We start from the raw sequence: 56311 nt of genomic DNA, 5'->3' as shown, positions 1-56311 counted from the left end.
CCGCAGGCAGATGCAGGACACAAACACATTGGTACAGGTGGCACCGGGGGCGGCTCCGGTAGCCGATCAGAAGGACGACGCCCCCCGCGTCGTTCCCCGCGTCCTCAGCAATCGACAGAAGGCCGCAGTCGTTGTGCGGCTTTTGCTGAATGAAGGCGCTGACATTCCACTCGAAGAGCTTCCCGATGATCTGCAGGAAAAACTGACTCATCAACTGGGGCAGATGGGCCTTGTCGATCGCATTACGCTGGACGCCGTGGCACAGGAATTTGCCGAGGCGCTGGACAGCGTCGGCCTGTCCTTCCCACATGGATTGGCGGGCGCTCTGGACGCGGTGGATGGCAAGATTGGTTCGGCCACAGCGGCGCGGCTGCGCAAGGTCGCCGGGGTCCGCCAGATCGGTGACCCCTGGCAGCGTCTGCGTGAAATCCCGACCGAGGATCTCGCCACGATGGCTCAGGCGGAAAGCACCGAGATTGCCGCAGTGATGCTGTCCAAGCTGGAAACCGCGAAGGCTGCGCAACTGCTGGGCCACCTGCCCGGCCCAGTTGCGCGGCGGATCACCTATGCAATCTCGAAAACCGCCAATGTCACCCCCGAGGCGGTCGAGCGGATCGGCTGGTCGCTGGCGGCGCAATTGGATCAGCGCCCGTCTCAGGCCTTTGCCGATGGCCCCGGAGCGCGGGTTGGTGCAATCCTGAACCAATCTGCAGCATCCACCCGCGACGGGCTGCTGACCGCGCTGGACGAAGAGGATTCGGATTTCGCCGGCGTCGTGCGCCGCTCGATCTTTACCTTCGCGCATATCCCGACGCGCATTTTGCCTCGCGACGTTCCCGCTATTCTGCGCGGTGTGGACCAGGCTGATCTGGTCACGGCGTTGGCGGGCGCTGCAACCGAAGACGACAAAACTGCCGCCGAATTCATGTTGTCAAATATGTCCACGCGGATGGCAGACAACCTGAGGGAAGAGGTCGGAGAGCGGGGAAAGGTCAAACAATCTGACGCCGAAGAGGCGATGACTCAGATCGTGGGCGCCATCCGTATCCTTGTGGATGAAGGGGCGATAACGCTGATCGAAGAAGAAAGTGAAGACTAGCCATATGGCCCAATCCATTGGAACGCTTGTGGTCGGGGAATGTGCCTTGTATGTCTGGCCGGCAAATCGCAACAGCCGGTGAGACCAGATTATGCCCGTCGAAAAGTCGGAACTAAGCCGCGGGGCGCTTCGAAAATACTATATCACCGGCCTGTTGATGAAGGGCGTGATCGGCGCGATGCGACTGCTGCCGTATGAGAGGCGCATTGCAGCTATGGGGGCTATCGTGCGGGGCCTAGCCCCTCTGGTCGGGTTTACCGAGCGGGTGCGCCGGAACCTGAAACTGACCTGCCCCGATCTGCCGGATACCGAGGTGAAGCGTATCTGTCGGGCTGTCCCCGACAATGCGGGCCGCGCGATCATGGAGCATTTCTCTCCCGAAGGATTCACCGATCGCCAAAGCTCGGCCCAGATTTCCGGCCCCGGCATTGCAGCCTTTGACAGCGCCGTGGCCGAAGGGCGCCCGGTGATGATGATCACTGCGCATTTCGGCCACTATCTGGCCGCACGGATTGCTCTTCAGGCCCGCAGTGGACAGCCAATCGGTTGCCTGTATCGCCGCATGGCAAACCCGTATTTCAACGACGCCTACGTGGAAGCGTTCTACAAAACCGGCGCACCCATGTTCGAACAGGGTCGCCGCGGTATGGTAGAAATGGTGCGCTCGCTCAAGAAGGGTGGCATCATTGCTATCGTCTCGGACCTTCACGCCCATGGCGGAGAAGAGCTGACTTTCTTCGGCAAACCGGCGGTCACGTCGGTTCTGAACGCCGAACTGGCAATTAAATACAAGGCCGAGCTGATCCCCTGCTATGCCATTCGCCAGCCAAACGGCATTGATTTTGAGATCGTGCTGCACGATCCGGTACCCCATACCGATCCCAATACCATGACCCAGTTCACCAATGATGATCTTGAGGCCGTGGTCCGGCAGCATATGGGTCAATGGTTCTGGATTCACCGGCGCTGGAAGGCCTGGAACGGGCTGGGTGTGCAGCCCGAGGACATGCCCTGATCACTTGATCCTGTCGGCGGCAACGATCGGGCCGTGCCCGGCCCTCTGTACCAGAACAACCGCCGGCAGGTCTGAGGTCAGCCTGGTAGAAAACCGTTGCGGCGCGACCCCGTCCCACTGTCCGGCCAACTGCCAGGATTCGACAACATTCGCATAATCCAATTCATGCCCCGCCAGCTCTCCCCTCCGGATCGAGGCGTGGCGCATCGGTGAGTACTGCACTACGCGCACATCAAAGGTCTGCCCCTCTGGCAATTCGATCGGGGTCACATCGACAGTCACGTCATTACCCGACCGGGTTGCCACAACTTCAGCCTCGGGCGCGGCTGTCAGATGCGCGTTGATCAGGCGCTCCAACTCGCGCGATTGCGCGCCAACAACGTCATGCTGACCGTTTATCACCATCTGAGGTGTGTAGATCATCGACCGCCCGCCCTGACGTGCATAGGCGCGCTGCCGTAGGGTATGGTCCGGATTGGCGTATTCGTCTTCCCATCCGATGTAGTCCCAATAATCCACATGCAGGGCCAGACCGATCACATCATCGCGCTTGGCCAGATTATGCATCAGCCGGTCGGCCGGCGGACAGGACGAACAGCCCTGCGACGTAAACAACTCGACCACCACAGGATCGTTTTCAGCCGCTGCCGGCGCGGCAAGAGCAAGAGAAAGCGCAGTGGCAATGACGGCGGTTCTGAGCATGTTTGACCTCGGGCTGATAACTTTTCTGTCTGTGACCGATAGGATACCTGAATGGTTTAAACCCTTTGGACCTCACCCTCCAATCAAGGTTTCTTGAAACCGGCATGCGCCCGAGACATTGCGAAACGACTGAACCAGATCGCCTTTGCGTCTCTTGGTCCTTGAACCCCGACGAAACGTGATAAAGATTGCTGTTAGCAAACCCCGTTTTCCAAGCCATTTGAGAGGGAGCCAACACATGCCCATTAAAGTCGGACAGGATACCGCCAAGACACGCCGCAGCCTGAACGTGAATGGCAAATCCATTTCCTACTATTCGATTCCCGCCGCGCAAGAGGCCGGTCTGGGCGATTTTTCGAAACTCCCTGCCGCATTGAAAGTGGTGTTGGAAAACATGCTGCGGTTCGAGGATGACGGCTTTTCCGTCTCGGTCGATGACATCAAGGCGTTTGGGGAATGGGCTGCCAATGGCGGCAAGAACCCGCGCGAGATCGCCTACCGTCCAGCCCGTGTGCTGATGCAGGACTTTACCGGCGTGCCCGCCGTGGTGGATCTGGCCGCAATGCGGGACGGGATCAAGGGGCTGGGCGGTGACGCGCAAAAGATCAACCCGCTGAACCCGGTGGATCTGGTCATCGACCACTCGGTCATGATCGACGAATTCGGCAACCCGCGCGCGTTCCAGATGAACGTAGACCGCGAATATGAACGCAACATGGAGCGCTACCAGTTCCTGAAATGGGGTCAGTCGGCCTTTAACAATTTCCGCGTTGTGCCCCCCGGCACCGGCATCTGCCATCAGGTGAACCTGGAATACCTGGCGCAGACCGTCTGGACCGACACCGACCAGAATGGGGATGAGGTTGCCTATCCCGACACGCTGGTCGGCACCGACAGCCACACCACCATGGTCAACGGCATGGCCGTTCTGGGCTGGGGCGTCGGCGGGATCGAGGCCGAGGCGGCAATGCTGGGTCAGCCGATCTCGATGCTGATCCCCGAGGTCGTGGGTTTTGAACTCACCGGCGCAATGGTCGAAGGCACCACCGGCACGGACCTTGTGCTGAAAGTCGTCGAGATGCTGCGCGAAAAGGGCGTGGTTGGCAAATTTGTCGAATTCTACGGCGAAGGTCTCGACCGCCTGCCGCTGGCTGACCGTGCGACCATCGCCAACATGGCGCCGGAATACGGCGCGACCTGTGGCTTCTTCCCCATCGACGGCGAGACCCTGCGGTATATGCGCAATACCGGACGCGACGAGGACCGTCTAGCACTGGTCGAAGCCTATGCCAAGGAGAACGGTTTCTGGCGCGACGAGAATTACGCGCCGATCTACACCGACACTTTGACGCTGGACATGGGCACAATCGTTCCCGCGATCTCGGGCCCGAAACGCCCACAGGATTATGTGGCGCTGACCGATGCCAAGGCGGCTTTCCTGAATGAGATGGAGAAGACGTTCAAACGCCCAATGGGCAAAGAAGTCTTGGTCAAAGGTGAAAACTACGCGATGGAGTCGGGCAAGGTCGTGATCGCCTCGATCACTTCCTGCACCAATACGTCGAACCCTTACGTGATGATCGGCGCCGGTCTGGTGGCGAAAAAGGCGCATGAGCTGGGGTTGGACCGCCAGCCATGGGTCAAGACCTCGCTGGCCCCCGGATCGCAGGTTGTGTCGGAATATCTTGAGGCCGCTGGTCTGCAGCAGCATCTGGATGCCATCGGCTTCAACCTTGTGGGCTATGGCTGCACCACCTGCATCGGTAACTCGGGCCCGCTTCAGAAGGAAATCAGCGAAGCGATTGCCGAGGGCGATCTGGTTGCGACCTCGGTCCTGTCGGGCAACCGCAACTTTGAGGGCCGGATTTCGCCCGACGTGCGCGCCAATTACCTGGCCTCACCGCCGCTGGTGGTCGTTTATGCGCTGGCGGGCACCATGGATATCGACCTGACATCGGAACCGATCGGGCAGGACAAGGATGGCAACGATGTCTTCATGAAGGATATCTGGCCGACCCAAAGCGAAATCGCCGATCTGGTCCAGCAGACCGTTACCCGCGACGCCTTCCAGTCGAAATATGCCGACGTGTTCAAAGGCGACGAGAAATGGCAAGCGGTCGAGACCACCGACGCCGAGACCTATGACTGGCCGCCGAACTCGACCTATATCCAGAACCCGCCCTATTTTCAGGGCATGGGGCCGCAGCCGGGTACGATCACGAATATCGAAGGCGCCAAGGTTCTGGCCATTCTGGGCGACATGGTCACCACCGACCACATCTCGCCCGCCGGGTCCTTCGCGACCACCACGCCTGCGGGCAAGTACCTGATGGACCGTCAGGTTCAGCCGCGTGAGTTCAACTCGTACGGCTCGCGCCGGGGCAATCACGAGGTCATGATGCGCGGCACCTTCGCCAATATCCGCATCAGGAACGAGATGCTGGATGGTGTCGAAGGCGGCTATACCAAGGGGCCGGATGGCGAGCAGACCTCGATATACGATGCGTCGATGGCCTATCAGGCGCAGGGCACTCCGCTGGTGGTGTTTGGTGGCGAGCAATACGGTGCAGGCTCGTCCCGTGACTGGGCGGCCAAGGGCACCGCGCTGCTGGGTGTCAAGGCCGTGATCGCCGAGAGCTTTGAGCGTATCCACCGTTCGAACCTTGTTGGCATGGGCGTGATCCCGTTCGAATTCACCGGCAACGACAACCGCAAGACGCTGGGGCTGAACGGCGATGAGACCGTCTCGATCCACGGGCTGGACTCGATTGAGCCACTGCAAGAGGTGCCCTGTACGATCACCTATGCCGACGGTGCCGAGAGAACCATCCTCCTCAAGTGCCGCATCGATACCGCGCCCGAGATCGAATACATCGAAAATGGCGGCGTGTTGCAATATGTGCTGCGGAATCTGGCCAAGACCAACTGATAAAATAAGCACCCACCAGTCGAGTCGAAGCAAACCCTGTCAATAGCGGGGTTTGCTACTTTACGATGCTCATCCTATGGGCGATACATGCCAAATAAAACAATTATATAGGGTATGTGAAATGACACTTTCCACAGAGCAGCAGATGTTGGTTGAGCAACGCCTGACCAACGAAAAGAAATCGACTGCGGTCGCTTATTTGCTGTGGTTCTTTCTTGGCGGATTTGGCGCGCACCGGTTTTACCTCGGGCGCACGGGCACTGCGATTACGATGTTGATCCTTTTCATTGTCGGCTGGGCGACAGCCGCGTTTTTGGTTGGAATTGCATTGCTGATTCCGTTGGCAATCTGGATGATTGTCGATGCGTTCCTGATCCCGGGAATGATCGCTCAAGACGCCAGCAGCAAACGCACAGCCATTGCCAACGAAGTATCCGTGATGTCGGGCGGCAACTAATCCATCAGGGCGGCGGGGTCAGTTCCCTGCCGCTTTTTCCAGTGCGGGCCGGATGGTGCTTTCGATCACACGTTCGGTGATCGGCCCGGCAAACCGCAGGATGATCGTGCCCTCGCCATCGATCACATAGGTTTCGGGCACACCATACAGACCCCAGTCCAGCGCCATGCGTCCTTGTTCATCCCGTCCGATGGCTTTGTACGGATCACCCAGATCAGTCAGGAACGCTTCGGCGTTGTCCAGCTTGTCTTTATAGTTGATGCCGTAAACCGGGATGCCCTCCTCGGACAGCGTCTCGAGGTTCGGATGTTCGGCACGGCAGGGCGCGCACCAGCTGGCCCAGTAGTTGACCAGCTTGACTTCGCCGTCGCGCAGGGTCGCATCGTCAAACATCGTCTTGCCCGGAAACTCGGTCAGAACAACCGGCGGTGCGGGCTGGCCCTGACGGGCCGACGGCAGCGTGTCGTCCGAGCCATCCTGCAATTGCACCAAGGCCGCGACGGCGAACGCGCCAAAGATCAGCGGCGGCGCAAGCATCAGGGGCGAGATCTTAGCCATTACGCGTCATCCTTTGTTCGACCTTTTCCATCTCGGCCCGGACCTTGCGCCCGCGCGCGATACTGAACACAACCAGCACCACCAGCAGCGCAATCGAGGCCGCATAGGACCACAGCACCGTATCGGCATATTTTCCAAGATCAGGGATCATCCGTTTACCCTTTCCCGTGCCTGCAGCGCCTTGATCCGCCGCGCCCGGATTTCCGTGCCGGTGCGATACAGAACCAACGCGATGAACAGCAGCACAAACCCGATGATGCACAGCAGCAGCGGATAGAAGTAGATGTTGCTGACTTTCTCTTCGGTATCCGCCCCGGTTACGGCCGCCGCACGCATCACCGATGCGCCCTGATGCAGGCCCTGGTTCCAGAAGTTCACCGCATAGCGGCTGAGCAGCGCAAAGACCGAGCCCACAAGGCATAGGACCGAGGTCAGATCAGCCGCCGTATCCGGGTCTTCGATCGCTTCCCAAAGGGCGACGTAGCCCAGGTAGAACAAAAACAGGATCAGGAACGAGGTCAGGCGCGGGTCCCAGGCCCACCAGGTACCCCACATCGGCTGCCCCCAGATCGCCCCGGTCGCCAGCGCGATCAGCGTCATCACGATGCCAATCGGTGCCGCTGCACGGGCGGCCAGTGCGCTGACATGGTGACGCCGCACCAGCCAGACCAGCGAGGTCGCCAGCATCATCAGCCAGCAATTGATCGCCATCAGCGCCGCGGGCACATGGAGGTAGATGATCTTGACAGTAGACCCCTGCTTGTAATCGTCCGGCGTGAAGAAGAACCCCCAGACCAGTCCGACGACGATACACGCAAGCGAGGTCACCCAGAAAAACGGCATCACCCGTTCGCTGGTGGCAAGGAACTTGCGCGGGTTGGCGTATTCCCAGAGGGCGTTGGCTTTGGCTGCGATAGACATGGGCCTTATCTAGTCCGAGTCGGGTGCGTTCTCAATTGACATTGGTCAAAGTTTGAACGCGTCACCGAAGGTTGATGCGCAGAACGGCTGCGCTGGCAAAGGGCAGCAGCGCAATCGTGGCCGCCGTGATCCCCGCCAGCATCAGCAGCGGCGTTTGTGTTTCCATCCCCGTAGCGCCACGACGCGCAACTTCGGCGCCGAAGATCAGGGTCGGCACGTAAAGCGGTAGGACCAGCAGCGACAGCAGCAAGCCGCCGCGCTTCAAACCCACCGTCAGGGCCGCTCCGAAAGTGCCGATGACGCTCATGGCCGGGGTGCCGATCAGCAGCGAAATCACCAGCCAGAAGAACCCCGGCACCGGCAGGTTCAGCAACACCCCCAGAAACGGCGCGGCCAGCACCAGCGGCAGACCGGTGGTCAGCCAATGCGCCAGCGCCTTGATCGAGACCACCGATTCCAGCGGCAGCGGCGCAGTGGCCAGCAGGTCCAGCGAGCCGTCTTCCCAATCCAGCGCCAGCAGGCGATCCAGCGACAGCAAACAGGCCAGCAGTGCGCCAAGCCAAAGAACACCCGGAGCGATGGTCGACAGCAGCGACGATTGCGGACCCACGGAAAACGGTACCAGAACGGTCACGATCAGAAAGAATGCCAGACCAAGGCCAAAGCCCCCTCCGGCGCGGAAGGCCAGTTTCAGGTCACGCAGCAACAGGGCGATCACAGGAAGCCTCCGTCGAAATCGTCGATGGGTTTGGGTTTTGCCTTGTTGGGGCCGACGTCCAGAACCTCACCATCCAGACCAAGGTCGATATGGGTGGCGATCAGGGCCGAGCCGCCCTGCCCCAGATGCGCCCGCACGGCGTCAGCGAACATCTGCACCGCGTTTTTGTCCAAGGACACGGTGGGTTCATCCAGCATCCAGATCGGCCGCCCGGTGACCAGCATCCGCGCCAGGCCCAGCCGCCGTTTCTGCCCCGCGGACAGGTTGCCCGCGTGGCGATCCGACAGCTCATTGAGCGCAAAGGCGTCCAGTGCGGACTGAATGCCATTCGTCCCGAAAACAGACGCCCAAAAGGTCAGGTTCTCGACCACCGTCAGCGTCGGCTTCAACCCGTCGGAATGCGAGGCATAGGCGATCTGGTCCTCGGCCCCTTCGATCTGTCCGGTCAGAGGTGGCTGCAATCCCGCCAAAGTACGCAACAGCGTCGTCTTGCCGATGCCGTTCGGCCCGCGCAGGATCAGCGCCTTGCCCGGATGCAGCGCAAAACTCAGCCCCTCAAGGACGGGAACGCCACCACGGGCGATGGCCAGATCGGTCACAGTCAGTGTCATGAGTTCCGCTTATCTGATTGCTGACAGAGGCAAAAGGCAAGATTTGCCGCAGGCCCTGCGACCGGGTCAGACCGGCAATAACGCCAGCGCAACGCGACGGCCTTCGGACAACAGCACATTGTAAGTGCGGCACGCCGCAGGGGAGTTCATGATCTCTACCCCCAACCCCGCATCCTCTAGCGCGGTACGCAGATCGGATGGGATATGCGTCAGCGCCTCTCCAGTGCCGATGAACAGAACGTCCACCGCCTCGGACAGCGCCAACAGCGATGCGTAATCGGCGTAGCCGCCCCAGTCTGCGGTGCCGGCGGGACCTGTCAAAACAGCCCCGTGGTAAACCTGCCCGCCAATCCGAAAGAAGCCAGGGCCGTAGCCATCGATCGGAACTGCGTTGTTATAGGTGATCTCATTCAGGCGCATGGGCACCTTCTAGCCCCAAAGCGGCAGCCCCGACAAGGCCGCAACCGCAATCGCCAAATAGGCAGCGGCGCGGTAAAGCCGTTCGAATTCGGGCCGAAACAGCCAGCCCCCCAGCCAGTTGCCCAGCAGGTTCGGTACCGACAGCATCAGCCCCAAGGCCACAGCGGGCCAAGTGACCCGTCCCATGCCGGTCAGGTACCCAAGGATGAGGAAATCGAACACGAACAGGAACAGCAGGATCGTCGCGCGGATCACCTCAACCGGTAAGGGCCGCGACATGTAGAACAGGATCACCGCCGGACCGGGCAAGCCTGCCACGCCGCCCAGAAATCCGGCAGCGCCACCGATACCAGTAACCATCGCCCGCCCTACCCGCCCATGATACCGCAGCCCGAGAATCAATACGGCCAGCATGAAGAGCGCCAGAAAGCTGACCGCATAGCGGAACACTTCGGGTTCAACCCGAGTCAGCACCCACAACCCCACCGGCAACAACAGCGCGCATCCGGCCGCCAGTCGCACCAGATCACCCCGGTCCACAACACGCCAGGCATGACGCAGGTTCGGCAGCGGCCCGAAAATGTCCATGATGGTCAGGCCGATCAGGGCTCCGAACGGGCCAAGGAAGGGCGTGGAGATTGGAAGGAAGATCAGTGCGGTTCCGAACCCGGAAAACCCGCGCACAATGCCGCCAAGAAAAGCCGCAAAAAGGATAACGGCCAGCCCCGTTGGGGACTGGCCGAATATCTCAGGCGTCGATGTTGGCAAACTGATTGCCCGACGTGTTCGACGGTTTGGACCAATCGCGTTTGACCCCCAGCCACAGCAGGATGGTCGAGGCCACGAAGACCGACGAATAAGTCCCCACGATCACGCCCCAGATCATCGCGAAGACAAAGCCGCGGATTACGTCGCCACCCAGCACATAAAGCGAGATCAGCGCCAGCAGCGTGGTAACCGAGGTCATCACCGTCCGGCTGAGCGTTTCGTTGATCGAGATGTTCAGGACCTCTTTCAGGTCTTTCTTCTTGTACTTCCGCAGGTTCTCACGCACCCGGTCGAACACGACCACGGTGTCGTTCAGCGAGTAACCCACGATGGTCAGAAGCGCCGCGATGATGGCCAGATCGAACCGGATCTGCAGCTCCGAGAAGATGCCGATGGTCAGGATCACGTCATGCACTAGCGCCGCCACGGCCCCCAGCGCGAACTGCCATTCGAAGCGCAGCCAGATGTAGACCAGCACCGCCCCGATGGCGAGCATCACCGCAATCACGGCGGTCTGGATCAACTCGCCCGAGACCTTGGGACCGACGGATTCGACCGAGACGAACTCGATATCCGGTACGGCAACCTTCAGTGCTTCTTCCACCGAGGTGACCGTAGCTGCCGAGACCGCCTCGGCATCGGCCTGCGCCTGAATTCGGATCATGGCGACATTTTCGTCCGCCCCGAAGGTGGGATCGAAAATCTCGGTGATCGTGACATCGCCCAGCTCCAGCGGCGCGATGGCGTCGCGATAGGCGCCGATGTCGATCTCTTGCGTGGACTGGGTCCGGATCGTGGTTCCGCCGCGGAAGTCGATACCAAAGTTCAGCCCCTGCAGCATGAAGGACGTAAACGCCACAACCATCATCAGGGCCGAGATGCCCAGCCACACCTTCCAGCGGCTGAAGAAATCGAACGAGGTGTTCTGGGGTACGAGTTTCAGTCTCATGTCAAACCTCGATCATTTTCGGACGACGGCGTTCGAACCACATCACCACCATCAGACGGGTCACGAAGATCGCGGTGAAGGCCGAGGTCAGAATACCAAGACCCAGCGTAATCGCGAAACCGCGTACCGGGCCGCTGCCCATGGCAAACAGGATCACGGCGGTGATGAAGGTGGTCACGTTGGCGTCAACAATGGCCGACAGCGCCTTTTCATAGCCCAATTCGATGGCGCGCGCCGGGCCTTTTGCGGATTTCAGTTCCTCGCGGATGCGTTCAAAAATCAGCACGTTGGCGTCCACCGCCATACCCACCGTCAGAACGATGCCTGCAATACCCGGCAGGGTCAGCGTCGCCCCGATCAGCGACAGCAAGCCAAAGATCAGGCCGACGTTGATGATCAGCGCGATATTGGCGAACACGCCGAACAGACCGTAGCTGAGAGCCATGAAGCTGAGAACCGCGACAAAGGCCACGATGGTCGCGGTCTTGCCCGCATCGATACTGTCCTGCCCCAACTCGGGGCCGATGGTGCGTTCTTCAAGGAACTCCAGCCCGGCAGGCAGCGCACCGGCGCGCAGAAGGACGGCAAGATTGGTGCTTTCCTCGACGGTGAAATTGCCTGTGATGATACCGGACCCACCGGCAATATGCGCCTGTATCACGGGTGCCGAGATCACCTCGTCGTCTAGCACGATGGCGAAGGGTGCGCCGATGTTGTCGCGGGTGTAGTCCCCGAATTTGCGCGCTCCGGACGTGTTGAAGCGGAAACTGACCGCCGGGCGGCCGTTCTGGTCAAACGCAGGTTGTGCATCAACCAGTTCCTCGCCGGTCACGACCGGGGCGGATTCGATGGTGTAAAACCGTCCCCCTTCTTCAACCGAAGGAACCACTTTTTGCCCTGGCCCCACAGGATCACCCAAACTGTTCGCAGGCCCAACAACAGGGTTGAAGGTCAGTTGCGCCGTGGTGCCGATGATGTCTTTCAACTCACCCGCACTGCCGATGCCCGGAACCTGGATCAGGATACGATCCGCGCCCTGGCGCTGAATGGTGGGCTCGCGGGTGCCGACCTCGTCAATCCGGCGGCGGATGATTTCCAGCGCCTGACGCACGGTGCGGTCGTCCGAGGCCAGCTTCTCGGCCTCTGACAGTTGCACGACGATGGTGTCGCCCTCGGCACGGGCCTCGATATCGGTGGCACCGACACCGGTCAGCGTCTGCACCTGACGGGCCAGACCGCGCACAACCTCCAGCGCGCGGGACATGCCCTCGGGCTGACTGATGCGAACGCGAATCCCATCAGGGGCCGATTCCTGTTTGCGGATCGTGCCCACCGTTGCGCGCTCATCCCGCAGGGCGTCACGCACCTCGGGCCACATCGCCTCCATCCGGGATTCGTAGACATCTTCGACCTTCACTTCGGCCAGCAGATGCGCCCCGCCGCGCAGGTCGAGGCCAAGATTGACCAGCGACGACGGCAGCCAGTTCGGCCACTGCGCCGCCTGCGCCTGCATTTCGGGGGTGTCGATGCCAAGCTCGATCGCGGCCTTGGCATCGTTGGATTGCTCGACACGCGTGTAGAACGCATTCGGCAGGGCCATCAGCAGGCCGGTCACGCAGACCAGCCAGATCAGAACCCGCTTCCAGGTATCAATTTGCAGCATTACCCTGCCTTTTCAAGGAATTGTCGCGCGAAGTTACTTCGCCGGTTCGGTTTTATTCAGAACCTGGGCGATGGTCGACTTGACCACGCGGACCTTGACGTTCTCGGCCAGCTCGACTTCGATCTCGTTCTCGCCTTCCTTGACCTTCGACACCTTGCCGATCAGACCACCCTGGGTGACCACCTGATCGCCCCGGCGCACGGCCTCGACCATGGCCTGATGTTCCTTCATCTTCTTCTGCTGCGGACGGATAAGCAGGAAATACATGATCGCAAAGATCAGGATCAGCGGGAGAAACTGGGCGATTGCGCCACCTTCCATGGGATATTCCTTTTGGTTTGGAGATGCGAAAGGGCTTCGCAAATTTGGCGAGAACCTATGCCTTGAACCCGCCGTTTGCAAGCAAAGGCGGCACCGGAAAGTTTCGGTTCGGCACAGCCGGCGCAAAGGATGTTCTCAAGCGTTGCAGATATGTCCTAGGAACGCCGGTCGACATGGATATAGTCAAGGGTAAGGAGGCCGAATGACAAGAAACTTCAAACCCTTCCAGTTGTTGCTGCATCTGTTGCTTGCGACTGTTGTCATTGTCCTTTTGTCCACACCCATCGCGGCACAGGACGCACCGGCTGAACCACTGGAACCCGAGAAAAGCGACACCGAGGTTTTCAAGGCCCCGGTCATCGTCGATGGCGACACCCTGTTCTTTTTGCGGGGCTCCAGCGCCCTTCCGGCCTCGGAACGGGCAGAGCGCGTGCAAAGCAGCATCATCGAGGTTGCCGAGGCATCCGAGTCTCCGGACGTCGAAATCATCTTTGAACAAACCGACCTGGGAACGCGTATCCGGGCCGACGGCAGCATCGTTTCGATCGTTACAGTGGCCGACGCCGAATTGGACCAGATGGAACTGGACGTGCTCACCTTGCTGCACGGCGATGCCATCAAAGAGGCCATCATTGCCTACCGCGCCAATCGAACCGAACAGGCGCGCGTGTCCGGCGCCATCGAAGCTGCGGCCTGGACGGTTGGATTTGTCGTCTTCATCGTGGTGATCCTGTGGCTGCACCGCCGGATCAGGCGGCGCACACTGAAATTCGTCAAACGCCACCTCAAGGACGTGGAAACCGCCACCGCCAAAAGCGTTCAGGCCGAGGCGATTGCCGCACTGGTCCGGTACGGCCTGAATTTCATCCTGCTGGTGATCTTCTTTCTGGGCTTTTACTACTATCTGTCCTTCGTCCTGCTGGCCTTTGCCGAAACCCGCTATTTCGCGCAGCTTCTGCTGACCTACCTGACCGAACCGGTCCTGGTGATTTTCAAGGGGATCATCAGCTATATCCCCAATTTGATTATGCTGGCCCTGATCACATGGGTGGCGATGTATATCATCAAAGGGATGCGGGTGTTCTTTGACGCGGTCGAAGCGGGCTCGTTCGATCTGGGGGATTTTGAGAAACACTGGATCAACCCCACCTTCAATATCGCCCGCGTCGTCGTCATCCTGATCGCACTGGTCTTTGCGGTGCCCTACATTCCTGGATCGGATTCGGCCGCGTTTCAGGGGCTGACCATTCTGGTGGGCGCGATGCTGTCGCTGGGCGCGAACTCGGTCGTGTCGAACATGCTGGCAGGACTGTTCGTGATCTATCGCCGCTCAACCTCGATCGGGGATCGTATTCAGATTGGAGATCATATTGGCGATGTGGTGCAGATCAAGCTGATGGAGACGCATCTGAAGTCGATCAAGAACGAGCTGATCTCGATCCCCAACGCGCAACTGATGAACTCGGATGTGGTGAATTTTTCGAAGAAGACGGATGGCAGCGGGCTGCTGCTGCACACCACCGTTGGCATCGGTTATGAGGAACCGCCCGAGAAGGTCGAAGCGATGCTGATCGAGGCCGCCCACCGCACCAAGGGGATCAAGGCCAAGCCGGAACCCTTCGTTCTGTGGACAGCGCTGGCCGACTACGCGATCAACTATCAGATCAACGGCTACACCACGCGCGGCAGCAGCATCCCGAAAATCCGCTCGGACCTGCACCGCAACATCGTGGCCGTGTTCAATGAGAACAATGTGCAGATCATGACACCCTCTTACATGGCCGATCCGCCCGAGCCGAAAATCCCGGCAGAGGAATGGGATGGCCATCTGGCGCATGAATCGCACGAGGGCGCGGATAAGTCGTAACCGGTGCTACACCCTGCCTTTCAGATGGTGCATAAGCGGTTTCAGTGATTCACGCATTTAAGGATCTGAACCATGCACGACATCCGCGCCATTCGCGAAAACCCAGCCGCCTTCGACGCCGCTCTTGCGCGCCGTGGGGACGCGCCGGTGTCGTCAGATTTGCTGAGGCTGGACGAAAGCCGCCGCGCCAAGATTCTGGCCGCAGAAACCGCGCAGGCCGAACAGAACAAGGCCAGCAAAGAGGTCGGCGCTGCCAAGGCGCGCGGCGATGAGGCCGAGTTCGAACGCCTGCGCGCGCTGGTGGCCCAGAAAAAGGCCGAGATCGCCCGGATGCAGACCGAGGCCAAGGATCTGGACGCGCTATTGACCGATCAGTTGGCGCGCATCGCCAATACTCCTGCGGATGACGTGCCCAACGGCGCCGATGAGGATGACAACGTCGAGGTGAACCGGTGGGGTACGCCAAAGGACCTGGGATTTACCCCTAAGGAACACTATGAAATCCCTGCCGTTGCGGCGGCTATGGATTTTGAAACCGCCGCCAAAACCAGCGGCAGCCGGTTTGTGAACCTGTCGAAAGGCGTGGCGCGCATTCACCGTGCGTTGGCCCAGTTCATGCTGGACACGCATATCGACAAGAACGGTCTGACCGAGACGCAGACCCCGGTTCTGGTCCGGGATGAGGCGATGTATGGCACCGACAAGCTGCCGAAATTCGGCGAGGACAGCTATCAGACCACCAATGGCTGGTGGCTGATCCCGACATCCGAAGTCACGCTGACCTATTCGGTGGCGGGCGATATTCTGGAAGAAGCCGCCCTGCCCATCCGCATGACCGCGCATACCGTCTGTTTCCGGTCCGAGGCCGGCAGCGCAGGCAAGGACACTGCCGGCATGCTTCGCCAGCACCAGTTCGAAAAGGTCGAGATGGTGTCGGTCACCCATCCTGACGCTTCGGACGAGGAACAAAAACGCATGCTGCGCTGTGCCGAGGATCTGCTGGAACAGCTGGGCATTCCCTATCGCACCGTGGTTCTGTGCACCGGCGACATGGGCTTTGGCGCGCGCCGCACGTTTGACATCGAAGCATGGCTGCCCGGTCAGGACACCTATCGCGAGATCAGCTCGGTCTCGACCACCGGTGATTTTCAGGCCCGCCGGATGAACGCGCGGTTCCGTCCCGAGGGCGGCGGCAAGCCGGAATACGTGCACACGCTGAACGGCTCGGGCCTTGCGGTCGGGCGCTGCCTGATTGCCGTGCTGGAAAACGGCCAGAACGCCGACGGCACAGTGACTCTGCCCGAGGTTCTGGCCCCCTATCTGGGCGGCAAGTTGACCCTGCAACTGGACGGTTCGCTGGCCTAAAAAACCGTCGCCGAAACGGCACCGGTTCGACAATCCAAAAGGCGGAGAGGGCTTACTTCTTCGCCTTTTTCTTATCCTTCTTCTTGTCTTTGCTTTTGCTCTTATCTTTCTTTTTGTCGTCTTTTTTCTTCTGATCTTTTTTCTTGTCGCCCTTCTTGGACTTTTTGCCCTTTTTCGACTTGGCCTTCACCTTGTCCTTGGCCTTCGAGAACACGGCTTCCATCTCTTGCAGCTTTTTTGCGGCCTTTTCGGCCTTAGCCTTTGCTTTGGCCTTTTTGCGGGCTTTTGCTTCGGCGGCCTTGGCTGCGGCTTTTTCCTCGGCCGCCTTGCGCGCGGCTTCCTCGGCGCGCTTTTCGGCCGCTGCGGCGGCGACGGTTTTGCGGGCCGCGGGCTTGCGCGTGGCAGGTTTGCGGGCCGGGGCGCGTCGGGTTGCGGGCTTTGCCGCAGCCGGTTTTCTGGCCGCAGGCTTCGCCGCCGGTTTGGCCGCAGCAGGATTGGCCACAATCGCCTGTTTCGCTGCGGCAATCAGTACCGGTGCGCGGGCGGCACCAATTCCGGACACTTTGACCAGATCTTCGGGTTTTGCTTTTGCGATGGCTTCGGCGGTTTTGAAGCCCTTGGCGACCAGCGCTTGTCCCAGCGCCTCACCTACACCCTTAACGTCGGTCACTGCTGTCATCACGTTTCCTTCCCTTCTCCCTGTGCGAACCATATGTACACTGCATGTACACAACAGCAGGCCTATGGACGGTCAATGCCGTCTCAAGGTATCAACTGCTGTGTGCCAGCGTACCGGTCGTGTCCTTTTTCGGAAATGGCACGAGGCGTTTGGCGTCCTCGTCCCAGAGTTTGAGGTTCAGCGCCGCCACCGCCTCGGGGAATTTGATCCGGCGCGGCGTGTATTCGGACGGCAGGTTATAGTGACACGCCCGCAACCGGTAAGACGGAATGCGCGCGTTGAAGTGATGGATGTCGTGCAAGGTAATGCACGCGACCGCATTGTCGAACCACCAGCCAAAGTCCAACGCGGACGAGCCCCGCAACGCCGCCAGTTGCGGGTCAAGGTCCGGGCGGCGGTCCCAATAGGTGTCCTCGAAATTGTGCTGCAGGTAGACAAGGAAAACACCCAGCATCCCGCCCAGCAGAGAGAACACCACCCAGACCAGAATGCCCGTCGTGCCCGCAATCAGATAGAGCAGGCCCAGAAACACCAAGATGGACAGGTTGTGCAGCACGACGCCCGTGACCCCGAACCGCATCGTGTTTTTGGGCCAGCGGTAGCGGATGAAATAAGTAAACAGCGCGCCAGCCGGAACCAGGATGAACGGGTTGCGGTAAAGCCGATAGAACATGCGGGTTTTCCAATCCGCCGCATTCCATTCGCGCAGGGTCATGGTGTGGATCTCACCGGTCTCACGGTGTTCCAGATTGCCGATGCCCGCATGGTGCAGGTTGTGGTTCTGCTTCATCACCTCGAACGGCGCGAAGGTGAAAGGCGAAAGCCCATGTCCGGCCCATTCATTCTGTTCACGCGTTTCAAACAGGGAATGGTGGCCGCAATCATGCTGCAACACGTAAAGGCGCACGGCGGAAAAGGCGAAGACGATCCCGGCGGGGATCATGATGTACCAACGGTCGACATATGCGATGGCCAGTGCCAGCGACGTGAAATAGACCGCGAATGTTCCAAAATAGCTCAGCGCAGCCAGCCGATTGTCCTGCACCGCATATTGTCGTGTATATTCCCGCAAATTCATTCAGCCTGTCCCCACGATTGGCCAAGTTAATTTCACAACGAAACTATTTGTATCTTTCTGTTATTCAAGCGGCGCACACAGTAACACATGCGCGCAGGCGAATGTTAACCTGCGGCAGGCGGGCTGTCACGCCCCTCGGCCAAAAATGCTGAAAATTGGCGCAGTTACGCGCGACCTTTGAGATGTTTGGCCAGTGCGCCCGCGTTTTTCTTGCGCCGCCCTTTATAGGGATTCTTGTCGCCCTGCCCGCGCAGCGTCAGTCGGATCGGCGTTCCCGGCATGTCGAAATCTTCGCGCAATCCGTTGACCAGATAGCGTGTATAGCTGTCCGGCATCTTGTCGGGATGCGAGCACATGACCACGAACCCGGGGGGGCGGGTCTTGGCCTGAGTCATATAGCGCAGCTTGATCCGGCGTCCTTGCGGGGCTGGCGGCGGGTGCTGTTCCAGCATCGCGGTCAGCCAGCGGTTCAGCGCCGCGGTGGGGACGCGACGGTTCCAGACGTCATGGGCGCGCAGGATTGCGGCGCGCAGGCGTTCCAGCCCGCGGCCGGTCTTGGCCGACACAGTGATCAGAGGTGCGCCACGCAGTTGGGGCAGCAGACCTTCAAAGGACTCTTTCAGATCGCGCAGCTTTTCCTGCTTGTCCTCTTCGATGTCCCATTTGTTGACGGCAACAACAACGGCGCGGCCTTCGCGCTCGGCCAGATCGGCAATGCGCAGATCTTGCTGTTCGAACGGAATGGCGGCGTCCAGCAGAACCACCACGACCTCGGCGAATTTCACCGCCCGCAGACCATCAGACACCGAGAGCTTTTCCAGCTTCTCCTGCACCTTGGCCTTCTTGCGCATCCCCGCCGTGTCGAAAATCCGCATCGGAGTGCTGTCGCCATCCGGATCGGCCCAGTCGATCCGCAAGCTGATCGCATCACGGGTGATCCCAGCCTCGGGGCCGGTCAGCAGGCGATCTTCACCGATGATCTTGTTGATCAGAGTGGATTTTCCCGCATTCGGACGCCCAACAACGGCCACCTGAAGCGGTTTGGCCGCGGTGATCAGGGGGCTTTCACCCTCTCCGTCCTCATTCAAATCGACATCGGTTTGAGGGGTATCATCCACTGCCTGCTCTTCGGCGGCGTCGGCCAGGGGCATCAATTGCGCATAAAGGTCCGTCATCCCTTCGCCATGCTCACCCGAGAGGCGGACGGGCTCACCCAGCCCCAGACTATAAGCCTCAAGCACACCCGCATCTGCGGCGTTGCCTTCGGCCTTGTTGGCGGCAAGGATCACGTGCTTGGACCGTTTGCGTAAAATCTCGGCGAACATCTCGTCGGTCGGGGTCAGGCCCACCCGCGCGTCGATCATGAACAGGCAGACATCGGCCATGTCCACAGCGCGCTCGGTCAGGCGGCGCATACGGCCCTGCAGGCTGTCATCGGTTGCGTCCTCAAGACCCGCCGTATCGATCACGGTAAAACGCAGATCGCCCAGACGTCCTTCGCCCTCGCGCAGGTCACGCGTCACGCCGGGCTGGTCGTCGACCAAGGCCAGACGTTTGCCCACAAGGCGGTTAAACAGAGTGGATTTGCCCACATTCGGGCGCCCCACGATGGCGAGGGTCAGCGACATGATACTCAACTTTCAAGACTCAGACGCGCCCTTTAACGCATCTTGTCGTCAACGGAAAGCGTGTAGATCACCTTTGGTCGACACGACATACAGCGTTTGCCCCGCCACAACCGGGGCCGTAGTGGCGCCACCGGGTACTTCGACCCTGTTGACCAACGTTCCGTCCACCGGATTGAAGAACCGCAGATAACCGTCATTCGAGGCGACCACGATGCGTCCACCCGCCATGATCGGACCATAATGGGCAACGATCGGGCCACGACGTTTCGGCTTGTCTTTGACGAAGCCCGGAAGATCCTGCGCCCAGACGATCGAGCCGTCAGTAATGTTCAAACGGACCAACTGGCTGCGGTCGCTGATCAGGAACAGGCTGTTGCCGGCTGGCCAAACCGTGTCAACCGCGCCTTCGTCCGCAGTCCAGACCCGCTCGCCCGAATTCGTGTCAAACGCCACGGTCCGGCCTGAATGGTTGCCGATGTAAATCTTGTCGCCGGCGACCATGGGTCCGCCAGTCACGTCGACGATCTGCGCTGCGGCACGCCCCCGGCGCCCACCCGCGACCGAGGCATTCCAACGCCGGATACCACCCTTGCGGAAGGTTGCTGCAACGTCACCCGAGCCAAAGGCAAACACCGCAAACTCGGACGCAATGACCGGAGCGGGGGCGCCAAGCACGTTGCCGACGCTCGGCGTGCCCTGAATCTGCCACGCGATGCGGCCATCCTTGGTGTTCACCGCCCATCCGGTTTCGTCACCCGCAACCAGATACAGCAGACCGTCATTGACCAGCGGTGCACCGCTGCCGGTGGCATTCAGGCGATTCTGCCATTTGATCGCGCCGGATTTCGCATCCAGCGCCGTCAGCCGCCCAAACCCGGACGACACGTAGAGCACGCCATTGGCATAGGCCAGCCCGCCACCCGTCGCATCCGAATCCCCGTCGGTAGCGGGGATCAGGTTCGTGTTCCACGCCACCTGCCCCTGCGGGGTCACCGCAGAAACGGTCGCGCGGGAATCCAGCGTATAGATCAGGCCGCCAGCGACCACCGGTTCGGCAGTGATGCGCAACTTGCGCGAATCCCCGTCACCGATCGAGGTGGACCAGATGCGCTGTGGCGTAGCGCGCAGGGCAGCATTGGTGGTGCGGTAGGCCGGCGTTCCGGCGCTTTGCGACCAGTTAGCATTCGCCTTTTGCGCCGGCAGGCTGATCGGCTTCGCGCCGCGGGTCTCGACCTTTTCGGTATCCGAGGCCGGGCGGATATCCTCGCGCTCGCCAGGCAGGATGATCTCTGGTTCCTCACAGGCAGCAAGCACCGTCAGCGATAGCGCCGCAACCGTCAATCCAACGCGGGAGAAAAGACTTGTCACCATAGTACTCCGAACTCGCCTGTCATAATTTCCGCCGCCTGATCAGCCCTGCTGGGCGACCAACGGTTCCGGTTCGCCGCCAAGCGCGACAATCAATTGTGCAGCACGCTGCTGAAGGTCAACGCCGATCTCTGCGTCCTGACGCATCGCCTGCAGCCGTTCAATCGCCGCGTCGGTGTTGCCCTCGGAAATGTCGATCAGAGCCAGCTGTTCCTCGGCCAGCAACCGCAGGGGGGCACCCGGCGCGGCAAGGGCTTCGAATTGCTGGCGGCGGTCGGCAACCGGCAGGGTGTCGCTTTGCAGCAGCAGCGCCTTGAAGGCGGCGATGGTGCGGTAAATCTCGGGCAGATCGCCCTGAACGGCAACGGCGTTCAGGCTGTTCACAGCCTCCTCGCGTGACCCTGCCTCGATCTGCGACGAGGACAGCAGCAGGTTCAGAACCGCATCGCCACCGGGCGTGGCCGCGTCGATGCTGGCCAGGCTGGCGGCACGTTCGGCCGAGTCATTCTGCGTCAGCGCGCTCAGAATCTGATCCCCCAGCTTTTCCGCAGCGCCGGTGGTCCGGGCCTTGCGTATCTCGTTGAAGGCGGCACCGCCCACGATCAGGATGACGGCCAGAACGCCAATCCAGCCCCAGCGGCGCAACAGCAGGAACAGGCGATCGCGGCGGACCTCTTCGGTCACCTCATCAATAAAACTGTCGGTGTCGCTCATCCCTGCTCCCTGGGCTGTAACCTGTTCATATGGCGCCATGTCATACCCCGGCGTCTTTGCCAAGCCAAGGGCCGGAATTCGCGCATTTTCACCGCACCGCGCCACCCTTGCGCAAAAAAACGAACCGAACTATTCAGTTTAGTGTAGAAATGGTACGTGCCTGACCCCATTTTCAGGCATACACGTCGAAGGACAATCGGCGACGAATTCTGGGAGAGTCCTTGTATGCGTTTGATTTCATTCGTGAATGCGTTTTTGGTGATTGCAGCACTGTTCTTTCTGGTCTTCGAACGGGACACGCTGTTTGCTTTTGCCGGTCGTGGCGACTCTGATGCTGATGCGGCATCCAGCACGGAATCCGAAGGCGACGTGACGTCAGGCCAGAACGCGATTGGCGTTGTTGTTCTGCGGTCCGCCGCTCGGGAAATCGACAGTGCCGTGCTGGTGCGCGGGCAGACCAAGGCCAACCGTCAGGTCGAAGTTCTGGCCGAAACGACCTCGACCGTGATTTCGGAACCCAAGCGTAAGGGCACCTTTGTCGAGGCAGGTGACCTGTTGTGCGAGCTGGACCCCGGCACCCGCCCCGCCAGTCTGGCCGAAGCCGAAGCCGCCCGGCTTGAGGCCGAAAGCCGCATCCCCGAGGCCGAGGCCCGTCTGGAAGAGGCGCACGCGCTGGTTGCCGAAGCACAGATCAACCTGACGGCCGCGCAGAAACTTTCGGAAACCGGATTCGGATCGGAAACCCGCCGGATTTCCAGCGAGGCCGCGATGCGCTCGGCCGAGGCCGGTGTGAAAACCGCCGAGGCCGGTCTGGAAGCCACCCGCGCCGGCATCGAAGCCGCCATCGCCGAAGTCAAGGCCGCCCAGCGCGAGATCGACCGTCAGACCATCGAAGCCCCGTTCAAAGGGCTGCTGGAAAGTGACACCGCGGAATTGGGCAGCCTGATGCAACCCGGCTCGTTGTGTGCCACCGTCATTCAGCTGGACCCGATCAAGCTGGTCGGTTTTGTGCCCGAGGTCGATGTGAACAAAATCCTTGTCGGCTCGGAAGCATCGGCGCGGCTGGTGACCGGCCTTCAGGTCGCAGGCCGTGTCACATTCCTGAGCCGGTCTGCCGATGAAACGACCCGTACCTTCGAGGTTGAGATCACCGTCCCCAACCCTGACCTGACCATCCGCGATGGTCAGACCGCAGATATCCGCATTTCGGCCGAAGGGGCCAAGGCGCATCTGCTGCCACAGTCTGCCCTGACACTGAATAACGAAGGTCAGGTTGGCGTCCGCACCGTAGGCGCTGAGAATTTGGTCGGTTTCATGCCGATCCGCTTGCTGCGCGACACGGCCGAGGGCGTCTGGGTCGACGGGCTGCCGGAAACCGCGGATGTCATCGTTGTGGGGCAGGAATTCGTGACACAGGGCGTCACCGTCAAGCCCACCTATCGGGAAGCTGAACAATGACCGGATTGGTAGGATGGGCCGCCGACAGGGCCCGCATGGTTCTGGCCTTCATCGCGATCTCGCTGATTGTCGGCGGGTTTGCCTATGTCAGCCTGCCCAAGGAAGGCGAGCCGGATATCGAAATCCCGGCCCTGTTCGTCTCGGTCCAGTTTCCTGGCATCTCTGCCGAGGATTCCGAAAACCTGCTGATCAAGCCGATGGAAACCGAGTTGGCGGATCTGGACGGTCTGAAAGAGATGACCGCCACCGCCGCCGAGGGTTACGCCGGTATCGCGCTCGAATTTGACTTCGGCTGGGACAAGACCGCGATCATGGCGGATGTGCGTGATGCGATGAACAGCGCGCAGGCCGATTTCCCGGACGGGGCCGAGCAGTATTCGTTGTTCGAAATCAATTTCTCCGAATTCCCCATCGTCATCGTCAACCTGACCGGTGCCGTACCCGAACGCACGATGGCGCGCATTGCCAAAGACCTGCAGGACGATCTGGAAGCGCTGGATTCGGTGCTTGAGGCCGGGATAGCGGGCAATCGCGACGAACTGCTTGAGGTCATCATCGACCCGCTGCGGCTTGAGGCGTACGACGTATCGGCGGATGAGTTGATCAGCGTCGTACAAAACAACAACCAGCTGATCGCCGCAGGCGAGGTTGATACCGCGCAAGGCACATTCTCGGTCAAGATCCCGTCGTCGTTCAAAACCGCCGAGGATGTCTACAGCCTGCCCGTCAAGGTCAATGGCGACCGCGTGGTGACAATGGGTGAGCTGGCGCAGATCAACTATACTTTTGAAGACCGCGAAGGCACCGCCCGGTTCGACGGGGAATCCACCGTGGCGCTTCAGGTGGTCAAACGCAAGGGCTTCAACCTGATCGACACTGTGGCGCAAGTGAAAGAAACTCTTGCCGTCGCGCAGGAAAAATGGCCTGCCGAGCTGCGCGCCGCCGTCGATGTCGGAACCTCGAACGACCAGAGCCGTATCGTCGACTCGATGGTGCGCCAGCTTGAGGGCTCGGTCCTGACCGCCATCGCGCTGGTGATGATCGTGGTTCTGGCCTCGCTGGGCACCCGCGCGGCGCTGCTGGTGGGCTTTGCCATCCCGACCTCGTTCCTGCTGAGCTTTGCGTTTCTCGCCATCATGGGGGTCAGCATCTCGAACATGGTGATGTTCGGGCTGATCCTGGCCGTGGGGATGCTGGTCGACGGGGCCATCGTGGTGGTGGAATACGCCGACAAACGCATCAAGGAAGGCATCGGCCCGATGCACGCCTATGTCGAGGCGGCACAGCGGATGTTCTGGCCCATCGTATCGTCCACCGCGACAACGTTGTGTGCCTTCCTGCCGATGCTGTTCTGGCCGGGTGTTCCGGGCGAGTTCATGAAGATGCTGCCGATCACGCTGATTTTCGTGCTGTCCTCGTCGCTGATCGTCGCGCTGATCTACCTGCCCGTCGTGGGTGGTGTCTCGGGCCGCCTCAGCCGGACTTTCGATCACACTTCAAACTGGCTGCGCGGTGTCGCTCCGTGGTGGGTGCGGGCCGTGCTGGTGCCGCCATCGCTGTATATGATCTTCCTTGGCGCGATGCAGATGCTGAACCCGGATTACCTGTTGCCCGGCGGAGTGGTGTCGGGTGCGCTGTTGTTCATCGCAGGCGGCTTTGCCGGTTCCGTGACCCTGAGCGCCGCCAAGATCGAGCGCCACCACGAAGAACGAGTCCACACCGCGCGTGAGCATACCCCGTTCGGTTACGTGGTCAAATTCCTCGTCGGCAATCCGATCATGCCTGTGGTTTCCATTGCTGTCGTCGCCCTCGGTGTCATGGGGGTGATGACCTACTTCATGAACAACAACCGTGGTGTCGAGTTCTTCGTCGAAACCGAACCGGAACAGGCCACCGCCTATGTCCGCGCGCGGGGCAACCTGTCACTGCAGGAAAAAGACGCGATGGTGCTGGCCGCCGAAGAGGTGATCAGCGCGCACCCGGCCGTGACCAACGTGTTCGCCTTTGCCGGCGAAGGAGGTCTGAACCAGAACAACGGTGGCGCGCAGGCACCTGCCGATACCGTGGGCCGTGTGCAGTTCGAAATCACCCCATGGGAAGACCGACCCAAGCAGACCGAACCCGCCCTGTTCGGGCTATTCGACCGCGAAACCATCGCCCCGGAATACGATGGTGATTTCGTTCTGGACGAGTTGAACGTGGAACTCGCCAAGCTGCCCGGCTTCATCGTGGAAATCCTGCCGCTGGAACAGGGTCCGGCCGGGGCCAAGCCCGTGCATCTGCGCATCAAGGGCGACGGGTGGGAAGACCTGACCGAAGCCGCCCAATCGGCGCGCGCCGTGTTCGACGAAACGCCCGGCCTGATCAAGGTCGAAGACACCATGCCCCTGCCCGGCATCGACTGGCAGATCGACGTGGACGTGGCCAAGGCTGGCCGGTTCGGCGCCGATGTCGCCACCGTCGGCGCGATGGTGCAACTGGTCACGCGCGGCATCCTGCTGGGTGAAATGCGCCCCGACAGCACCGATGAAGAGGTTGAGATTCGCGTTCGCCTGCCCGAAGACGACCGGGTACTGTCGACGCTCGACTCGCTTAAGGTACGCACGCCCGACGGGCTGGTGCCGCTGTCCAACTTCGTCACCCGCCAGCCAGTGGCCAAACTGGCCGAGATCAACCGGATCGACCAGCAGCGGTATTACGACGTGAAGGCGGATGTCGAACCGGGCCTGTACAAAGTGGTCGTCGATGCTCCTGACGGAACCGAGCAACGTCTGGCCGTTGTCCGCGCGGTCGAAGAAGGTGCCGAACCCGTCGGGACAACCATCACCAGCCCGGACGGCACGGTGTACGAACTGTTCCAATTGACCGGCGCCAACAGCACCGACGACCTGCGCGCTGCAGTCGAAGTCGGCGAGGCCCGGTTTGCTCTGGTCAATCCGAATGAGCGAATTGCGGTGCTGACCGAATGGCTGAACACCGACCCATTCTCGCCCGCGATCAGCTGGGAATGGACTGGCGATCAGGAGGATCAGGAGGAATCCGGAGCCTTCCTGCAAAGCGCCTTCCTGGGCGCGCTGGGTCTGATGTTCGTGATCCTGCTGGCGCAGTTCAACTCGCTTTATAACTCGGTGCTGGTGCTGCTGGCGGTTGTGCTGTCGACCACCGGGGTTCTGATCGGGATGATCGTGATGCAACAGCCGTTCTCGATCATCATGACCGGCACCGGCATCGTGGCGCTGGCGGGGATCGTGGTGAACAACAACATCGTTCTGATCGACACCTATCAGGAATACAGCCGCTACATGCCCCGGATCGAGGCGATCGTCCGCACCGCCGAGGCGCGTATCCGTCCGGTTCTGCTGACCACCCTGACCACAATGGCCGGTCTGACGCCAATGATGTTCGGCCTGTCGCTGGACTTCATCAATGGCGGCTATTCGATCAACAGCCCGACGGCGCTGTGGTGGAAACAGCTGGCCACTGCGGTGGTGTTCGGGCTGGGTATCGCGACGGTACTGACGCTGATCGTGACGCCTTCGCTGCTGGCGCTGCGGGTGTGGGTGACGACCTATACGCTATGGCTTGGCCGGGTGCTTGCCCGCGCGACATCCGGAAAGTCCAGCCAGATCGCGCAGGATATGGCGATTGGCAAAGCCGTCCGTCAGGCACAGGCGACCGAAGTTGTTTGGGAGGACGAAACACCCCCTGCAACCAAGGATGCTCAGAAAAACGAGCACCCGCCGGGTCCGCCCCTGAAAGCGGCAGAATAGTAGATTTGGCGAGCCCGACAGCTCGCCAAATTTGGTTTCAAACCGGCTTAGTCAGTAAAGACGTATTCACCCAGATCGCACAGGTCCACGCCGTACTCTTCGGCGGTGGACCCATCTGAGAACGCCCCACGAATGTCGTAAACACAGGTGGTCAGACCGTCAGCAATCAGCACGTCCGCCTCATATCCCGGCGCAACATAATCGCCCTGCAACAAGTTGGATTCCCAATTGTCCGACGCATTTGACGAGACGTTGAATTCGACCAGATCAACGCTGCTTTCATTGCCTAGCAAAAATACCAGATCCTCGGCGGATGCAGTCGACGCGAAAACTGACGTCACAATGATCGACGCAGCAAAAAACTTCTTCATTAGGTGTTTCCCTGATTTATTGTCCAACACCACATGGTTGGTACCGCGCGTCATACCGAAGCAACGCCGGTAATCAAACGACAATGACCCACGATCAGACTGGTGACAGAAATGTTGTACATTCGTGCAACAGACCCCTGCCGGAACAAGTGAATCACTTGGACAAACGGGTCCACTTCTGATGCCCGCAGACGACATGCTCGCATCCACGCACGGTCAAAGTGTCGCCACTCAGCGTCATTTGCGGCACGACGTCCACATTGACCATGGGGATCCAGAAATCCCCGCCGCCGTATTTGCCGCCGCCTTCACTGGCCACATCCCAGAAAAGCTTCTTGCCGATGTTGGGGGTCTGCACCTCTTTGCCGGATGTGTCATAGGCCGACTGAATCTGGCCGCAGAACTTGTCGCCGCAGGCCGAAATCTTGATATGAGAGATCAGCTTCTTCCGGTCCGGCTCGGTTTTCCATACCCCTACGATGGGATCTGCGGTCGCAAATGCCGGAGCCAACAGGGCGAGCGCGGCTGCAACAGCCGCAAGTCGAACGAATTTTCGCATCACACCACCTCCTCCTATACCCGGCTATCATAGCACATCCCCGCGCAGCGTATGTCAGGCGGCCTGTGCATCCGATTGCTGGCGGCTCCACAGCTGCGCATAGCGGCCTTCGCGTTGCAGCAGTTCATCATGGGTGCCCTGCTCAAGGATTTCGCCCTGTTCCAGCACGACGATGCGGTCAGCCTCGGCGATGGTGCTGAGACGGTGCGCAATGGTCAGCACGGTGCGCCCTTCCCCGGCCCGCGCCAGCGCGTCCTTGATGTCCTGTTCGGTATCGGTATCCAGCGCCGAGGTCGCCTCGTCCAGCAACAGGATCGGCGGATTCTTGAGTAGCGTTCGAGCGATGCCGACCCGCTGCTTTTCACCACCGGACAGTTTCAGCCCACGTTCGCCGACCTTGGTTTCATACCCTTCGGGCAGAGTGACGATAAAGTCATGAATCTGGGCGGCTTTCGCGGCGGCCTCGACCTCTTCCTGCGAGGCGCCGTCGCGGCCATAGGCGATGTTATAGCGAATGGTGTCGTTGAACAGCACCGTGTCCTGCGGCACCACGCCGATGGCCGAATGCAGGCTGTTCTGCGACACGTCGCGCACGTCCTGCCCGTCGATCTTCAACGCCCCGCCGGTCACGTCATAGAACCGAAACAGCAGCCGCCCGATGGTGGACTTGCCCGAACCCGTCGCCCCAACGATGGCCACGGTCTGTCCCGCCGGTACCGTCAGCGACACGCCCTTGAGGATTTCCCGGTCCACGTCATAGCCGAAATGGACCTTGTCCAGCGTGACCTCTCCGCCATTGACCACAAGGCCCGGCGCGTTGGGTTTGTCAGTGACCTCGGCGGGCTGTTCCAGCAGGTCGAACATCTGCCCCATATCCACCAGCGACTGGCGGATTTCCCGGTACACCGTGCCCAGAAAGTTCAGCGGCACGGTGATCTGGATCATGTAGGCGTTGACCATGACGAAATCGCCAACAGTCAACGAGCGGTTCTGCACCCCGATAGCAGCCAGAACCATCACCCCGATCAGCCCGCAGGTGATCAGGAAAGACTGGCCGAAATTCAGGAAAGCCAGCGAGTATGCCGTTTTCAGCGCCGCCCCAGCATAGGCCTTCATCGACACGTCATAGCGCGCAGCTTCACGCTGTTCGGCGTTGAAATACTTGACGGTTTCAAAGTTCAGCAAGCTGTCGATAGCCCGTTGGTTGGCCTCGGTATCCTGATCGTTCATCTCGCGCCGCAGCTTCACGCGCCATTCAGTGACGGCGAAAGTGAACCAGATATAAAAGCCGATGGTCACGGCCACGACGACCAGATACCAAACATCGAACAGCCACATCAGGATGATCGCGACCAACAGCAGTTCCAGGATCAGCGGCCCGATCGAGAACAGCAGGAAGCGCAGCAGGAACTCTACACCTTTGACGCCGCGTTCGATGATCCGGCTGAGCCCCCCGGTGCGGCGCGTCACATGATAGCGCATGGACAGTTGATGAATGTGCTGAAAGGTCTCAAGCGCCAAGGCCCGCAGGGCGCGCTGCCCCACCGGCGCAAAGGCTGCATCGCGCAGCTGTTGAAAACCAACGGTCATCATCCGCGCCACGCCATAGGCCACGGTCAGCCCCACGGCCCCCAAGGCCAGCGGCGGTACGCCCTCTCCGGCCAAAGCGTCAACCGCGCCCTTGTATAGGATCGGCGTGTAGACCGCGATCAACTTGGCCAGCACCAACATCCCAAGCGCCAGAACAACCCGGCGTTTGACCCACGGCTCATCCTCGGGCCAGAGATACGGCGCTACCTTGCGGATCGTGCGCCAGCCGGAGCGGCGCTCGTCAGTTTTGGGCATGTCATCGGAATGCATCGGGGCTGTTCGTCTCATCACGTACCTGATCTGCGGTCAGAGATAGCCCCTGCCCCGGAAAGGGCCAGAGGCAAAAGGTTTATTCAGGGATCGTGAAGATCTGACCGGGATAAATCAGGTCAGGGTCACGGATCGCATCCCGGTTGGCTTCGAACAGCCTGACATACAGAACACCGTCGCCGAACCGTTCGCGCGAAATGGCCCAGAGCGTGTCGCCCTCCTGCACGGTCACGGACCGGATCGATGGTGTGTCGGGAGCAAGATCCGCTTCATCGGTTGCCTCGGCCGCGCGCAGAACCTCTTGCGGTTCGCGCTTGAACGGGGTTTCCAGGCGGCTGACCACCGTGCCATCCGCACCGACCTCATCCACGCGCAGGGTATAGACGCCGGGTTCGACCCCATCCAGTTCACTGCGCCATTTGCCGTCTTCGGCTGGGGTCAAATCATCCACCAGCCGGTTGTCCAGATACAGACGTACAACCGATCCGTCCGGCACCCGGCCCGTCAGCTCGACATCGCCGGTATCGGAATAACCAATCGTGTCCAAGGCAACCTGATCCGGCGCCTGCGGTTGCGCTGTGGGTGCCTGCACCAGTTCAACGCCGTCCTCACCGGACCGCAGCACGGCAACCCCCTGGGGCTGCGCATCTTCTGCTGTGGCTTGCGCCGTCTGCTCTGCCTCAGTTTCCGGCGCGGGTGTGTCGGCTGTTTCGGTTGCTGCGACAGCTTCCTTTTCCGTGCTCTCCGGCTCAGCATTTGCGGTCTCAGCCGTTTCGGCTGGCGCTGCGGGTTCGTCCAACGGTTCCGGCTCTGGCAGGGCCGCGATGACATAGTCATCCGAACGCACCGACAGATCACCCTGAGTTTCCAGCGTCAGGCCGCGCGCGGTGTCGGAAAACGGGATCGACACGAATTCGGCGAACTGACCACTGGGGTCGACCGTAAAACTGTGGACCGACTCTCCGTCCAGCAGCACATTTATCTCGGCGCCCGGCGCGGCCGAACCCGACAGGACCGCATTGCCGTCCGGCGCGACATATATCTGATCCAGAGAGGGTGCGACCTCTGCCGTGTCGTCTTCGTCGCCGCTGGGCCCATCGGCCTCGGGCGCTTGTTCGACTGGTTCATCTGGGGTGCTGTCTTCGGCGCTTTGAACCGCAACCTCGACCTGCGGTGCGGGCTCTTCGGGCGCGTCACCGCGCATACCGGACAGCAGCAATCCGCCTGCTCCTACCGCAACCACGATACCGGCGATCACCCCCCAGACGACATTGCCAGAGCTTGTCTCTCCCGACTCGGCGTTCATGTTTTTCCTTTCACTCCGCAGCGCAAGTGCTTTGACTATAACACATTCTGCCTGACGGTTGAGCCAATCTATCAATCCCGCTATCAGGGGTCAAAACCTCAGGTACAACCCCGGAGAGCGTTCACGATGACTCAGAAATCTGTTTGTGTGTATTGCGGGTCACGCAACGGCGCCAATTCCGCCTATTCGGACGCCGCCAAAACCTTTGGCACCCTACTGGCGCAGGAAGGCTGGCGTCTGGTCTATGGCGCCGGGGATGTTGGCCTGATGGGAGAGGTCGCCCGCGCCGCCCAATCCGCCGGAGGCGACACGTTCGGCGTGATCCCGGTCCACCTGCTGCGGCGCGAGGTCGGCAAGACCGACCTGACCCGTTTCGTGATCACCGAGACGATGCACGAACGGAAAAAGGTGATGATCATGAATGCGGATGCGGTGGTTGTCCTGCCCGGCGGTCCGGGATCCCTGGACGAGTTGTTCGAAGCCCTGACATGGCGCCAACTGGGCCTGCACGAAAAGCCCATTCTGGTAATGAATGTGGACGGCTACTGGAATGCGCTGCACGACCTGTTGCAGCAGGTCATCGGCCAAGGGTTCGCCGACGGCTCGCTGGCGAATTTCATCACCTGGGTCAATGACCCGGCAGACGCAATGTCCACCCTGCGCGATTACCTAACCTGACGGGGAACGGGCGGTTCCGGACCGCCCGTTGTGGTGACATCGCTTAAGTGGTCGGGCTCAGGCGGCTGGTCAGCAGCTTTTCAACCTTGTGAATGGGGTGGTTGGTCAGGGTCTTGTCGACCTCAGCCACGACCTTGGCCAGCACCTCGCTGTGCAGACGGCGGCGCAGCAGGCCCAGAACATGCGGGCTGGCGACCAGAACCAGACGGTTGAACGCGCCCTTCAGCCCCTTGCGGTTCAGTAGATTGGCAACATCCTGAACAAACAGGGATTTCGCATGGGTTTTCCAGTTCGGCTCTTCAACCGCCGATTTCTGGTTCGGCCCGGAATCGAAACGCCGCCCTGCTCGATCGGTCGGGCCTGCAGTTGCATCCTGCTCCTCGACTGAGACAACAACCAGATTGGGGTCTTCGGCATCGGTGATGTTTTCGACAAACAACGCCTTTTCCCCATCCGCAATGACAACCCAGGTTCCCTGCTCAAGTGCGACCATCGTGCTCTCCTTGTAGTGGCTGTTACGGCCATCCTCATCCATCAGGCAAAGGTTTACCGTGACGCGACCAGAGCGATCCGACGCGTTGCCTGACTGTGTTTCAGTTGATTGGCGGTCTCTCCCTCCGCCTCACCTAAGGTAAACACTGCGGAGCTGGGTGCAATCCCGTCTCAGGATGAAACTTTATTAATCGGCGGATTCTCTCCTGTCAGACTGGCGTGCATCCCGAGGTTTCGGCCTGCGATCAGAAATACCCGTACCCAGAAGCAAAAAGGCCTGCCAGCGTTACCGCCAGCAGGCCCTTGCTGAACCCTGATCGGGTCAAAGACTTACATCCGCGATGCAACGTTTTCCCAGTTCACCAGGTTGTCGAGGAAGTTCGACAGGTATGCCGGGCGCTTGTTGCGGAAATCGATGTAGTACGAGTGTTCCCACACGTCGCAACCCAGTAGCGCGGTCTGGTTGAAGCACAGCGGGTTCACACCGTTCTCGGTCTTGGTCACCGCCAGCGAACCGTCGGCATTCTTGACCAGCCACGCCCAGCCCGAACCGAACTGACCGGCACCAGCGGCGCTGAACTGCGATTTGAATTCGTCAACCGAGCCGAAGCTTTCGGTCAGAGCCTTTTCCAACTCACCGGGCATGGCGTTGTCGCCGGGGCCCATCATTTCCCAGAACTGATTGTGGTTCCACAGCTGGCTGATGTTGTTGAAGATGCCGTTCTGCGCAACAGCGGACTTGTCGTAGGTGCCAACGATGATCTCTTCCAGCGACTTGCCGTCCCACTCGGTGCCGGCAATCAGCTTGTTGCCGTTGTCGACATAGGCCTTGTGGTGCAGGTCGTGGTGATATTCCAGCGTTTCCGCGGACATACCCTTGGCTGCCAGCGCGTCATGTGCATAAGGAAGATCAGGAAGTTCAAAAGCCATGTCGGCCCCCTGTTAAATATAAGTTGCGGTTCCTAAGCGTTAAATGCTTTGGCAAGCGCCGCAGGTCAAGGGGCGAGGCAAGAAAACCCGGAGGCCCGCGATGCTGACACAGGCGCGCAAGATGTTCTACCGCGCCCGCGGATACTATGCGGGAAACCTGAACGGAGAGCCGTTTCGGCTGGACCCCTATCATTCGAAATTCTGGCGCAAGGCTTCTGTCGGTGCGTGGGAGCCGGAAACTTTCGCCGTGCTCGACAAATACCTGGCACCAGACAGCGATTATCTGGATATCGGCGCCTGGATCGGCCCCACGGTTCTGTATGGTGCCCGCAGGGCCCGCCATGTCTGGTGTTTCGAACCCGACCCGACCGCGTTCCGGCATCTGGCGTGGAATCTGGACCTGAACGACATCCGCAACGTCTCGGCCTTTGGCGTGGCCCTGTCGGATCAGTTCGGCGTGGCCCGCATGGCCTCGGTCCGCGGAGAGCCGGGCGATTCCACCAGTTCCCTGCTGCATGACGGCGCGCATGGATCCGATGCTTTGACAGTTGCCTGGGATCAGTTCGAAGCTGTGAATAATCTGTCCGGAGTGTCTCTGGTCAAGATGGATATCGAGGGGGCGGAGTTTTTTGTGTTGCCAACACTATTGCCCTTTTTGCAAAAACATCGACCGGCCTTGCTTCTTTCCTTGCATTCACCCTTGTTGACTGAAGCCGATCGGCTTCAGAAGACAGAAAAACTCATCAAGCAGCTCGGGTTCTATTCAAATATTCTGGATGAAAGGGCGCAGCCGGTAGAGACAACCCATCTTTTAAGCCAGAATGGATTAATGAAGTACCAAACTCTGTTGCTAGTTTGAAATCACAGCGTTTCCTTTTTCGTCTATTGCGCGAACTTCCCATTGCAAATAGCAAAGCGATCTGCTGAGTGATCGAAAAACAATTGGAATAGATAGGAACCATGAAACGTACTATTTTTGCTCTTTTTCTGGCTATGGGTGCACAGTCTGCATTTGCAGAAACAATTACCTATGATTGTGCAGTGAGGGATCGCGATGGAAGCGGTTGGGTCGCTCCACGGTATGTGTTTGTTGTAGATCCGGACCACGGAGTTGCCGAAACAGCAAGCAATCACAACGACTTCCAAAAGGCAAAGCTCAAGGTCGACAGAAAGAAACGGTACCGATTGGACTGGCGGGTCGAATTGAGGGAATTCAGCGGCCAACAAGTTCGTATCAATTATACGGCACGAATTGATCCGACAAACAACACCGTGAAATTGCGAGGCAATTGGGTAAACGCCAACTTCATCAACAAGCCGAGCGGGCAAGGCTCCTGCACAGTGATAAAAAAATGAAACGTAAAAAAACCCGTCTTGGACGGGTTTTTTTATCTGAATAAGGGTCAGTAAACCCCGACCTCACTGCCCGGCTGCGCCGCAACCTTCAGCAGTTTGAACGCGTAGTCTGCAGCTGATCGGAAACAGACCACGCGGAAGGTTTCGGCATCGTCCATCCAGAACGCACCCGCCACCTGCGCCAGACGTGAGCGGCGGATCTGGCCGGGCTGGAACGCCTCGGCCGACAGGTCAACCGGCGACACCTTGCCCATCACCTCACGCGCGCTTGCGCCTGAGATGCGGAACACGGCCCGCGCGTCCGAAACATTGACGACCAGCGCGTGTGTGCCGCTGAGCGCGTTGGTCATCGCGGCCAGCTTGGCCTCGACCTCGGCGTAAGGCACAAGCACCAGAAGCTCATCGGTGGACATCCAGCAGACGCCAGTATCACCGTTGACCAGAGCTTCGCGCTGACCGGGCACGTTCTGCCCGGTGGCGTCTTTGACGGCCTTGGCCAGCACTTTGTCGGACAGGTCGCCGCGCAGGGTGATCATACCCTGCAGGCCGCATTCCTCGACCTTGGCGATGCCGTCATAGCTGGCGTGGTTCAGTGCGCTGATGGGTTCAGACATTCTGCTTCTCCCCGTCTTTATCGAAGAAGATCGGGTCCACGATCTTGGCTTTGAAGATTTTACCGTCGGTGCCCGGGAACTCGACGATCTCGCCCATGCGGTCGGGACCGTGTTTGATCAGGCCCATTGCGATGCCTTTGCCCAGGTTGGCCGAATAGTAGGTTGAGGTCACCCGCCCGATCATGTTGCGCTGACCGTTGGCGTTGACGCCCTCGCCCACTGCGTAGGCGCCGTCGGGAATGACGGAACCATCCACAGTCTCGAGACCCACCAGTTTCCAACGTTCCGGATCGGCCATATGGGTGCGCGTGTGGGCGCGTTTGCCGAGGTAGTCCTCTTTCTTTTTCGAGAGCGCCCAGTGCAGCCCCAGATCCTGCGGGATCACGGTGCCGTCGGTCTCGTCCCCGATCATGATAAAGCCCTTCTCGGCCCGCAGGATGTGCAGACATTCGGTGCCGTATGGCATCACGCCGAACTCCTGCCCCGCCGCGATCAGCGCATCCCAGAAGGCCTGACCCTGAGATGCGGGAACCGCGATCTCATAGGACAACTCACCCGAGAACGAGATGCGGTAAGCCCGCGCATCGAACTCACCGATCTTGCCGTCGCGCCATTCCATGAAGGGCAGCGCCTCTTTCGACAGATCCATGCCGCCGCCAGCCTGCGCGTTCAGCTTCTCCAGCACCTTGCGAGCGTTGGGACCGACCACGGCGACCTGAGCGTATTGCTCGGTCACATTGGCGACATAGACTTTCCAGTCCCACCACTCGGTCTGCAGCCACTCTTCCATATGGGCGTGGATGCGTTCTGCTCCGCCGGTGGTTGTATGGCACAGCCAGGTGTCCTCGTCGATGCGGGCAACAACGCCGTCGTCGATCAGGAAGCCGTTTTCCGAACACATCAGGCCATAGCGGCATTTGCCGACCTTCAGCGTGGACATCATGTTGGTGTACAGCATGTCCAGGAACTTACCGGCATCCGGGCCTTTGACGATCAGCTTGCCCAGCGTCGAAGCGTCCAGCAGGCCGAGGTTTTCACGGGTGTTCTTCACCTCGCGGTTCACGGCGTCATGCACGGATTCACCGGGACGGACATAGGCATAGGTCCGGCGCCAGTGGCCGACCGGCTCCCAATCGGCGCCGTTCTTGTCGTGCCAATCGTGCATCGGCGTCTGGCGGATCGGCTGGAACACCTCACCACGCGCCTCACCACCGATCGACGCCAGGGAAATGGGTGTATAGGGCGGGCGGAACGTGGTGGTGCCGACCTTGGGAATTTCCGCGTCCAGCGCATCAGCAAGGATAGCCAAGCCGTTGATGTTGCTCAGTTTACCCTGATCAGTCGCCATCCCCAGCGTGGTATAACGCTTGGTGTGTTCGACGCTTTCATAGCCTTCGCGCGCAGCCAGTTGGACGTCGGAAACTTTGACGTCGTTCTGGAAGTCCAGCCAGGACTTCATACGCAGGCTGACCTCGGCATTGGACGGCATCAGCCAGACCGGCTCCATCGCCGCCTCGGTCGTGGTTTCGCCTTTCGGAGCCTCAGCCGTTTTGGGTTTGAAACCCGCGCCGTTGGCGGCAGCTTCACCCGCGGTCTGCGCGTCGGCCAGCACATCGCCCAGCGCCAGCGGACCGTTGGCTGAACCGGCGGCGACCACAAAGCCTTCGCCATTCGCGCCCAGCGGCGGACGTTCGGGGTCGGGACGGAAATGGGCGTTCGCCTCATCCCAGATCAGCTTGCCGCCGCAATGCGACCACATGTGCACGACCGGAGACCAGCCACCCGACATGGCAACCGCATCGCATTCAACTTCTTCGCGAGCGCCGCCAATGCCTTCCTGATTGCACAGCGCGACCTTCTTGACGCGCTTGCCACCCTTGACCTTGGCGATGGCTTTGCCCGGATCGACCTGGATGCCAAGCTGACGCGCCTCTTCGGCCAGAGGGCCAGCCGCGGCCCGTGCGTCAACGATACGCAGAACGTCTACACCGGCCTGTTTCAGGATGATCGCGGTGCGGTAGGCGTCGTCGTTGTTGGTGGCGACGATCACGCGCTCGCCCGGGGTCACGCCCCAGTTCACCACGTAATCACGCATGGCCGAGGCCAGCATCACGCCGGGCACATCGTTGCCTGCGAAGGACAGCGGACGTTCGATCGCACCTGTGGCGGTCACAACCTGTTTCGCGCGGATGCGCCACAGGCGGTGACGTGGTCCTTGCACGCCCGGAGTGTGGTCGGTCAGGCGCTCATACCCCAGCACATAGCCGTGATCATAGACGCCTGCACCCATGCAGCGGATGCGCAGGGTGACGTTGTCCATTGCTTCAAGCTCGGAAACCAATTGTTCCACGAACTTATCCACAGGCCCGCCATCAACGGTTCCGCCATCAACCGGCGCGCGGCCGCCCAAATGCGCGGTCTGCTCGATCAGCATGACCTTGGCACCGGATTGCGCGGCAACTTTCGCGGCCTGCAAGCCAGCGACACCGCCGCCGATCACCAGCACATCGGTGAAGGCATAGAAGTGTTCGTAGGTGTCCGCGTCACGGCTGTCCTTGTCGGGCGCTTTACCCAGACCGGCGGACTGACGGATGAACGGCTCGTAGACGTGTTTCCAGAACGGTTTCGGATGGATGAACGTCTTGTAGTAGAAACCGGCCGGCAGGAAGCGCGCAAACGCAGTGTTCACCGCGCCGATGTCGAATTCGAGGTTCGGCCAGTGGTTCTGCGAGATCGCGGTCAGGCCGTTGAACAGCTCGGTCGTGGTGGTGCGCTGGTTCGGCTCGAACCGGTTGCCCTGCCCCAGACCGACCAGAGCGTTCGGCTCTTCGGCGCCGCTGGCGACAACGCCGCGCGGACGGTGATATTTGAACGACCGGCCCACCATCATCTGATCGTTGGCCAGCAGGGCCGAGGCGAGCGTGTCGCCCTCGTACCCCTGCATCGAGGTGCCGTTGAAGGTAAAGGTGACCTGTTTCGACCGGTTAATCAGCCGGCCCTGTTTTGCGAGACGGGTGCTCATGTTGCGGACCTTTCGCAGGTGGAGACGTCGGAGCCTCCGGCGGGAGTATTTTTGAAAAGATGAAGCATCAGGAGAACTCTCTCCATGTCCATCCCGGACGTTTGGCGGTGATGGCGTCCTTGATCTCTTGTGGCGGCTCAGAGGTTTGGGCCGAATACGTGCCGAACACTTCCAGCGTGTTCGTGCAGCGGGCGGCGTGGAACCACTTGCCGCAGCCATTCACATGGCGCCAGCGTTCAAGGTGAACACCTTTGGGGTTTTCACGCATGAACAGATAGTCGTGGAAATCGTCATCCGACGAGCCCGGACCGAAACGCTTCAGATGCGCTTCGCCACCAGCGGCCAGTTCGGTTTCCTCGGCGTCGACGCCGCAATAGGGGCAATTCAGGATCAGCATATGGTCATCCTTTTTGGCGGTCGGTCGGCGCGGTGGCCGACCAGAATTCTGTTAGCGGGCGACTTCGGGCAGAGCCCTTAGTGCGCCACCCCGGCGGCAACGCTTTCGTCGATGAAGCGGCCCTCTTTGAACCGGTCCATCGTGAAGGCCTCGGTCAGCGGTGAATGGCCTGTGGCCATCAGCTGCGCCATGCCCCAGCCGGACCCCGGGATCGCCTTGAAGCCACCGGTGCCCCATCCGCAGTTGATGAAGCAGTTGCCCAGAGGCGTCGTCGACAGGATGGGCGAGCGGTCGCCGGTCATGTCCACGATACCGCCCCACTGGCGCAGCATCTTCAGGCGCGAGATCATCGGGAAGGTCTCGACCAGTGCACGCACCGTTTCCTCGATATGGTGGAACGAGCCGCGCTGGGTGAAGTTGTTGTAGGCGTCCGTACCGCCGCCGATCACCATCTCGCCCTTGTCGGACTGAGACATGTAACCGTGCACGGTGTTGGCCATGACGACCACGTCCATGCAGGGTTTGATCGGCTCGGAAACCAGCGCCTGCAGGGCCACGGCCTCAAGCGGCAGACGGAAGCCCGCCATCTCGGCAAGTTGACCGGAGTGGCCCGCGACGACGATGCCCAGCTTGTCACAGTCGATGGCACCTTTGGTGGTGTCTACACCGACAACGCGACCGTTTTCCGAGCGTACGCCGGTGACTTCGCACTGCTGGATGATATCCATACCCATGGCCGAACACGCGCGCGCATACCCCCAGGCCACGGCGTCGTGACGCGCAGTGCCACCACGTTCCTGCCAGAGACCGCCCAGAACCGGATAGCGCGGGCCATCCAGATTGATGATAGGCACCAGCTGTTTTACGCGCTCAGGGCCGATCCATTCGGTTTTCACGCCCTGCAAAGCGTTGGCATGCGCCGTGCGCTGATAGCCGCGGATTTCGTGCTGGGTCTGCGCCAGCATGATCACACCGCGCGGGCTGAACATGACGTTGTAGTTCAGGTCCTGGCTCAGATCTTCATAAAGGCCACGTGCCTTTTCATAGATCGCCGCCGACGGGTCCTGCAGGTAATTCGACCGGATGATGGTCGTGTTCCGACCGGTGTTACCACCACCCAGCCAGCCTTTTTCGATGACAGCGACGTTTTGGATGCCATAGTTCTTGCCAAGGTAATAGGCGGTCGCCAGACCATGTCCGCCAGCGCCGATGATGATGACGTCATAGCGTTTCTTGGGTTCGGGCGAGCGCCACGCGCGCTCCCACCCGGTGTGATAGCGCAGGGCCTCCCGCGCCACAGCAAAGGCTGAGTAGTGTTTCATGAGCGAATCCATCCGGTTCGGTGATTGGCGCAGGTATGCCGCGTGCAGACAGTTTAGCCCTGCCACGCAACGCCACAATATAGAACTATTGCGACATCCGCCCGATTATTGCGACAAGACGTCCTCGCGCGGCCATTTGCCCCTTTTTTCGCCCTGCCGAGAGGTCTAAGTCAGGGCAGCCATATCGGAGATACCATGTCGTTCCTGGTCGTCACTATCCTAACCGCGCTGCTGACGGCGCTGATCCTGGGCCTTTCGTTGTTGCGTGGTCGCAAAACGCGCGAGCCTGCCGCAGCCTATGATCTGCGCGTCTATCGCGAGCAGTTGGCCGGCGTCGACAAGGATCTGGCGCGCGGAGTGATCGGCGAGGCCGACGCTGAGCGGGTCCGCACAGAGATATCACGCCGCATTCTGGCCGCCGACGCGCAGATTCAGGCCGGGACCAAACAGGCCGGGGCGCCGATGTGGGCCACTATTGCCGCTTTTGTCGTAATCGCTGCGATCGTGGTTGGCGGCGGGGCTCAATTGTACCGTCAGATGGGGGCCGCCGGGCTTCCGGATCAACCCCTGTCGCTGCGCAAGGAGCAGGCCGAAGCCCTGCGTGCCGAGCGCCCCAGTCAGACCGAAGCCGAAGCCGCGGCGCAGCCCGCCGAGGCACCGCAATTGGATGAGAGTTACGCCAATCTTTTGGCGCAGTTGCGCGATACTGTTGCAGAACGTCCGGACGATCTGCAAGGCCACATCCTGCTGGCGCAGCACGAGGCAAACGCGGGCAATTTCAAGGCCGCCTACAAAGCGCAGCAGCGCGTCATAGAACTGTCAGGCGATGCGGCCCCTGCCGATGCCTATTCGCATCTGGCCGAGATGATGATCCTGTCCGCAGGTGGCTATGTCTCACCCGAGGCAGAAGAGGCCTTGAAGCAGGCGCTTCAGCACGACCCGCGCCATGGCCCGGCGCAGTATTACCTGGGGCAGATGATGGTTCAAATCGGACGCCCCGACGTTGGATACCGAATCTGGGTCGATGCCCTGCGCGACGCCCCGGCCGGTGCGCCGTGGGCGGGTGCCATCCGCGCGCAACTGGACGAGCTGGCATTCCGGGCGGGCGTTTTCAACGCGCCGGACATCCCCGCCCCCGCGGCCACCGGACCCAGTCAGGATGACGTCGATGCCGCCGCCGCGCTGACCCCCGAAGAGCGGCAAGAGATGATCAGGGGTATGGTCGACCAACTGTCTGAACGCCTTGCCAGCGAAGGTGGCTCGCCCGAGGAATGGGCCCGCCTGATCGCAGCCCTTGGCGTATTGGGCGAGGGTCAACGCGCCATCAATATCAAAAACGAGGCGATGGAAGTCTTTGCAGGTAACGCCGAGGCTATTGAACTGATCGACGCCGCCGCAATGCAGGCCGGGATCGCACAATGATCCACGACGCGTTCGAGGATTTCGCAACCGCGCTGCCACCGATGACCGCGCTGATGGGGCTGGATCTGGGGGAAAAAACCATTGGCGTGGCGGTCTCGGACCGAATGCGCGGCGTGGCCAGCCCTCTGGAAACCGTACGGCGCAAGAAATTCACGCTGGATTCCACCCGCCTGCTTGAAATCATCGCCAACCGCGAGATCGGCGGCGTCATCCTCGGCCTGCCGAAAAACATGGACGGAACCGAAGGCCCCCGCTGCCAATCGACCCGCGCCTTTGCCCGCAACCTGTCCCGCCTGACCGAGGTTTCCATCGGCTATTGGGATGAACGACTCAGCACCGTTGCCGCCGAAAAGGCGCTTTTAGAGGCGGATACGACACGAAAACGTCGCGGAGAGGTTATCGATCACGTCGCCGCAGGCTATATTCTACAAGGAGCGCTGGACAGGCTGCGGTTTCTGTAACGGACGGAGTGGGCCGATGACAAACGTGGTTTGGAAAAGGAACGAGGTCGAAAGCCCGTGCGTCCAGATCTGTGTCGTGCACCCGACCGAGCGTATCTGCACCGGTTGTTTTCGCACAATCGACGAGATTTCGCGCTGGTCCAAAATGGACAGCGCCGAACGTGCAGAAATCATGGACGAACTGCCCTCGCGCAAGCCCCGTCTGGCCAAGCGCCGCGGTGGTCGATCCGCGCGGATGAACAACACGTAACCCATTTCCCGAAAATCAGCCTGAACTGAACCTGCGCCGCTGCAGGCTGGTGTGAACTTCGAGGGGGCCAAGTTCGAACACGTGTGGTGAGTGAGTGGCAGTCCACAGCGGCGCGCTTCAGAAATTGCGTTCCTCCGAAGTGGTACGGCGGAAGAACGGGTCCTTCTTAACCCTTTCTTGAACGATCAATCAAGAATAACCCAACCTACCCTCACGTCAGCTTAAGCCGCCCACTAGAGCCCTACCCGGCGGCCAGCCAGGATTTGGCGTTATCGATCTCTTCCGAGGGAAAGAACTGAGTGCGGGTTCCCAGAATATGGCTGGCCGCTTTCTGCGCGATGTGCTGCCAGGTTTTGTCCCCAACGATGGCCGCACGGTTCAGCAGCCCGACATGTTTGCGCACCAGTTGGAAATGCGACGCCAGCGCCGTAAGCCCCTGCCAGCCATCAAATTCGCGCAGATCAACCAACAAACGAAATCCGCTTTTGCCCACCAGCAGGTTGTCCAGATCCAGTTCGGCCCGCGCATATTCTTCGGGGTCCAGCTTGCCCAACAGGCTGACCTGAACACAGGGACTGCCCAGATCGATCACGTGGATGGCGCCCAGAGATTCACGCATCCAGCGGCGCGCGGCCTCAAGTTCGGACAGTTCGAAAACCTGCACCGGGCATGGCAGGATCGGAGAGGCCAGGCGGATACCGGTCTGCACCCAGCCCTGATCCGCCGCCACGGCAATCCGGTCGAACCCGCGCCAATGGCTGAGGCCCAGCTTGGTATCCGCCCAGGCCGCGCCCAGATCATAGCCTTTGAACTCTGGCTGAACGACCGCAAGCAGGCGTACCGTTTCATGTTCAGCCAGCGCGGCCTCAATCGCTGGGACTAGGATGTCGCTGTAATCGCTGCTGGTCACCTCGCCGGACAGCTCAACTTCGAGCAGCGCGCCGTCGGAATTCCTGTGAACCATAATCATCGGGCAAAACCTCCAAACCTTAACAATGGCAGGACGTTAGGCGGTTTCGATCCATTCGGCTACTCCCCCGGCGCATTCGGGGCGGAAATAGGCGATCATCCGTCCATCCGGACCGGCCGAGGCCCCCTTACCCCATGGTGCAACCCCGTGCAGGCAATGACGGTGCAGCAGATAGGCCTCGCCCGGTTTGGCAGGCAGCTCGATGCGCGGACAGGTTTCAAACACCTCGCGGCGGGCGGCCTGATAGATATCGGTTACGTCTACCAGATGCAGGGCGTCGCGAGGATGACCGCCCAGCGCGCGCTCGAACGCGGCGCGCAGGATCTTGTGACTGCCTTCCCACAGCACCATCGGGGCGGCATCCGCGCTGGCTTCGGTCAGCGGAATACCCAGTATCCAGGCATGAGGTTCATCCACCCGCCGCCGACGGTCCGGCCCCATCGGCCGCAACCCGTCCACATGTGCGGCATCCCGTTTCAGTCGATACCGCGCAGCACTGTCGCCTTCGCCTTGCCGAGGCTTCGGATAGCCGGGATAGATGACCGAGACCTGCCCCTTGTGCAGTGGCAGTTCTCCGTACTGTTGGATGACGAAATCCATGGCCTCACCGGACAGCGCGCCTGACTGCCCGACCCGGCCTTGCGGGTCGTTGTCCAGGGCGTCCACACCGATGAACCACGTGCCTTCGCAATCCAACCATTCGGCATGGGCCGGGTCGGTGACCGACGCCCGTGCCGCGGGCAAGGCGTGCCTCACCCAATCCGCCAGCACCGGATCGTAGGGGAATCTGATCCAACCCTTATCGTCAAAGTCGCTCACAGTCCCAGCGCCTTTCGTAGCATGTTCAGGGCGACCAGTGTCAGGAACACCGCAAAAACGCGTTTGAGCGGTTTAGGGTCCATGGCATGGGCCAGCTTCACCCCCCAAGGCGCGGTGATCATCGTCATGGCGACGACGATCGCAAAGGCGACCAGATTGACCGCACCGATGGTTAGCGGTGGGCGGTGTTCGGGTGCGATATCCAGAAACAGAAAGCCCAGCACCGACGGGACCGCGATGATCACGCCGAACCCGGCTGCGGTGGCGACGGCCCGGTGAATGGGCGTGTTGAACAGGCTCATCAGCGGCACCCCGAAACTGCCGCCTCCGATCCCCATCAGCACCGACAGAAACCCCACCGAGGGCGACAGCACAGCGCGGCGCACACCCTTGGGCATGGCATCGCCCAGCCGCCATTCGGATTTGCCCAGCCCAAGATAGGCTCCGATGACCATTCCCAGCAGGCCGAACAGCGCCTGCAGCGCCTCGGTCCGCAGCGCCGAGGCGACCAGCACTCCGACAATTGCCCCCAACGCAATCCCCGGCCCCCAGCCGCGCAGGATATCCCAATCCACTGCGCCCCTCTTGTTATGCGCCAGCACGGATCTGATCGAGGTCACAATGATCGTCGCCAGAGAAGTCGCCAGACATAGCTGCATCAGCTGCGGGCCACCATAGCCAAGCGTCTGGAACGCATAGAAAAACGCGGGCACCAGCACGATACCACCGCCCACGCCCAGCAATCCGGCCAGCACCCCGGCCAGCGCCCCGATCACAAGCAAAAGGCCCAGCATCTGGGCCAGCAACATCGTCTCGGGCATCGTTCCCCCTTACCGATCTTCGTTCGTTCAGGCCTCGGCCAGAGGCGCCACGCGCTCCAGTGCCTGCAGCATCACCTCGGGGCCAGCGCCCTCATGCACCGCGCCTTCCGACAGGGCCCGCCGCCACGCCCGCGCACCTGGGCGCCCGGCAAACAGGCCCAGCATATGACGGGTGATCTGGTGCAAGCGTCCCCCATCGACAAGGTGACGTTCGACATAGGGCACCATTTTTTGAACAACTTCAATCGGGTCGGTCGCGTGCCCGGTTCCAAAAATCACCGGGTCAGCCGCGGCCAGAATATCGGTCGGTTGGTGATAGGCAGCTCGTCCGATCATGACGCCGTCCAGCCCCGCATCGAGATGCGTTCGCGCCTCATCCAGCGAGGCAATACCACCATTGATCGAGATGTGCATATCTGGAAATGCCGCCTTCATCCGGTGCACCAGATCATAGTCCAAGGGCGGAATATCGCGATTCTCTTTCGGGCTGAGCCCCTGCAGCCAGGCCTTGCGCGCGTGGATCGTCACCCGTTGGCACCCCGCGGCACGGATCTGTTCCAGAAACGCGGGCAGCACCTCTTTGGGATTTTGTTCATCCACGCCGATGCGGCATTTCACGGTGACCTCGACATCCACCGCCGCACGCATGGCAGCAACGCATTCGGCCACCCGGCCCGGATCTTTCATCAACACCGCCCCGAACGTGCCGGATTGCACCCGGTCCGACGGGCAGCCGCAGTTCAGGTTGATCTCATCATAGCCCGAATCCGCCCCGAACCGCGCCGCCTGCGCAAGCTCTTCCGGATCAGAGCCGCCAAGCTGCAGCGCAAGCGGGTGCTCTTGCGGGCTGTAATCGAGCAGATGCATCGCCCCACCGCGCACCAACGCCGGAGCCGTAACCATTTCGGTATAGAGCAACGCCTGCCCACTCAGCAGCCTGTGCACGTAGCGGCAGTGCCGATCGGTCCAGTCCATCATGGGTGCCACGCTTAAACGCGCCGCATATTGTGCGTTATTTTTCAAAGCGTTAACTCCATTCACATCTAAATGTCGTCTAGCACGATTTCATCCGATTTCGCGGTGTTTCCGAGGATTTCCGGGGGTTTTCGATTCGAGCGTGCTACGGTGTAGCACATCCGAAGAACACAAACAGCGGCCCGAATGCTGTTGGTTCCTGATCCGTCGCATTACCCCTCTGCCTGCCGCGTTCAAGACGAGTGTCATCACTGCCAAAGCAGGCTACTTGATCAAGGCTGGTATACGCCAACCAAGCGAAATCCTCCTACTTGCTTTTGCGCGAGATGCTGCGGCAGAAATGTCAGAGCGTATCGAAGCACGCAGCGGAGAGCCTGTGGAAACTCGCACGTTCCATGCATTGGCCTTTGACATAATCAGCCAAGTCGAAGGCGGAAAGCCCGCTCTCGCTGCTCACGCGACCGACAACACAGCGTTCCTCGATTTGATAAAACGCATCCTTATCGAGGTTGTTGGTCAAGCCTCATTGGTCTCAATGATAATTTTCCATTGGTTCATGTCTGCGCGTCTGGAAGGGAAGTCTGAATGGGACTTCAAACGTAGACACGACTTCTACAACAATCTTGAGAAAGAGGACTTACGCACGCTTCAACGACGGGTCATCATTGGCGATCGCAAGAGGCTTGAGCGTGCCAAAGGCGAACTCGGGATATTAGCAGAACATGAAAAATGGGGCTGGGAAATCAAGGAAAAAGAACATGAGCATTCGCTGCTCAGCACCGGGGTGGACGGGTAGATTTCATCAAATAGCCGCGGCAAGTTTACGTGCGCTCTGGCGTTGACTATTATCGGTTCGGCGACATGAAAGGTCTGGACCGACAACCCGGCACTTAATCTGAAACCTGTGCGCCGTAGCGGCTGAGGATCAGGTTGACGCTGCTTTCGATGGTGGTGGTCATGTCCTGCTTGCTCAGTATTCCACCCGAGAACATCATTGGCCAGAAAGCCTTGGCTTTGATCAGACCGATGAACTCCTGCCCGGCCCGTTCCGGATCGTCGATCTGCAATTGCCCGTCATCTGCGGCGTCTTTCAGCATGGAGACAAAGGCCGGTGTCTTGTCCAGCTTGCCCTGCGCTGCCGCCGCCATCTCGGGGTTGCGCAAAGTTTCGCTGATTACCATTCGCGCCATGGCAATGACCTCGGGCATCATCAGAACCCGCCCCTCGGCCCAGGCCAGTTCGGTCAGTTGTTCGCGGATATCACGGCCCGGTTGGTATCTGATATCGTGCACGGCGGCGAACCGGTTGGACAGCTTGATCACAATCGAGCGAAACAGGTTTTCCTTGCTTTCGAAATACTTATACAGCGTACGCTTGGAAACTTCGGCGCGGGCGGAAATGCGGTCCATGCTGGCGGCGGCGAATCCCTTTTCCTGGAATTCAGCTACGGCAGCTTCGATGATCTGGGCCTGTTTGGACGCCTTCGGCGCGCAGTAATCGCTCATGTTTCAAAGCTATAGACTCATTGACAGAGCAAGGTCAAACACTGGGTAAACCCACGGGTTTACACGGGCGAAAACGTCGCATACCGTAAACCCGCCAGTTTACCGACTCAGGTAACCAGCCCAACATGGAGAGTCCCCTCATGGCCTTGACCTTGAAACTGAACGGCGAGACCCACACGGTTGACGCCGAACCCGGCACCCCCCTGCTGTGGGTGATCCGGGATGAGCTTAAGCTGACCGGAACCAAATTCGGCTGCGGTGTTGCATCCTGCGGCGCCTGCACGGTGCATCTGAATGGTGAGCCCGTACGCTCGTGCCAGACCTTTATCGAAGACGTCGAAGATGCCGAGGTCACCACGATCGAAGCGGTCGGAGACGAAAAGATCGGCGCGGCCGTCCAACAGGCCTGGGTCGAGCTGGACGTGGTCCAGTGCGGCTACTGCCAGTCGGGTCAGGTGATGTCGGCCGTTGGCCTGCTGTCCGAAAACCCGAAGCCGAGCGTCGAGGAAATTGACAGCTATATGTCCGGCAACGCCTGCCGTTGCGCCACTTATCAACGCATTCGCGCCGGTATCCAGCGCGCGTCCGAGATTCTGGAGGCCTGATCCATGACCATCAACACCTCTCGCCGTGGGTTTCTGAAAGGTGCCACTGCTGCCGGTGCCGTTCTGCTGATTGGCGCACGCCCCGATGGCGTGCTGGCTGCCGGATCGACCGAGACCGCTCAGTTCAACCCGTTCGTAAAGATTGATGCTGATGGCACGGTCACCGCCATCGTCAAGCATTTCGAAAAGGGTCAGGGCCCTGCAACCGGTCTGCCGACACTGATCGCCGAGGAAATCGGCCTGACCATGGATCAGATCGACTACGAATTCGCGCCCTCTGATCCGAATGTCTATAACAACCTGCTGTTTGGTCCCTTCCAGGGCACCGGCGGGTCAACCGCGATGGCAAACTCGTGGCTGCAATACCGTCAGGCCGGGGCCGCTGCGCGCGAGATGCTGATCAACGCCGCCGCCCAAAGCTGGGGCGTGGATGCATCCGGCATCACCATCGAGGAAGGCATCGTCAAGGCGGGCAACCAGTCGGCCCCGATTGCCGACTTCGTGGCCGCTGCGTCTCAGATGCAAGCCCCGGCCGAGCCGCGCCTGAAGGACCCGTCCGAATTCCGCTTGATCGGCAATGAGGCCGTGCGCCGCAAGGACTCGGCGATCAAAGGCAACGGTCAGGCGATGTACGCTATGGACGTTCACCTGCCGAACCAGATGGTTGCCATGATCAAGCGCCCGGAATCGAAGGGTGGCATTGCGAAAGGCTTTGATGACAGCGCGTCAAAAGAGGTCAAAGGCTATATCAACGCCGCCGTTCTGCCCAATCAGGCGGGCGTGGCGGTCTATGCCGAAAACACCTGGGCCGCGATCCAGGCGCGCGACGCGCTTGAGGTTGAATGGGACATGTCCGGTTCTGAAACCCGCGATTCGGACCAGATCAAGGCCGAGATCATGGCCGCGCTGGACGCAGAACCCGCGTATAACGTGAACAAGGCGGATGTGGCGGCGGTGTCGGCGGCTATCGACGGGGCGGACAAGGTTGTTGAAAAGACCTTCTACTTCCCTCTGCTGGCCCACGCGCCGATGGAGCCGCTGAACTGCACCATCGAACAGACAGCCGAAGGTGATATCGTGTTGCATGATGGCGCGCAGATGCCGACCGGGCCGCATATGGCGTATCAGCAGATATTCCAGCTGCCGCCCGAGAAAATCCACATCAGGACCATGCTTGCCGGAGGCTCGTTCGGTCGCCGCGCAACCCCCGATGCGGATTATCAGGTCGAGGCCGCGCTGGCCTTTGTCGCCACTGATCGTTCGCGCCCGGTCAAGCTGGTCTGGACGCGCGAGGATGACATCCGCAGCGGATACTACCGACCAGCCTTCGGTCACAAAGTGCGTGTCGGTCTGGATGCGGATGGCAACATCGTTGGGTGGAACCATCAGATCGCCGGCCAACCGGTCACCAAGGGCACGGCGTTCGAGGCATTCACCGTGCATGACGGCGTCGACCATACCTCGGTCGAAGGTGTTGCAGACAGCCCCTATGCCATCCCCGGCATGGCGGTTGGTTTGACCGACACGCCCAAGGCAACCACCGTTCTGTGGTGGCGGTCGGTTGGGCATACCCACACGGCCTATGCGATGGAGACCATGATGGACTTGGTGGCCGAGGCCGCAAATCGCGATCCGGTAGAGTTCCGACTGGCGCATCTGGCCGACACCAGCGACGCGGATCAGCAACGCAAAGCAGGCGTGCTGAAACTGGCCGCTGAAAAAGCCGGCTGGGGCAGCGTACCTGAAGGTCGGGCGCAGGGTATCGCGGTGCACAAATCCTTTGGGTCATACGTCGCAGAGGTTGTCGAGGTTTCGGGTGATCCGGAAAACGGCATCAAGATCGAAAAGGTCACCTGCGCTGTGGATTGCGGCATTGCCGTGAACCCCGACGTGGTGCGGGCGCAGATGGAGGGCGGTATCGGCTATGGTATCGGCCACGTCATGCGCAATCAGATCACGCTGACCGGAGGGGCCGTGGACCAGTTCAACTTCCCGGATTACGAGCCCCTGCGCATCGGTGATATCGCAGAGATCGACGTCCATATCGCACCATCCGCCGAAGCGCCGACCGGGGTCGGCGAGCCCGGCACGCCGCCCTCGGCCCCGGCCCTTGCCAATGCGATCCGGGCGCTATCGGGCGTCAAGGTGACCGCGCTGCCGATGGCGGATAACGGCGTCAATTTCGCCTGACGCCCTCTCGCTCCGCGCCATCCCCCTCTGGCGCGGAGCCCTTCGCCTGCATTCTGCAGTCAATTAATTTGATCAAATTTCGTGACAAGACGCTCAGTCTCGATTACATCTCGGACATCCCGAGTGATGGAGACCCCGATGGACCTGAGCGCCCTGCACAGTTTTCGCGTCGCCGCCTGTGACCTGAACGGTCAGATGCGGGGCAAGCGTGTGCCGCCCTCTTATGCCGACAAGCTGAGCAAAGGGGCGGTGCGGATGCCGTTCTCTGCGCTGAACGTGGACCTGTGGGGCGCCGATATCGACGGCAGCCCTCTGGTTTTTGAATCCGGCGATGCGGATGGGATGTTGCTGCCGACGGATCGCGGACCTGTGCCGATGCCGTGGCTCGCTGCGGATACGGCGCTGGTTCCGATGTGCCTGTACGATGACGCGGGCGCGCCGTTTGCAGGCGACCCCCGGCACGCTCTGGCCGCAGTGTTGCAGCGCTACGCACAGCGCGGCTGGTCCGTCATTGCGGCGACCGAGCTGGAGTTCACCTTACTGGATGCGTCGGGCGCGCAACCGCAGCCTCCTATCAACCCGGTGACCGGGCGAAGGCTGGCGGATGAATCCGTTCTGTCCATGGCGGAAATGGACGCGTTCGATGCCTTCTTCACCGAGCTTTATGACGGTTGCGCCGCGATGGGCATCCCTGCGCAAACTGCGATCTCGGAAAGCGGCATCGGCCAGTTCGAGATCAACCTGAACCATCAGGATGCAATGCGCTGCGCCGATGATACGTGGCTTTTCAAGACCTTGACGCGCGGTCTTGCCCGCAAGCACGGGTTCACGGCCACCTTCATGTCAAAACCTTACCAGGATGATGCAGGCAACGGGATGCATGTGCATTTCTCGGTCGTGGACGATCAGGGCCGGAACGTGTTCGACAATGGCGGACCCGAGGGCACCGAACTGCTGCGCCACGCCGTCGCCGGATGTTTGGCGGCGATGCCGGGCTGCACGCTGATCTTTGCGCCACATGGCAACTCCTACACGCGGCTCGTCCCCGGCGCCCACGCCCCGACCGGTGCAAGCTGGGCCTATGAAAACCGCACCGCTGCCATACGCATTCCCGGCGGAGCGCCCGCAGCGCGCCGGATTGAGCATCGCGTGGCGGGTGGCGATATCAACCCCTACCTGATGCTAGCCGCCGTGCTGGGCGCTGCGATGAACGGGATCGAGGACGAGACCGAACCGCCCGCCCCGATCTCGGGCAACGCTTATGAAATCGACGGCCTGCCTCAACTGGCGAGTGACTGGGCCTCGGCGATCGCCGCCTTTGAAATCGACCCGCTGGTTGCACGCATCTTTCCTGCCGACCTGATCCGCTTTTTAGCCCTGACAAAGCGGCAGGAAATCCGGCGCTTTGGTGAACGTCCGCCGGACGAGCACTGGCTCAGCTACCTCGAAGCGGTTTGACCCCCCTTGCCCGACCGAATTCGGTGGGCTAGAATAAATTTGATCAAATTTGGTGACCTATGAAAATCGGCATCCTTGTGACCGGCCACCCGCCCGACGAATTGCACAACCAGTTCGGTGCCTATGACGCGATGTTTCGCACGCTTCTGGACGGCAACGGTTTTGAATTCGAAAGCTTTGCAGTTGTCGACAACCAGTTCCCCGACAGCGCCGATCAGGCTGATGGTTGGATCATCACCGGCTCGCGCCACGGGGCGTATGAGGACCACGCGTGGATTCCTCCGCTGGAGGACCTCATTCGCGAGATCGGGAAGAGCGGCCAGCCTCTGATCGGCGTCTGTTTCGGCCACCAGATCGTTGCGCAGGCACTTGGTGGCAAAGTCGAAAAGTTCTCGGGCGGCTGGGCCGTCGGGCGGACGGATTATGACTATGGCGGGCAGACGGTGACCCTGAATGCATGGCATCAGGATCAGGTTGTCGAATTGCCCGAAGGGGCGAAGGTGACCGGTTCGAACGCGTTCTGCCGCAACGCCATGGTGGCTTATGGCGACACGATCTGGACCGTTCAGGCGCACCCGGAATATGGTGACGGTTTTATCAAGGGCCTGATGGAAACCCGCGGTAAAGGCGTCGTGCCCGATGACCTGATGCAGGCCGCCGCCAACCGCCTGCCCACCAAAGATGACAATCCGAAGATCGCGCAGCACATGGCAAAATTTTTGAAGAAAGAGAGGACCTGATGGCCGACTGGAAAGATCAGCTGCCGCAGGCAGCCCGGACCTATATCGATGGCCAGCGACTGGACGAGGTCGAATGCATCATCTCGGACCTGCCCGGCATTGCGCGGGGCAAGGCGGTGCCTGCGTCGAAATTTGCCAAACAGTCCTATTTCCACCTGCCCGACAGCATCTTTTACCAGACCATCACCGGTGATTGGGGCGAGGCCGCGGGCGAGGACGGGTTCATCGAACGGGACATGATCCTCAAGCCCGATTTCACAACCGCTTCGGCTGCGCCGTGGACAGGTGACTGGACGCTGCAGGTGATCCACGACGCCTATGACCGGGACGACAAACCGATCCCATTCAGCCCGCGCAACGTGCTGAAGCGTGTGGTGCAGTTGTATCACGACAAGGGGTGGAAGCCTGTCGTCGCACCCGAGATGGAGTTCTTTCTGGTCGCCCCAAACGTCGACCCGGCGCAAGGGATCAAACCGATGATGGGCCGTTCGGGCCGTCCGGCAGCAGCGCGTCAGGCCTATTCGATGACCGCGGTGGACGAGTTCGGCCCGGTGATCGACGACATCTATGATTTCGCCGAGCATCAGGGGTTCGAGATCGACGGTATCACCCAGGAAGGCGGCGCCGGTCAGTTGGAGATCAACCTGCGCCACGGCAACCCGGTCAAACTGGCCGATGAGGTGTTCTACTTCAAACGCCTGATCCGCGAGGCCGCCCTGCGTCACAACTGTTTTGCCACCTTCATGGCGAAACCGATCGAGGATGAGCCGGGCTCGGCCATGCACATCCATCACTCGATCATCGATATCGAGACGGGGCAAAACATCTTCTCCGGCCCTCAAGGCGGTGAGACGGACGCGTTCTATCACTTCATCGCCGGGCTACAGAACCACCTGCCCGCCGGGCTGGCGGTGATGGCGCCCTACGTGAATTCATACCGGCGCTATGTGAAAGACCACGCCGCGCCGATCAATCTGGAATGGGCGCGGGACAACCGTACCACCGGCATCCGTGTGCCCCTGTCAGGCCCCGAGGCGCGCCGGGTCGAAAACCGCATCGCCGGGATGGACTGCAACCCCTATCTGGGCATCGCCTTGTCACTGGCCTGCGGATACCTCGGCCTGATCCAGCAGGAACGCCCGCGCCGCCAGTTCTATGGCGACGCCTATGAGGGCGACGGCGATATTCCGCAGGTCATGGGCAACGCGCTGGACCTGTTCGACGAGGCCACCGCCCTGCACGAAGTCCTCGGCCCCGAATTCGCCCGCGTCTACGGCATCGTCAAACGCGCCGAGTACGAGGAGTTTCTGCAGGTCATCTCTCCGTGGGAGCGTGAGCATCTGCTTATTAACGTCTGAGGCCTGCGATGAACCTGCTCTATGCCAATGATCGCAAGGCCCAGTATCCGGCCAGTTGGTACGCTGCGACGGCCAATTCTCTGGATCGGTTCCCCGCGCTGACAGGCGACGTGAAGGCAGACGTCTGCGTGGTGGGCGGCGGCTATACCGGCCTGTCCGCCGCGCTGCATCTGGCCGAGGCTGGGTTCGGCGTGGTTTTGCTTGAAGCGCACCGGGTCGGGTTCGGCGCATCGGGCCGCAATGGTGGCCAACTGGGCAGCGCGCAGCGGATGGATCAGGAAGACCTCGAGCGGCTGGTCGGGGATGACGACGCGGCAAAGCTTTGGGAATTGGCCGAGGATGCCAAGGATCTGGTCAAATCCCTGATCGCCAAACACCAGATCGATTGCGACCTGAAACCCGGCGTGGCGGTTCTGGGTCTGAGCAATGGCGAGCAACAAGAACTGCATGACCACGCGGCGCATCTGGCTGACCGTTACGGCTATGACCAGATGGAGCTGCTGGACGAAGGCGAAGGCCACGCTCTGTGCCCGTCGCCCGCCTATCGTGGTGGCTATCTGGACATGGGGGCCGCGCATCTGCACCCGCTGAATTTCGCGCTGGGGTTGGCACAAGCTGCGGTGAAAGCCGGTGTGCGCATCCATGAAATCACCGAGGTCACCGGAATTGAGGAAGGCACCCCTGCCACCGTGCATACCGCACAAGGACGGGTGACCGCCAGCCACGTCATTCTGGCCTGCAACGGGTATCTTGGTGATCTGAACGGCAAAGTCGCCTCACGGGTCATGCCCATCAACAACTTCATCGCAGCGACCGAGCCGCTGGAGGCAGATACCGCCCGTGTCCTGACCCGCGATGTTGCGGTCGCCGACACCAAGTTCGTGGTGAACTATTTCCGCCTCAGCTCTGACAACCGGCTGCTGTTCGGCGGCGGCGAAAGCTATGGCTATCGCTTTCCCACTGATATCGCCGCCAAGGTCCGCAAACCGATGACCGAAATTTTCCCGCATCTGCGGGACGTGAAGATCGACTATGCCTGGGGTGGTACGCTGGCCATCACCATGCGGCGGATGCCTTATCTGGCGCGGGTTGCGCCCAATATCCTGTCGGCCTCGGGCTATTCCGGCCACGGGGTCGGCACCGCGACCCATGCCGGGCAACTTATGGCACGGACCATTCAGGGGCAGGCCGAGGGGTTCGACACCATGGCCCGCGTTCCCGCCCTGCCCTTTCCCGGCGGACCGGCCCTGCGCAGCCCGCTGCTGGTGCTGGCAATGACATGGTTTGCCCTGCGGGATCGCCTCGGGGTCTGACCTTAAGGAATCGCATCAGATTGGTGAATTTTCGCCCACAAGGCGATTGGGGGGTTTAATTGCCCAATAATTAGCTTTATCTTTCCCAAAGATAGAATTTGGGAAAATCAAATATGACGCTTCCTCCAAACGTTCATGACGCCGAACCCATCCCCGCAGCCGCCCGCGAAGCCATCGACACCCTAATGCAATCAGGCGACCTGTTCCGCTATACCGCGCCGCAGGATGCTCCGGTGGCGCTGCTTGAAAGCGAATTCGCCGCATTGCTGGGCTCGAAATACGCGCTGGCGGTTTCGTCCTGTTCGGCCGCTTTGTTCCTGTCGCTCAAGGCGTTGGGCCTGCCGCGGGACGCACGGGTGCTGATCCCCGGCTTTACCTTCGCCGCCGTGCCGTCGTCGGTCTTGCACGCAGATTGCATTCCGGTGCTGTGCGAAGTGGCTGAGAACTATCGCATCAACATGGACGACTTCGCCGCCAAGCTGGACGACGTGCAGGCAGTGATCATCAGCCACATGCGCGGGCATACGTCCGACATGGACGCGATCATGGCCCTGTGCAACGCGCGTGACATCCCGGTAATCGAGGACGCGGCGCACTCGCTGGGCACCACCTGGCACGGTCAGAACATCGGCACCATCGGCAAGGTCGGCTGCTTTTCGTTCCAGTCCTACAAGATGATCAACGCCGGTGAAGGTGGCATCCTGATCACTGACGATGCCGATCTGGTGGCCCGCGCCGTGATTATGTCGGGCGCCTATGAGCACAACTGGAAAAAACACAAAGGCCCGCACGGCGACAACTCGCCCGAGCTGGAACAGGCCTTTGCCCGATGGCAGAACCAGTTGCCTCTTTATAACCTGCGGATGAGCAACCTGAGCGCCGCTGTGATCCGCCCTCAGATCCCGGAGCTGGCACGCCGCGTGCGTGACGGGCTGGCGAACCACGATTATGTGGCGGAACGTCTGAACACCTCGGATTACATCGACGTCCCTGCGCCTTTGACACCGGAACGTCGCGCGCCGGATTCGATCCAGTTCAATCTGGTCGGAATGGATGAGGCCGAAATCCGCGCCTTTGCCGCCGCCTCTGAAGCGCGCGGTGTGAAGGTTCAGGTCTTTGGCCAGAGCGAAGATAACGCCCGCGCCTTCTGGAACTGGCAGTTTCTGCCCGAGAAGTTCGAGCTGCCGCAGACGCGCGACATGCTGATGAAGGCCTGTGACGTCCGCCTGCCCGTTCGCCTGACACGCGAAGAACTGGATATCATCGCCGACATCCTGCTGGCCTCGGTCGGCGAAGTGACCGGCCCGGTCCCGGTCTACGGCACCTGACCGCTATTGCGGAAGGTCGAACAGCTCGGTCGATAGAAACAGCGCCGTGACCCCTTCGGGGGTTGCGGCCACTTTGGACAGGATTGCAGCCACCTGCGGACCGGTTGGCGTATCCACCAATAGCGGCGCAC

General features: G+C 60.6%; 54 protein-coding genes (1 of these 54 only partly in view). 22 read left to right on the top strand and 32 right to left on the bottom strand.

All coding sequences use genetic code 11. The annotated features are described in order from the left end of the window. Window positions 1–10: 10 nt before the first annotated feature. Together ACOQFT_RS12600 and ACOQFT_RS12595 are read left to right on the top strand one after the other, a co-directional pair. A complete protein-coding gene (locus ACOQFT_RS12600; protein WP_421598257.1) occupies window positions 11–1099 on the top strand; it encodes a flagellar motor switch protein FliG in 1089 nt (362 codons plus the stop codon). A 91-nt stretch (window positions 1100–1190) separates the two neighbouring features. Next, window positions 1191–2114, top strand: a complete 924-nt coding sequence (locus tag ACOQFT_RS12595) for a lysophospholipid acyltransferase family protein (RefSeq protein WP_421598256.1) — start codon at window positions 1191–1193, stop codon at window positions 2112–2114. Here the strand turns inward: ACOQFT_RS12595 and ACOQFT_RS12590 are convergent, their stop codons facing one another. After that, window positions 2115–2816, bottom strand: coding sequence for a DUF1223 domain-containing protein (locus ACOQFT_RS12590; protein ID WP_421598255.1), 702 nt, complete (start codon window positions 2814–2816; stop codon window positions 2115–2117). Between the two features lie 238 nt (window positions 2817–3054). On the opposite strand from ACOQFT_RS12590, the gene acnA reads away from it, so the two are divergent. Further along, window positions 3055–5745, top strand: coding sequence for an aconitate hydratase AcnA (gene acnA / locus ACOQFT_RS12585; protein WP_421598254.1), 2691 nt, complete (start codon window positions 3055–3057; stop codon window positions 5743–5745). Between the two features lie 76 nt (window positions 5746–5821). After that, a complete protein-coding gene (locus tag ACOQFT_RS12580) occupies window positions 5822–6202 on the top strand; it encodes a TM2 domain-containing protein (RefSeq protein WP_421598253.1) in 381 nt (126 codons plus the stop codon). Window positions 6203–6220: 18 nt separating this feature from the next. Here the strand turns inward: ACOQFT_RS12580 and ACOQFT_RS12575 are convergent, their stop codons facing one another. From ACOQFT_RS12575 to yajC, 10 genes are all read right to left on the bottom strand, one after another. Continuing rightward, window positions 6221–6760, bottom strand: coding sequence for a DsbE family thiol:disulfide interchange protein (locus tag ACOQFT_RS12575; protein ID WP_421598252.1), 540 nt, complete (start codon window positions 6758–6760; stop codon window positions 6221–6223). Next, complete coding sequence (gene ccmD, locus ACOQFT_RS12570; RefSeq protein WP_170443297.1) at window positions 6753–6911, bottom strand: heme exporter protein CcmD; 159 nt, start codon at window positions 6909–6911, stop codon at window positions 6753–6755. Before ccmD ends, ACOQFT_RS12575 begins: the two co-directional genes overlap by 8 nt. Further along, complete coding sequence (locus tag ACOQFT_RS12565) at window positions 6908–7681, bottom strand: heme ABC transporter permease (protein ID WP_170443295.1); 774 nt, start codon at window positions 7679–7681, stop codon at window positions 6908–6910. Before ACOQFT_RS12565 ends, ccmD begins: the two co-directional genes overlap by 4 nt. A 61-nt stretch (window positions 7682–7742) precedes the next feature. Then, window positions 7743–8399, bottom strand: coding sequence for a heme exporter protein CcmB (ccmB, locus tag ACOQFT_RS12560; RefSeq protein WP_170382693.1), 657 nt, complete (start codon window positions 8397–8399; stop codon window positions 7743–7745). Next, window positions 8396–9010 (bottom strand): heme ABC exporter ATP-binding protein CcmA, encoded by a 615-nt coding sequence (gene ccmA / locus ACOQFT_RS12555; RefSeq protein WP_421598251.1) that lies wholly within the window; start codon window positions 9008–9010, stop codon window positions 8396–8398. The genes ccmB and ccmA overlap by 4 nt, the downstream gene beginning before the upstream one ends. Before the next feature lie 66 nt (window positions 9011–9076). After that, entirely contained in the window at window positions 9077–9430 is a 354-nt protein-coding gene (locus ACOQFT_RS12550) for an Mth938-like domain-containing protein (RefSeq protein ID WP_421598250.1), read from the bottom strand. Between the two features lie 9 nt (window positions 9431–9439). Continuing rightward, window positions 9440–10198 carry a TSUP family transporter gene (locus ACOQFT_RS12545; RefSeq protein WP_421598249.1) on the bottom strand — a complete coding sequence of 253 codons (759 nt, stop codon included), beginning with the start codon at window positions 10196–10198 and terminating at the stop codon, window positions 9440–9442. Further along, entirely contained in the window at window positions 10179–11147 is a 969-nt protein-coding gene (gene secF / locus ACOQFT_RS12540) for a protein translocase subunit SecF (RefSeq protein ID WP_421598248.1), read from the bottom strand. The genes ACOQFT_RS12545 and secF overlap by 20 nt, the downstream gene beginning before the upstream one ends. Window position 11148: 1 nt before the next feature. Then, window positions 11149–12810, bottom strand: a complete 1662-nt coding sequence (gene secD / locus ACOQFT_RS12535; protein ID WP_421598247.1) for a protein translocase subunit SecD — start codon at window positions 12808–12810, stop codon at window positions 11149–11151. 33 nt (window positions 12811–12843) lie between these two features. Then, window positions 12844–13131 carry a preprotein translocase subunit YajC gene (gene yajC / locus ACOQFT_RS12530; protein WP_170325331.1) on the bottom strand — a complete coding sequence of 96 codons (288 nt, stop codon included), beginning with the start codon at window positions 13129–13131 and terminating at the stop codon, window positions 12844–12846. Window positions 13132–13333: 202 nt separating this feature from the next. Here yajC and ACOQFT_RS12525 point away from each other — a divergent pair, with 202 nt between their 5' ends. Both ACOQFT_RS12525 and serS read left to right on the top strand, forming a co-directional pair. After that, window positions 13334–14998: a mechanosensitive ion channel family protein gene (locus tag ACOQFT_RS12525; protein WP_421598246.1), complete on the top strand. Its 1665-nt coding sequence runs from the start codon at window positions 13334–13336 to the stop codon at window positions 14996–14998. 72 nt (window positions 14999–15070) lie between these two features. Then, the gene (serS, locus tag ACOQFT_RS12520) at window positions 15071–16363 is read left to right on the top strand and encodes a serine--tRNA ligase (protein WP_421598245.1); all 1293 of its coding nucleotides are present in this window, start codon (window positions 15071–15073) and stop codon (window positions 16361–16363) included. Between the two features lie 52 nt (window positions 16364–16415). On the opposite strand, the gene ACOQFT_RS12515 is transcribed toward serS, so the two are convergent. The 5 genes from ACOQFT_RS12515 to ACOQFT_RS12495 form a co-directional block, all read right to left on the bottom strand. Further along, window positions 16416–17042 (bottom strand): helix-hairpin-helix domain-containing protein, encoded by a 627-nt coding sequence (locus ACOQFT_RS12515; RefSeq protein WP_421598244.1) that lies wholly within the window; start codon window positions 17040–17042, stop codon window positions 16416–16418. 91 nt (window positions 17043–17133) lie between these two features. Further along, on the bottom strand, window positions 17134–18120 hold the full coding sequence (locus tag ACOQFT_RS12510) for a fatty acid desaturase (protein ID WP_421598243.1): 987 nt from the start codon (window positions 18118–18120) through the stop codon (window positions 17134–17136). Window positions 18121–18284: 164 nt separating this feature from the next. Further along, the gene (gene der / locus ACOQFT_RS12505) at window positions 18285–19748 is read right to left on the bottom strand and encodes a ribosome biogenesis GTPase Der (protein ID WP_421598242.1); all 1464 of its coding nucleotides are present in this window, start codon (window positions 19746–19748) and stop codon (window positions 18285–18287) included. Window positions 19749–19796: 48 nt separating this feature from the next. Further along, entirely contained in the window at window positions 19797–21119 is a 1323-nt protein-coding gene (locus ACOQFT_RS12500; RefSeq protein ID WP_421598241.1) for a PQQ-binding-like beta-propeller repeat protein, read from the bottom strand. A gap of 39 nt (window positions 21120–21158) precedes the next feature. Then, entirely contained in the window at window positions 21159–21830 is a 672-nt protein-coding gene (locus tag ACOQFT_RS12495) for a hypothetical protein (protein WP_421598240.1), read from the bottom strand. A 225-nt stretch (window positions 21831–22055) separates the two neighbouring features. On the opposite strand from ACOQFT_RS12495, the gene ACOQFT_RS12490 reads away from it, so the two are divergent. Both ACOQFT_RS12490 and ACOQFT_RS12485 read left to right on the top strand, forming a co-directional pair. Further along, entirely contained in the window at window positions 22056–23288 is a 1233-nt protein-coding gene (locus ACOQFT_RS12490; protein WP_421598239.1) for an efflux RND transporter periplasmic adaptor subunit, read from the top strand. Further along, entirely contained in the window at window positions 23285–27058 is a 3774-nt protein-coding gene (locus ACOQFT_RS12485; RefSeq protein WP_421598238.1) for an efflux RND transporter permease subunit, read from the top strand. The genes ACOQFT_RS12490 and ACOQFT_RS12485 overlap by 4 nt, the downstream gene beginning before the upstream one ends. Before the next feature lie 47 nt (window positions 27059–27105). On the opposite strand, the gene ACOQFT_RS12480 is transcribed toward ACOQFT_RS12485, so the two are convergent. The 4 genes from ACOQFT_RS12480 to ACOQFT_RS12465 all read right to left on the bottom strand — a co-directional run bounded on the left by ACOQFT_RS12480 (window position 27106) and on the right by ACOQFT_RS12465 (window position 31154). Next, a complete protein-coding gene (locus tag ACOQFT_RS12480) occupies window positions 27106–27429 on the bottom strand; it encodes a hypothetical protein (protein WP_421598237.1) in 324 nt (107 codons plus the stop codon). Between the two features lie 154 nt (window positions 27430–27583). Then, window positions 27584–27988, bottom strand: a complete 405-nt coding sequence (locus tag ACOQFT_RS12475; protein WP_421598236.1) for a DUF2147 domain-containing protein — start codon at window positions 27986–27988, stop codon at window positions 27584–27586. Window positions 27989–28042: 54 nt separating this feature from the next. Then, a complete protein-coding gene (locus tag ACOQFT_RS12470; protein WP_421598538.1) occupies window positions 28043–29848 on the bottom strand; it encodes an ABCB family ABC transporter ATP-binding protein/permease in 1806 nt (601 codons plus the stop codon). 79 nt (window positions 29849–29927) lie between these two features. Then, complete coding sequence (locus tag ACOQFT_RS12465) at window positions 29928–31154, bottom strand: LysM peptidoglycan-binding domain-containing protein (RefSeq protein ID WP_421598235.1); 1227 nt, start codon at window positions 31152–31154, stop codon at window positions 29928–29930. Between the two features lie 126 nt (window positions 31155–31280). Between ACOQFT_RS12465 and ACOQFT_RS12460 the strand changes: the two genes are divergently transcribed. Continuing rightward, window positions 31281–31832 (top strand): TIGR00730 family Rossman fold protein, encoded by a 552-nt coding sequence (locus tag ACOQFT_RS12460; protein WP_421598234.1) that lies wholly within the window; start codon window positions 31281–31283, stop codon window positions 31830–31832. Window positions 31833–31875: 43 nt separating this feature from the next. Here the strand turns inward: ACOQFT_RS12460 and ACOQFT_RS12455 are convergent, their stop codons facing one another. Both ACOQFT_RS12455 and ACOQFT_RS12450 read right to left on the bottom strand, forming a co-directional pair. Then, window positions 31876–32325, bottom strand: coding sequence for a host attachment family protein (locus ACOQFT_RS12455; RefSeq protein WP_421598233.1), 450 nt, complete (start codon window positions 32323–32325; stop codon window positions 31876–31878). Window positions 32326–32654: 329 nt separating this feature from the next. Then, entirely contained in the window at window positions 32655–33254 is a 600-nt protein-coding gene (locus ACOQFT_RS12450) for a superoxide dismutase (protein WP_068332099.1), read from the bottom strand. Window positions 33255–33354: 100 nt separating this feature from the next. Here ACOQFT_RS12450 and ACOQFT_RS12445 point away from each other — a divergent pair, with 100 nt between their 5' ends. After that, entirely contained in the window at window positions 33355–34113 is a 759-nt protein-coding gene (locus ACOQFT_RS12445; RefSeq protein ID WP_421598232.1) for an FkbM family methyltransferase, read from the top strand. A 101-nt stretch (window positions 34114–34214) separates the two neighbouring features. After that, a complete protein-coding gene (locus ACOQFT_RS12440; protein ID WP_421598231.1) occupies window positions 34215–34610 on the top strand; it encodes a hypothetical protein in 396 nt (131 codons plus the stop codon). A gap of 47 nt (window positions 34611–34657) precedes the next feature. On the opposite strand, the gene ACOQFT_RS12435 is transcribed toward ACOQFT_RS12440, so the two are convergent. From ACOQFT_RS12435 to ACOQFT_RS12420, 4 genes are all read right to left on the bottom strand, one after another. Continuing rightward, window positions 34658–35224 carry a sarcosine oxidase subunit gamma gene (locus tag ACOQFT_RS12435; RefSeq protein ID WP_421598230.1) on the bottom strand — a complete coding sequence of 189 codons (567 nt, stop codon included), beginning with the start codon at window positions 35222–35224 and terminating at the stop codon, window positions 34658–34660. After that, a complete protein-coding gene (locus ACOQFT_RS12430; protein WP_421598229.1) occupies window positions 35217–38246 on the bottom strand; it encodes a sarcosine oxidase subunit alpha family protein in 3030 nt (1009 codons plus the stop codon). Before ACOQFT_RS12430 ends, ACOQFT_RS12435 begins: the two co-directional genes overlap by 8 nt. Before the next feature lie 67 nt (window positions 38247–38313). Beyond that, a complete protein-coding gene (locus tag ACOQFT_RS12425; RefSeq protein ID WP_421598228.1) occupies window positions 38314–38643 on the bottom strand; it encodes a sarcosine oxidase subunit delta in 330 nt (109 codons plus the stop codon). Between the two features lie 77 nt (window positions 38644–38720). After that, complete coding sequence (locus ACOQFT_RS12420; RefSeq protein WP_421598227.1) at window positions 38721–39965, bottom strand: sarcosine oxidase subunit beta family protein; 1245 nt, start codon at window positions 39963–39965, stop codon at window positions 38721–38723. 195 nt (window positions 39966–40160) lie between these two features. On the opposite strand from ACOQFT_RS12420, the gene ccmI reads away from it, so the two are divergent. Genes ccmI through ACOQFT_RS12405 form a run of 3 tightly spaced genes read left to right on the top strand, consistent with a single transcriptional unit; the run spans window position 40161 to window position 42098 of the window. Next, a complete protein-coding gene (gene ccmI / locus ACOQFT_RS12415; protein WP_421598226.1) occupies window positions 40161–41387 on the top strand; it encodes a c-type cytochrome biogenesis protein CcmI in 1227 nt (408 codons plus the stop codon). Then, window positions 41384–41848 carry a Holliday junction resolvase RuvX gene (gene ruvX, locus ACOQFT_RS12410; RefSeq protein WP_421598225.1) on the top strand — a complete coding sequence of 155 codons (465 nt, stop codon included), beginning with the start codon at window positions 41384–41386 and terminating at the stop codon, window positions 41846–41848. The genes ccmI and ruvX overlap by 4 nt, the downstream gene beginning before the upstream one ends. Window positions 41849–41864: 16 nt before the next feature. Next, the gene (locus tag ACOQFT_RS12405; protein ID WP_421598224.1) at window positions 41865–42098 is read left to right on the top strand and encodes a DUF1289 domain-containing protein; all 234 of its coding nucleotides are present in this window, start codon (window positions 41865–41867) and stop codon (window positions 42096–42098) included. Window positions 42099–42339: 241 nt separating this feature from the next. Here ACOQFT_RS12405 and ACOQFT_RS12400 read toward each other — a convergent pair whose 3' ends face one another. Genes ACOQFT_RS12400 through dusA form a run of 4 tightly spaced genes read right to left on the bottom strand, consistent with a single transcriptional unit; the run spans window position 42340 to window position 45731 of the window. After that, on the bottom strand, window positions 42340–43068 hold the full coding sequence (locus tag ACOQFT_RS12400; RefSeq protein ID WP_421598223.1) for an STAS/SEC14 domain-containing protein: 729 nt from the start codon (window positions 43066–43068) through the stop codon (window positions 42340–42342). A 36-nt stretch (window positions 43069–43104) separates the two neighbouring features. Then, the gene (locus ACOQFT_RS12395; protein ID WP_421598222.1) at window positions 43105–43887 is read right to left on the bottom strand and encodes a hypothetical protein; all 783 of its coding nucleotides are present in this window, start codon (window positions 43885–43887) and stop codon (window positions 43105–43107) included. After that, entirely contained in the window at window positions 43884–44708 is an 825-nt protein-coding gene (locus ACOQFT_RS12390; protein WP_421598221.1) for a sulfite exporter TauE/SafE family protein, read from the bottom strand. Before ACOQFT_RS12390 ends, ACOQFT_RS12395 begins: the two co-directional genes overlap by 4 nt. Before the next feature lie 27 nt (window positions 44709–44735). Continuing rightward, window positions 44736–45731, bottom strand: coding sequence for a tRNA dihydrouridine(20/20a) synthase DusA (gene dusA / locus ACOQFT_RS12385; protein ID WP_421598220.1), 996 nt, complete (start codon window positions 45729–45731; stop codon window positions 44736–44738). Between dusA and ACOQFT_RS12380 the strand changes: the two genes are divergently transcribed. Then, on the top strand, window positions 45685–46479 hold the full coding sequence (locus ACOQFT_RS12380; RefSeq protein ID WP_421598219.1) for a UvrD-helicase domain-containing protein: 795 nt from the start codon (window positions 45685–45687) through the stop codon (window positions 46477–46479). The two genes, dusA and ACOQFT_RS12380, sit on opposite strands and share 47 nt — an antisense overlap. A 94-nt stretch (window positions 46480–46573) precedes the next feature. On the opposite strand, the gene ACOQFT_RS12375 is transcribed toward ACOQFT_RS12380, so the two are convergent. Further along, window positions 46574–47188, bottom strand: a complete 615-nt coding sequence (locus ACOQFT_RS12375) for a TetR/AcrR family transcriptional regulator (RefSeq protein WP_421598218.1) — start codon at window positions 47186–47188, stop codon at window positions 46574–46576. Between the two features lie 140 nt (window positions 47189–47328). Here ACOQFT_RS12375 and ACOQFT_RS12370 point away from each other — a divergent pair, with 140 nt between their 5' ends. The 7 genes from ACOQFT_RS12370 to ACOQFT_RS12340 all read left to right on the top strand — a co-directional run bounded on the left by ACOQFT_RS12370 (window position 47329) and on the right by ACOQFT_RS12340 (window position 56180). Beyond that, entirely contained in the window at window positions 47329–47793 is a 465-nt protein-coding gene (locus ACOQFT_RS12370; RefSeq protein WP_421598217.1) for a (2Fe-2S)-binding protein, read from the top strand. Window positions 47794–47796: 3 nt separating this feature from the next. Then, a complete protein-coding gene (locus ACOQFT_RS12365) occupies window positions 47797–49983 on the top strand; it encodes a molybdopterin cofactor-binding domain-containing protein (protein WP_421598216.1) in 2187 nt (728 codons plus the stop codon). A 138-nt stretch (window positions 49984–50121) separates the two neighbouring features. Further along, entirely contained in the window at window positions 50122–51441 is a 1320-nt protein-coding gene (locus tag ACOQFT_RS12360; protein WP_421598536.1) for a glutamine synthetase family protein, read from the top strand. A gap of 59 nt (window positions 51442–51500) precedes the next feature. Then, window positions 51501–52181: a type 1 glutamine amidotransferase gene (locus ACOQFT_RS12355; RefSeq protein WP_421598215.1), complete on the top strand. Its 681-nt coding sequence runs from the start codon at window positions 51501–51503 to the stop codon at window positions 52179–52181. Beyond that, a complete protein-coding gene (locus tag ACOQFT_RS12350) occupies window positions 52181–53539 on the top strand; it encodes a glutamine synthetase family protein (protein ID WP_421598214.1) in 1359 nt (452 codons plus the stop codon). The genes ACOQFT_RS12355 and ACOQFT_RS12350 overlap by 1 nt, the downstream gene beginning before the upstream one ends. An 8-nt stretch (window positions 53540–53547) precedes the next feature. Beyond that, entirely contained in the window at window positions 53548–54852 is a 1305-nt protein-coding gene (locus tag ACOQFT_RS12345) for an NAD(P)/FAD-dependent oxidoreductase (protein WP_421598213.1), read from the top strand. 113 nt (window positions 54853–54965) lie between these two features. Continuing rightward, window positions 54966–56180, top strand: a complete 1215-nt coding sequence (locus ACOQFT_RS12340; RefSeq protein ID WP_421598212.1) for a DegT/DnrJ/EryC1/StrS family aminotransferase — start codon at window positions 54966–54968, stop codon at window positions 56178–56180. Between the two features lie 3 nt (window positions 56181–56183). Here the strand turns inward: ACOQFT_RS12340 and ACOQFT_RS12335 are convergent, their stop codons facing one another. Further along, window positions 56184–56311, bottom strand: the final stretch of a protein-coding gene (locus tag ACOQFT_RS12335) for a trypsin-like serine peptidase (protein WP_421598211.1). 610 nt of this gene lie beyond the right edge of the window; the window shows 128 of its 738 coding nt (coding positions 611–738); its start codon lies off the right edge, out of view; its stop codon occupies window positions 56184–56186.

This window comes from Ruegeria sp. MALMAid1280, assembly GCF_049195285.1.
Classification (GTDB): domain Bacteria; phylum Pseudomonadota; class Alphaproteobacteria; order Rhodobacterales; family Rhodobacteraceae; genus Ruegeria.
The sequence above is the reverse complement of the archived record's forward strand: the minus strand, read 5'-3'. Positions and strand labels throughout refer to the sequence as shown.

Coding starts and splice junctions, on each gene's coding strand:
- ACOQFT_RS12600 (WP_421598257.1), top strand. CDS start 11: ATGCAGGACACAAACACATTGGTACAGGTGGCACCGGGGGCGGCTCCG.
- ACOQFT_RS12595 (WP_421598256.1), top strand. CDS start 1,191: ATGCCCGTCGAAAAGTCGGAACTAAGCCGCGGGGCGCTTCGAAAATAC.
- ACOQFT_RS12590 (WP_421598255.1), bottom strand. CDS start 2,816: ATGCTCAGAACCGCCGTCATTGCCACTGCGCTTTCTCTTGCTCTTGCC.
- acnA (WP_421598254.1), top strand. CDS start 3,055: ATGCCCATTAAAGTCGGACAGGATACCGCCAAGACACGCCGCAGCCTG.
- ACOQFT_RS12580 (WP_421598253.1), top strand. CDS start 5,822: ATGGGCGATACATGCCAAATAAAACAATTATATAGGGTATGTGAAATG.
- ACOQFT_RS12575 (WP_421598252.1), bottom strand. CDS start 6,760: ATGGCTAAGATCTCGCCCCTGATGCTTGCGCCGCCGCTGATCTTTGGC.
- ccmD (WP_170443297.1), bottom strand. CDS start 6,911: ATGATCCCTGATCTTGGAAAATATGCCGATACGGTGCTGTGGTCCTAT.
- ACOQFT_RS12565 (WP_170443295.1), bottom strand. CDS start 7,681: ATGTCTATCGCAGCCAAAGCCAACGCCCTCTGGGAATACGCCAACCCG.
- ccmA (WP_421598251.1), bottom strand. CDS start 9,010: ATGACACTGACTGTGACCGATCTGGCCATCGCCCGTGGTGGCGTTCCC.
- ACOQFT_RS12550 (WP_421598250.1), bottom strand. CDS start 9,430: ATGCGCCTGAATGAGATCACCTATAACAACGCAGTTCCGATCGATGGC.
- secF (WP_421598248.1), bottom strand. CDS start 11,147: ATGAGACTGAAACTCGTACCCCAGAACACCTCGTTCGATTTCTTCAGC.
- secD (WP_421598247.1), bottom strand. CDS start 12,810: ATGCTGCAAATTGATACCTGGAAGCGGGTTCTGATCTGGCTGGTCTGC.
- yajC (WP_170325331.1), bottom strand. CDS start 13,131: ATGGAAGGTGGCGCAATCGCCCAGTTTCTCCCGCTGATCCTGATCTTT.
- ACOQFT_RS12525 (WP_421598246.1), top strand. CDS start 13,334: ATGACAAGAAACTTCAAACCCTTCCAGTTGTTGCTGCATCTGTTGCTT.
- serS (WP_421598245.1), top strand. CDS start 15,071: ATGCACGACATCCGCGCCATTCGCGAAAACCCAGCCGCCTTCGACGCC.
- ACOQFT_RS12515 (WP_421598244.1), bottom strand. CDS start 17,042: ATGACAGCAGTGACCGACGTTAAGGGTGTAGGTGAGGCGCTGGGACAA.
- ACOQFT_RS12510 (WP_421598243.1), bottom strand. CDS start 18,120: ATGAATTTGCGGGAATATACACGACAATATGCGGTGCAGGACAATCGG.
- der (WP_421598242.1), bottom strand. CDS start 19,748: ATGTCGCTGACCCTCGCCATCGTGGGGCGCCCGAATGTGGGCAAATCC.
- ACOQFT_RS12500 (WP_421598241.1), bottom strand. CDS start 21,119: ATGGTGACAAGTCTTTTCTCCCGCGTTGGATTGACGGTTGCGGCGCTA.
- ACOQFT_RS12495 (WP_421598240.1), bottom strand. CDS start 21,830: ATGAGCGACACCGACAGTTTTATTGATGAGGTGACCGAAGAGGTCCGC.
- ACOQFT_RS12490 (WP_421598239.1), top strand. CDS start 22,056: ATGCGTTTGATTTCATTCGTGAATGCGTTTTTGGTGATTGCAGCACTG.
- ACOQFT_RS12485 (WP_421598238.1), top strand. CDS start 23,285: ATGACCGGATTGGTAGGATGGGCCGCCGACAGGGCCCGCATGGTTCTG.
- ACOQFT_RS12480 (WP_421598237.1), bottom strand. CDS start 27,429: ATGAAGAAGTTTTTTGCTGCGTCGATCATTGTGACGTCAGTTTTCGCG.
- ACOQFT_RS12475 (WP_421598236.1), bottom strand. CDS start 27,988: ATGCGAAAATTCGTTCGACTTGCGGCTGTTGCAGCCGCGCTCGCCCTG.
- ACOQFT_RS12470 (WP_421598538.1), bottom strand. CDS start 29,848: ATGCATTCCGATGACATGCCCAAAACTGACGAGCGCCGCTCCGGCTGG.
- ACOQFT_RS12465 (WP_421598235.1), bottom strand. CDS start 31,154: ATGAACGCCGAGTCGGGAGAGACAAGCTCTGGCAATGTCGTCTGGGGG.
- ACOQFT_RS12460 (WP_421598234.1), top strand. CDS start 31,281: ATGACTCAGAAATCTGTTTGTGTGTATTGCGGGTCACGCAACGGCGCC.
- ACOQFT_RS12455 (WP_421598233.1), bottom strand. CDS start 32,325: ATGGTCGCACTTGAGCAGGGAACCTGGGTTGTCATTGCGGATGGGGAA.
- ACOQFT_RS12450 (WP_068332099.1), bottom strand. CDS start 33,254: ATGGCTTTTGAACTTCCTGATCTTCCTTATGCACATGACGCGCTGGCA.
- ACOQFT_RS12445 (WP_421598232.1), top strand. CDS start 33,355: ATGCTGACACAGGCGCGCAAGATGTTCTACCGCGCCCGCGGATACTAT.
- ACOQFT_RS12440 (WP_421598231.1), top strand. CDS start 34,215: ATGAAACGTACTATTTTTGCTCTTTTTCTGGCTATGGGTGCACAGTCT.
- ACOQFT_RS12435 (WP_421598230.1), bottom strand. CDS start 35,224: ATGTCTGAACCCATCAGCGCACTGAACCACGCCAGCTATGACGGCATC.
- ACOQFT_RS12430 (WP_421598229.1), bottom strand. CDS start 38,246: ATGAGCACCCGTCTCGCAAAACAGGGCCGGCTGATTAACCGGTCGAAA.
- ACOQFT_RS12425 (WP_421598228.1), bottom strand. CDS start 38,643: ATGCTGATCCTGAATTGCCCCTATTGCGGCGTCGACGCCGAGGAAACC.
- ACOQFT_RS12420 (WP_421598227.1), bottom strand. CDS start 39,965: ATGAAACACTACTCAGCCTTTGCTGTGGCGCGGGAGGCCCTGCGCTAT.
- ccmI (WP_421598226.1), top strand. CDS start 40,161: ATGTCGTTCCTGGTCGTCACTATCCTAACCGCGCTGCTGACGGCGCTG.
- ruvX (WP_421598225.1), top strand. CDS start 41,384: ATGATCCACGACGCGTTCGAGGATTTCGCAACCGCGCTGCCACCGATG.
- ACOQFT_RS12405 (WP_421598224.1), top strand. CDS start 41,865: ATGACAAACGTGGTTTGGAAAAGGAACGAGGTCGAAAGCCCGTGCGTC.
- ACOQFT_RS12400 (WP_421598223.1), bottom strand. CDS start 43,068: ATGATTATGGTTCACAGGAATTCCGACGGCGCGCTGCTCGAAGTTGAG.
- ACOQFT_RS12390 (WP_421598221.1), bottom strand. CDS start 44,708: ATGCCCGAGACGATGTTGCTGGCCCAGATGCTGGGCCTTTTGCTTGTG.
- ACOQFT_RS12380 (WP_421598219.1), top strand. CDS start 45,685: ATGGGTGCCACGCTTAAACGCGCCGCATATTGTGCGTTATTTTTCAAA.
- ACOQFT_RS12375 (WP_421598218.1), bottom strand. CDS start 47,188: ATGAGCGATTACTGCGCGCCGAAGGCGTCCAAACAGGCCCAGATCATC.
- ACOQFT_RS12370 (WP_421598217.1), top strand. CDS start 47,329: ATGGCCTTGACCTTGAAACTGAACGGCGAGACCCACACGGTTGACGCC.
- ACOQFT_RS12365 (WP_421598216.1), top strand. CDS start 47,797: ATGACCATCAACACCTCTCGCCGTGGGTTTCTGAAAGGTGCCACTGCT.
- ACOQFT_RS12360 (WP_421598536.1), top strand. CDS start 50,122: ATGGACCTGAGCGCCCTGCACAGTTTTCGCGTCGCCGCCTGTGACCTG.
- ACOQFT_RS12355 (WP_421598215.1), top strand. CDS start 51,501: ATGAAAATCGGCATCCTTGTGACCGGCCACCCGCCCGACGAATTGCAC.
- ACOQFT_RS12350 (WP_421598214.1), top strand. CDS start 52,181: ATGGCCGACTGGAAAGATCAGCTGCCGCAGGCAGCCCGGACCTATATC.
- ACOQFT_RS12345 (WP_421598213.1), top strand. CDS start 53,548: ATGAACCTGCTCTATGCCAATGATCGCAAGGCCCAGTATCCGGCCAGT.
- ACOQFT_RS12340 (WP_421598212.1), top strand. CDS start 54,966: ATGACGCTTCCTCCAAACGTTCATGACGCCGAACCCATCCCCGCAGCC.